This window comes from Pseudomonas sp. NPDC089554 (genome assembly GCF_050280645.1).
Classification (GTDB): domain Bacteria; phylum Pseudomonadota; class Gammaproteobacteria; order Pseudomonadales; family Pseudomonadaceae; genus Aquipseudomonas.
Genome location: NZ_JBNNVR010000026.1, coordinates 1 through 57,014, shown reverse-complemented (window position 1 = coordinate 57,014; position 57,014 = coordinate 1). Strand labels below are relative to the sequence as shown.

Here is a 57,014-nt window from a genome sequence, read left to right as displayed (position 1 = left end):
GAGCGCGTGTTGCAGCTGCTGGAGCTGCCGTACCGCGTGCTGGCGCTGTGCACCGGCGACATGGGCTTCGGCGCGGTGAAAACCTACGACCTGGAAGTGTGGGTACCGAGCCAGGACAAGTACCGCGAAATCAGCTCCTGCTCCAACTGCGGCGACTTCCAGGCCCGTCGCATGCAGGCGCGCTGGCGCAACCCGGAAACCGGCAAGCCTGAGCTGGTGCACACCCTCAATGGCTCGGGCCTGGCCGTGGGCCGTACCCTGGTGGCGGTGCTGGAGAACTACCAGCAGGCAGACGGTTCGATCCGCGTGCCTGAAGTGCTCAAACCGTACATGGGTGGCGTCGAGGTCATTCGCTAAATGAACTACCTGCCGCTGTTCCACAAGTTGCGCGGTGGTCGGGTGCTGGTTGTCGGCGGCGGCGAGATCGCCTTGCGCAAGGCGCGCCTGCTGGCCGATGCCGGCGGCATCCTGCGCGTGGTGGCGCCGGAGGTCGACGGTCAGCTGGCTGCGTTGGCCAGGGAAGGTGGCGAGGTGCTGGTGCGTGGCTATCAGGTCGGTGACCTGGACGGTTGCCGCTTGGTGATCGCTGCCACCGACGATGCCGCGCTCAATGCCCAGGTGTCGGCCGATGCCCAGGCGCGCAGCCTGCCGGTCAACGTGGTGGATGCGCCAGCGCTGTGCACGGTGATCTTCCCGGCCATCGTCGACCGTTCACCCCTGGTGGTGGCGGTGTCCAGCGGTGGCGACGCGCCAGTGCTGGCGCGCTTGATCCGCGCCAAGCTGGAAGCGTGGATTCCCTCCACCTATGGCGAGCTGGCCGGGTTGGCCGCGCGCTTTCGCGACAAGGTGAAGACGCTGTACCCGGACGTCAACCAGCGACGCGGCTTTTGGGAGACGGTGTTCCAGGGGCCGATCGCCGAGCGCCAGTTGGCTGGCCAGGGCGGTGAGGCCGAGCGTTTGTTGCAGGCGATGGTCGATGGCGCGCCAGTGCAGCAGGGTGGCGAGGTGTACCTGGTGGGTGCCGGCCCTGGCGACCCGGACCTGCTCACCTTCCGCGCGCTGCGTCTGATGCAGCAGGCCGACGTGGTGCTTTACGACCGCTTGGTGGCCCCGGCCATCATCGAGATGTGCCGACGTGACGCCGAGCGCATCTACGTTGGCAAGCGCCGCGCCGACCATGCCGTGCCCCAGGAGCAGATCAACCGCCTGTTGGTCGACCTGGCTCGCCAAGGCAAACGCGTGCTGCGCCTGAAGGGCGGTGACCCGTTCATCTTCGGCCGGGGTGGCGAGGAAATCGAAGAGCTGGCCGAGGAGGGTATTCCCTTCCAGGTGGTGCCGGGGATCACGGCGGCCAGTGGTTGTTCCGCCTATGGCGGCATTCCGCTGACCCACCGCGACTATGCCCAATCGGTGCGTTTCGTCACCGGGCATCTTAAGGACGGTTCCAGCAATTTGCCGTGGCACGATCTGGTAGCGCCAGCGCAGACCCTGGTGTTCTACATGGGCCTGGTAGGCTTGCCGACCATCTGTGCCGAGCTGATCCGCCATGGTCGTGCGGCCAGTACCCCGGCGGCGCTGGTGCAGCAAGGCACCACGCGCAACCAGCGGGTGTTCACCGGTACTTTGGCAGACCTTCCGGAGTTGGTGGCGCGCCATGAAGTGCATGCGCCGACCCTGGTGATCGTCGGCGAGGTGGTGCAGTTGCGCGACAAGCTGGCGTGGTTCGAAGGTTCGCAGCAAGGCGATTGATCGTTGGGGCCGCAAAGCGGCCCCAACTATTTTAAGCCTGCCAAATCCCTTTGCCCGCCAACCGCTCCCTGTCATGAGGCAAGCTGAAGTCCTGCAACGGCCCCTTGGGCACGATGCCAGTCGGGTTGATGGTCTTGTGGCTCATGTAGTAGTGCTTCTGGATATGCTCCATGTCTACGGTGCCCGCCACGCCCGGCCACTGGTACAGCTCGCGCAGCCAGTTGGAAAGGTTCGGATAGTCGGCCAGGCGGCGCAGGTTGCACTTGAAGTGCCCGTGGTACACCGCATCGAAACGTACCAGTGTGGTGAACAGGCGCACATCCGCCTCGGTCAGGTACTCACCGGCCAGGTAGCGTTGGCGGTCTAACAATTGCTCCAGGTGGTCCAGCTCTTCGAACACCTCGTCGAACGCCGTTTCGTAAGCCTCCTGGGTGGTAGCGAAGCCTGCCCGGTAAACACCATTGTTCACTGCCGGGTAGATGCGTTCGTTGAGCGCATCGATAGTCGCGCGCAGCGGCTCGGGGTAGAGGTCCAGGCGGTTGCCGGTCAGGTCGTCGAAGGCACTGTTGAATATGCGGATAATCTCGGACGACTCGTTGTTGACGATGCGCTTTTCCTGCTTGTCCCACAGCACGGGCACGGTGACGCGGCCGGTGTAGTGTGGGTCGTCCTGGGTGTAGCGCTGGTGCAGGTACTGCAAGCCATCCAGGGCGTCACCTGTGGAGCCGTGCTGGGTGTCGAAGGTCCAGCCCTGCTCGAGCATCAGCCAACTGACCACCGAGACATCGATCAACGGCTCCAGGCCTTTGATGGCGCGCATGATCAGCGTGCGGTGGGCCCAAGGGCAGGCCAGCGAGACGTACAGGTGGTAGCGGCCGGCCTCGGCGGCGGGCAGTGCATTGCGACGCTGCGCGTTCTCGCGGCGGAAGGCGCCGTCCTTGCTGTTCTGGTACCACTGGTCATGCCAGCGGCCTTCAATCAAAAGGCCCATGCTGTGCTCCTCGAAACCCGATTGTTTGTCGTTGGAGCACAGTCTAGGGGAAACCGTTCGAATGAATAGCGCAAAGACTGCGGGGGTTCTATCGGTTTACTCGATGCTTTTGCGCGCCGCCCAATACCCGCGTGCGGTCTCGAAGGCTTGCTCACGGCCTTGACCGAGGCCGCGCAGGGCCAGGGCCATGGTCGCCACGACGGCCATTTCGCCATAGCTGTTTTCGGCCTCGCCACGCCATACTGCCAGCAGGTGCTCGGGCTGCAGCGACGCCGGTTTGACGTGGCGTTGGGCGCTCAGGGCTGGCCATTCCTCGTCCCACGCCTCGCCGCCTGCCGTGCCGTACAGGTGGCTGGTCACATCGGGATTGACCTCGATCTCACCACCGTCGCCCTTGATCACCAGGGCCGGGTCGCCGAGCAGGCGGCTGGCCTCGCGGTGCACGGCCTGGTAGCCGGGGTGGAAGATGCTCTGCAGGCCGCAACGCGCCGACAGCGGGTTGAGCACGCGGGCCAGCGAGTGGATGGGCGAGCGCAGGCCGAGGGTATTGCGCAGGTCGATCATCCGCTGTAGCTGCGGTGCCCAGTCTTGCAAGGGGAAGAAGGCCAGGTTGCGCGCATCCAGGGCCGAGGCCACCGCTTGCCAGTCGCGGCACAGGGGAATACCCAGCAGCGTCAGCAATTGCTCGCTGTACAGGCGCCCTGCGGTGTGCGCGCCGCCGCCATGCATCAGGATGCGCACGCCATTGCCTGCCAGGCAGCGAGCGGCCAGCAGGTACCAGGGCAGGTGGCGTTTCTTGCCGGCGTAGCTGGGCCAGTCGATGTCGACGGCGATGCGCGGCGCCTTGAGCTGGGCGCGCAGGGCCTCGGTGAAGCCGGCCAGTTCCTCGGCGCTCTCTTCCTTGTGGCGCAGCAGCATGAGGAAAGCACCGAGCTGGGTGTCCTCGACCTTGCCCTCAAGCAGCAGGGTCATGGCGGCGCGGGCTTCCTCACGGGTCAGGCCGCGCGCACCGCGCTTGCCCTTGCCAAGGATGCGCACGAATTCGGCAAAGGGGTGTTCGGCCGGGGTTTCCAGGAGTAGCGGGCGAGGTTCGGTCATATGCAATTGGTCGGCTTGGGCAGGCCCGCCAGCTTGGCGGCGAGTTTGGCGGGGGTGCCGTTGAACAGGCGGTTCAGGTGCGGGCTGTTGCCCTTTTCCGGGCCGAGCTTGAGCGCGGTGTACTTGATCAGCGGGCGTGTGGCGGGCGACAGCTGGTACTCGGCGTAGAACTGGCGCAGCAGTTCCAGCACTTCCCAGTGCTCGGCCGTCAGGGCGATGTTCTCGCGCTGGGCCAGGGCCTCGGCGACAGGGTGCGACCAGTCTTGCAGGTCGACCAGGAAACCATCCTTGTCCAGGGCGACCTGGCGGTCTTCAACGGTGAGTTCGCTCATAGCCAGGTGTTGACCTTGTCGAAGCGCAGCGACAGTTCGACGAATGCCGGGTAGTCCACCGCCTGGGCAGGCTCGCCGTTCAAGGCGCGGGCTTGCAGGTCTTCGTCGAGGGCATAAAGGCGGCCCTCGAGGTTTGCAGCCAGCAGCTTGTTGCAGGGCTCGCTGCCCGCACGCAGGGCGTACACCGCATCGCCGCACAGCAGCAGGCCGTCGTCCTGGCCCAGCAGGCGCAGGCAACTGGCCAGGCGCTCGTCGCCGAAGGGCGAATGGCTGATTACATGCAGGGTTGTCATCAGAGCGTTACCACTTGGTCGAAACGGGCGATCAGGGCCGCCAGGGCCGCATCGTCGAGGATGTCCACCGGCAGTTCGAGGTCGTTCTGCTCAAGGCCACGTTGGCGCAGGCTATGGCCGCAGGCGAACAGTTCCTCGACGCCGAACATCGGCAGGGCTTGCAGGTTGGCGGCCAGGTTCTTCTGTTGCAGCGCGCTGGGTTGTTGGCTGCTGGCGAGCTGGAACACCCCGTCGTCGAGGAACAGCATGCCCAGCGGCAGGTCGAACGCGCCGCCGGCCAGGGCGATGTCCAGCGCCTCGCGGGCCGATGGACCATTCCAGGGCGCCTGGCGGCTGATGATCAACAAAGACTTGGTCATTTCAATCGCCTCCGAAGCAAACCAGGCGGTCGGCAACCTGCGCGGCTTCATGCAGCTGGCCAAGCCCCGACAGTTCCCAGGGTTCGGGCAGGTTCACCGCCGGACGCTGGTAACGGTTGGCCTCGGTGTCGTCCAGCACGCCACGGCGCAGGGCGGCGGCGATGCACACCACGGCGTCCAGGCGATGGTTGTCGACGAAGGTGCGCCACTGCGCCGCGACGTCCAGCTCGTCCTGGGGGGAAACGACGTTGGCTGAGGCGCTGTGCACCCCGTCCTGGTAGAAGAACAGGCGGGCAATCTCGTGCCCACCGGCCAGCACTGCCTCGGCGAAGCGCAGGGCGCGGCGCGAGGAGGGGGCATGGGCCGGGGAAAACACCGCAATGGCGAATTTCATGGAACGCTCGCGTAAAAGAATACCGCCATGATAAAGCAAAAAGCCCGCACCTGTGGGCGCGGGCTTCTATAGGCCAAGGAGTGCGCTTAGCCCTGTCGCTCCTGGCTTTCTGGCAGGAACCAATTCAGCACCAGGGCGCAGATACCACCGGTGGCCACACCCGACTCCAGCACATTGCGCAGGGCTGCCGGCATGTGTGCGAGGAACTCTGGCACCTGCGATACACCCAGGCCCAGCGCCAGGGATACAGCAATGATCAGAAGCGCCCGGCGGTCCAGGTGGGTGCTGGCCAGGATGTTGATTCCCGAGGCCGCCACTGCACCGAACATCACCATGGCCGCGCCGCCCAGCACCGGCTCTGGCACCGCCTGAATCACCCCGGCGACGCTAGGGAACAAGCCCAGTATGACCAGCATGAGGGCGATCCAGATGCCGATATGACGGCTGGCGATGCCGGTCAGCTGGATGACCCCATTGTTCTGGGCGAAGATCGAGCTGGGGAAGGTGTTGAACACACCGGCCAGTAGCGAGTTGGCGCCGTTGACCAGCACACCGCCCTTGATCCGCTGCATCCACACTGGGCCTTCCACGGGCTGGCGCGAGACTTTGCTGGTCGCGGTCACGTCACCAATGGCTTCCAGCGAGGTCACCAGGTAGATCACCAGCATCGAAATGAACAGCGCCCAGGAGAAGCCCAGCCCGAAGTGCAGCGGCGTCGGCACCTGGAACAGCGCCGCTTCATGCATGCCAGTGAAGTCCAGGCGGCCGAGGTAACCGGCCAGGGCATAGCCCACGGCCAGGGCGATGACGATCGCACAGCTGCGCATCCACACCAGTGGAATGCGGTTGAGTATCACGATGATCGCCAGTACCACGCCAGACAGCAGCAGGTTCTCGCCATTGGCGAAGGTGCCGTTGGCCATGGCGCTGAAGCCGCCGCCCATGCTGATAAGGCCGACCTTGATCAGGGTCAGGCCGATCATCAGCACCACGATGCCGGTCACCAGCGGGGTGATCAGGCGCTTGATGAACGGCAGGATGCGTGAAACGCCCATTTCCACGAAGGACCCGGCGATCACCACACCGAAGATCGCCGCCATCACGCCCTCGACTGGGGTGCCTTGCTTGACCATCAATGCGCCACCAGCAATCAGCGGGCCGACGAAGTTGAAGCTGGTGCCCTGAACGATCAGCAGCCCCGCGCCAAACGGCCCGAAGCGTCGGCACTGGACGAAGGTGGCGATGCCGGAGATCACCAGCGACATCGAGACGATCAGGTTGGTGTCCCGCGCCGACACGCCCAGGGCTTGGCAGATCAGCAGGCCTGGAGTAACGATCGGCACGATGATCGCCAACAGGTGTTGCAACGCCGCGAGCAGGCCGATCAATGGACGTGGCCGGTCTTCAAGGCCCAGGACCAGTTCATTGGCAGGCGTCGCTGCGCCTGTGCCTTGTTCGAGTGAACTCATGGGAAAGCTGCCCCGGAAGAAAAAAGGAGCGCATTCTACGGGGCGCGGTGGGTTAGGGATAGAGCTCTGGCAGACAGCCACGAAAAAGCCCGCCGAAGCGGGCTTTTCAGTACAGCCGGTGAATCAGTCGTCACGACCCATGATGCCGAACAGCTGCAGCAGGCTGACGAACAGGTTGTAGATCGACACGTACAGGCTGATGGTGGCCATGATGTAGTTACGCTCGCCGCCATGGATGATGGCGCTAGTCTGGTACAGGATGCAGACCGACGAGAACAGTACGAAGCCAGCGCTGATCGCCAGTTGCAGGCCGCTGATCTGGAAGAAGAAGCTAGCGACCACGGCACCCAGCAGGACGAAGAAGCCAGCGGTGATGAAGCCGCTGAGGAAGCTCATGTCCTTGCGGGTGATCAGCACGTAGGCCGACAGGCCACCGAACACCAGGGCGGTCATGGCGAAGGCCGAGCTGACGACTTCGGCGCCGCCGGTCATGCCCAGGTAGCGGTTGAGGATAGGGCCGAGGATAAAGCCCATGAAGCCGGTGAGGGCGAAGGTGGAGACCAGGCCCCAGACCGAATCACGCAGCTTGGCGGTGAGGAAGAACAGGCCGTAGAAGCCGATCAGCACCACGAAGATGTTGGGGTAGCCGACGCGCATCTGCTGTGCGACGAAGGCCATGACACCACTGAAGACGAGGGTGAGTGCCAGCAGGCTGTACGTGTTGCGCAGGACCTTGCTGACTTCCTGCTGCTCGACCTGCTGGCCGTGTTGTACGATGTAATCCTGTTCGCGCATGGCGACACTCCTTGGGATCCTGGTGGGTTTGAAACGTATGGTTGCAAAGAGCATAACAGAGCCACCACAACCCGCGACACAGAGAGTTTGACAGCTTGTTTCATTACGGTATGATTGCCGCCGCAAAACAGCTGGAAGCGTGGCCGAGTGGTTTAAGGCAACGGTCTTGAAAACCGTCGATGGGCAACTATCCTAGAGTTCGAATCTCTACGCTTCCGCCATATTCAAAGCCCTGATTAGTCAGGGCTTTTTGCGTTTTTGGATCTGTAGAAAACAAAGCGCTTTGTCTCTCTGAACACCCCGCCAATCACCCAAAACACTCCCGCAAGAACCCCACGAACGCCCCCACCCGCGCCGACCGCCTGCGACTCCCACTGAACACCGCATTCACCGGCAGCGCCCGCGGCTGATACCCCTCCAGCACCGCACACACATCCCCCCGGCGAATGTCCTCGGCGAACAGCCACTGCGGCGACAGCGACACCCCCAACCCCGACAGCACCATCTCGCGTATGGCCTCGCTGCTGTTGCTGGTCACATTGCCCTTGATCGGCACCTCGTACACCTGCTTGCCGCGCTGGAACTGCCAGAGGTCGTAGTGCTCCAGCAAGGTAAAGCCGATGCAGTTGTGCGTGGCCAGGTCCTCCGGGCGCGAAGGCTGGCCATGGCGCTCCAGATAGGCCGGTGCGGCGTACACCTGGCGCGGGGTGTCGGTCAGCGGTACGGCGACCAGGCTGTCGTCACGCAATACGCCAATGCGGATCGCCAGGTCGATGTTCTCCAGCAGCAGGTCTTCGTTGTGGTCGCTCAAGCGCAGGTCGATGCGTACCTGCGGGTAGCGCTCCAGGAACAGGTGCAGCCGGGGCGCCAGGTGCAGGCGGCCGAAGCTCACCGGGGCGGCGATGCGCAGTGGCCCGGCCACCCGCTCCTGGCCTGTGGCGAAGCTCAGGGTGGCGGTATCCAGGTTGGCGAGAATGCCCAGGCACTGCTCGTAGAAACCTCGACCTTGGTCGGTGAGGGCCAGCTTGCGCGTACTGCGGGTGAACAGCGGGCCACCCAGGTGCGCCTCAAGGGCCTGGATATGCTTGCTCACCGCAGGCTGGCCAAGGTTCATCTCGCGGGCTACGGCAGAGAACGAGCCACGCTCTACCACTCGAACGAAGGTACGCATGCTGGTGAACAGGTCCATGGGTATTTGCTCGCGCTAAGGAATGAATCATATGCATGTGATCCTTCTTATCGGAATGTAAGAGGGGCGGCAAGCTGGGCTCTCGATCAATTGAGGTCCATGCCATGAAACACACAATGCTTGCCGTCGTCGCCCAAGCCGCCCAACAACCGCTCACGCTTCAACGTTTACCCCGTCCAGTGCCGGGGGAGGGACAGTTACTGCTTCAGGTGCGCTGCGCTGGAGTGAACCCGCTCGATATCAAGATCGCCGCAGGCGCCGCCGCGCATGCCAGGCAGCCATTGCCTGCGACCCTTGGGCTGGATGTGTCGGGGACAGTGGTCGAGGTAGGGCCAGGCGGCGGTCCGTTTGCCGTCGGTGACGAGGTGTTCGGCATGGCCGGCGGCATCGGTGGTGCGCCGGGGGCGATGGCGCAGTACATGGTGGTCGATGCGCGGCTGGTGGCGCCCAAGCCGCAGGCATTGGGCTGGGCCGAGGCGGCGGCGATGCCGCTGGTGTTCATCACCGCCTGGGAAGGGCTGGTGGATCGCGCGCAGGTGCGGCCAGGGCAGCGTGTGCTGGTTCACGGTGGTGCGGGCGGCGTGGGCCAGGCGGCGGTTCAGCTAGCCAAGGCACGGGGCGCGCAGGTGTTCGCCACGGGGTCGGCGGGCAGCCTGGATTTCATCCGCACCCTGGGCGCCACAGCGATCGACCGGGAGGCAGAGCCTCTGGAAACCTGCCTTCAGCGCTACACCGAGGGCGAAGGTTTCGACATTTTCTACGACACCGTCGGTAGCCTGGATGCCGCGTTCCGCTGCGTGAAGGCCTACACCGGACATGTGGTCAGTTGCCTGGGCTGGGGCTCACACAACCTGGCACCTTTGTCGTTCAAGGGGGCGAGCTATTCGGGTGTGTTCACCTTGTTGCCGCTGCTTACGGGGAAGGGGCGCGAACACCATGGCGAGATCCTGCGTGAGGCCGCATCGCTGGTAGAGGCCGGGCAGCTTTCGCTCAGGGTAGACGCCCAGCACTTCGGCCTGGAAGACGTGAACCAGGCCTTCAGGCAAGTAGCCGAGGGGCGAGGCCTAGGCAAGACCGTGCTGCATATTGCGGACCGCTGATCACCCGTCAAGGCGTACTCGGCCGCTGTGGAAACGCCGAGTTGCCGAAGTTATTGCCCATCCGCTGCCCGGTCGCCGACTGGTTGAACAAGCCCAGCCGGTTCGGCGCCTGGCGCGTCACATCGAACGCCTGCGCCTTGCGGTTGGCCTGTGCGGCGCGTTGCCCGTCGCTGTTCTGCAACTGCCTTGTCAGGCAGTCATAGGACAGCGCCCTGGACTGGCCAACCTGTACGTTGATGCAGTTCTTTTCCTCTGCCTGGGCAGTGGCCGCCAATGGCAACAAGGCGACCAAAACCAGACAGGCCCGGCATGCTGCGTTCATGTGGGTTCTCCGCTGAAGGAAGCATCAGTCTAGCCCGGCGGCGTTTGGGCGGGTGTGAACCCTTGGTTGCCAACGCTGTAATATCAGATTCATATCAAGCGGCGAGGATGGCATTTTTCCGGGGAGGCGCCAGGGTGCGTCATAGCCTCGTCAGGCTCATCGTGCTGCTCGTGTTGATGCTGTCTGGCGTCACGCGGGTGCCCGCCGCGCAGCCCATCGCCTTCGATGTTCCGGCGCAATCGCTGGACCAGGCCCTGCATGACTTCGGCCAGCAGAGCGGCATGGCGGTGCTCGTGGACCGCGAACTCACCCGTCAGCGGCGTTCGATGCCGCTGCATGGGCGTTTCGTGCCGCGTGAAGGTTTGCAACGGCTGCTCGAAGGGACTGGGCTCGACGTGCACTACAGCTCGGAGCAGGCCTTCACCGTGCGGCCGATGCGCCTGGAACCGGTCGAGCCTGGCTCGACCAGTGCGGCCAAGACCGGTGTCGGCAGCTACGCGCTGGCGATCCAGCGCTCGGTGGAGCAGGCCTTGTGCCGTTCGCCGATCACTCGCCCAGGTAGCTACCGCGCCGCCTTGCAAGTGTGGATCGACGCTCGTGGCACGTTGGTGCAGACCCGGCTGCTGGCCTCGACCGGCGACCTGCTGCGCGACACGGCGGTGATTGAGTCTTTACGGGCACTGCGCCTGGCGCGCAGGCCTCCGGGTGCGCTGGCGCAGCCGGTGACATTGTTGTTACGCCCTTCGGCTGAGGGCGAGGAAATGGACTGTACAACCAAGCAAGGAGCGTAAGGGGGTATGAAAAAACCTAGGGACACCGCCCTTATCCGGCTGTTTCTGACCTCCTACGATGCCATGAAGGTGCGTCTGCGCCGTCGCCTGGGCTCCGATGACTTGGCCAACGATGTGCTGCAGGAAACCTACCTGCGGGTCGACCGCATGGACGACAGCACCTCACCGGCAAAACCCAGCGCCTACCTGTATCGCATGGCCCTGAACGTGGCTGCCGATCGCCGCGAAGCCGATTCGCGCCTGCTCACCGGCGCCGAGCTCGAAGCGCTGTTGCAGGTGGCCGAGGACCAGGACCCGGCGCGTATCGTCGGTGGCCAAAAGGAAGTTCAGTCGTTGCTCAGTGCGCTCTACGAGCTGCCGAGCCGCCGCCGGCGGATTTTCATCGCCGCTCGCCTGGAAGAGGCCCCGCACCTGGAAATCGCCCAGCGTTTCGGCATTTCCACACGCATGGTCGAGAAGGAACTCAAGGCTGCGCTGACCCATTGTGCCAACCGGCTTGAAAGAAAAGTCATTCAGCGGTTCGGTCCCGGCGCGGGAAAACCGTCTTGATTGATACAGAGCCGAATTCCAAGGGCAGGTCGCTGAAAACATGACACCCCATCCATCCCACGAACCCAGCCTGCGCAGCCAGGCGCACGACTGGCTATTGTTGCTGACCTCGGGTCGAGCCACGGTCGCCGATGCGCATGCCTTGCAGCAGTGGTGCGAGCAGAGCCCGGCGCATGCCGAGGCTTTCGAGTCCGCACGGGTACTGTGGCAACAGTTGCAACCGGCCGCGCAGCAGGCGCACAAGGTAGTGCCGCTGCGGCAAATGCGGCGGCGTGCATTCCTGGGCGGCGCCATTGCCGCTTCGGCGGGCTTGGTGATGCTGGGCGGGGGCATGCTCGATGGCCTGGGACAACCTGCTGCCGACTTCCACACCGCTGTCGGCGAGCAGCGCAAGGTGCAGCTGGCCCAAGGCGTAGATGTCGAGCTCAACACCCAGACCCGCATCAGCCGCCTGGGTACCTCGGGCCTGCAATTGCTCGAAGGCGAGTTGCAGGTCAAGGCCAGCGCGCCCGTGCTGGTGCAGGCGGGGGACGCGCAGCTCAATGCTGAGCTTGCCTGGTTCAACCTGCGCCAGATCGGCGAGCAAATTTGCCTGACCTGCCTGGCAGGGCAGGTGCAGGTGCACTGGCAGGGCCGCGCGATCACCCTGGCCAGTGGTCGACAGCTGCGCTACGACCGCAAGGCCATGGGCGAGCCGCAGGCCTTCGATGCCACCGAGGTCATGGCTTGGCGCGAGCAGCTGCTGGTGTTCCATGATGCGCCGCTGGTGCAGGTGATCGATGAAATCAACCGCTACCGCCCCGGCATGCTGGTGCTGCTCAACCCGAGCCTGGGCCGACGCAAGGTGCAGGCGCGCTTCACCCTGGCGCAATTGCCGGGCGTGGTCAGCCTGATCCGTGATGCCTATGGCGTGCGTTGCACCGAGTTGCCTGGAGGCGTGGTGCTGATCAGCTGACCGTGGCGCACGGTCACTGACCCAACGGCCCCAGCACCTGCCGATAGCGCTCCGGCCCCAGCGCACCTTCATGCACCAGGCGCACCTCCAGCCCCAGCGGGTTGTCCTGTCGCTTCCCGTCGACCTGCCGCCACCCCTTGCTGGCGTCCCAGTAGCGCAAGTCGAACTCACTCACCCCTTCGAGCACCGCCACCCGGCCCTTGGGCGCGGCGAGGGGAAAGCGTGCACTGGCCGCACCGCTGGCGCGGTACAGGGTGTGGCCATCGAGCCACCAGCGCACCCGTTGCAGGCCGTTGCCATCGGCACTGGTGCGGATCACTTCCAACTGCGGGCCACGGCGCTCGCCATCCCTGACGCTGAGCGCCGGCAGCGGTTCACGCGCAGGCTCAACACCGGCGGGTTGGGGCTCGGCCAGCTCAGTGGTCGCGCGCAAGGCCAGGTCGCGCTCCAGTTGACCGAACAGGCGCATCAAGGTACGCGTCTGCTCGGTGCTGGCGTCGACGTGTGTCGTAGCGCGGCTGACGCTGTCCAGGCCGCGCCAGGCCAGCAGGCTGACAATGGCCATCAGCAGGATCGCCACCATTACCTCGATCAAGGTGAACCCCTGCATGCCTCTGCGCTTCATGGCTGACGTACCTGCACCTGGCCTTTGGCATCACGCAGCACTTCCACTTGCTGCTGACCGCTGGTCAGCAACACCCGCATCGGCTCGCCCAGCCATTCGCCGCTGACCCGCAACACCTGGTTCGGCTCCAGGCGCACGCTCACCGGCGCCGCCTGCCAGCGCTGGGGGCGCAGCGGGCCGTCGTCCTGCACCACTTGGGCCCCGCGCAGGAAACGGTAGCCATCGCTGTCGGCCTGCCAGCGCAGGCTACGGCCATCGGCTTGCACCTGGCTGTGCGCGACCTGTAGCACCTGGGCCAGGCGCTGGGCATCGGCACGCAGTGTCTTGCCGGGGTCGTCGCGAATGCTCAGGCTGATGGCTGCACTGGCGATGCCGACGATCACCAGCACGACCATCAGTTCGATAAGGGTGAAGCCTGCCTGGCGGGTGGGGCGGTCCATGATCGTGAAACTCCTTTGGCTGCGCCGATCGTGCCTGCTGAAGATGATCGGTGTGTGAAATAAAAGCGTGAGGTTCTGGCGTTAAGCTCGGGCCAGGGACAACAGGGAGAACCGTCCATGGCCTTCGCGCTCACAGTCAGACCCGTTTCGCCGACCGCTCTTGTGCAGCTCGCCGCAGGCCTTGTGGCCATCGTCGGCCTGGCCTTCTGGGCGCCGCGCCTGCTGCCACCGCTGGAGCCTGCCCCCGCAGTTGCCCAGGCCAATGTGCCGGTGGCGCCACCGAGCGCCGCGGCGCAGTGGTTCGCCAACCACCCGGCTGAGGTCGAGGTCAGCGTCTCCGGCGTGCTGGATGCAGGCCGCGGTGCGGTGGCGATCCTCTCAGTCAACGGCGCCTCGCCCCAGGCGGTGCGGGTGGGTGAACAACTGGCGCGTGGGGTGCGAGTGGTCGCCATCGATGCCCAGGGCCTGACCCTGGAGCGTGGCGACAGCCGCAATCACGTGGCCGTCACCCCCTTGCCTGCGGCCCCGGCGCTGGTACCACTCACTCGGCCTTGACCGCACGGGCGACCCAGGTTTCCAGGCGGGCCAGCGGCGGTGCGTCCTGGCTGCGGTCATAGACCTGCACCTGGACGCGCCATAGCCCCGCACGCGGGCCTGCGCCCACCGACTCCTCGCAGCTCAGGCGCAAGCGCCCCTGGTCGCATTCCAGTCGGCGTTGGCCAGGGCGTGGGTTGCCCTCCAGGCGCAGTTCGGCTACCCGGTTCTGCGCTGCCAGCAGCGCCAGCGCCTTGTCTCGCAGCAGGCCATTGCCCTGGGTCATCAGGCCGGTGGCGCGGGCGGCGGCAGCCATCGCCACGGCCAGGATGGCCAAGGCCACCAGCACTTCGATCAAGGTGAAACCGGTCTGTCGAGCACCGCGCATGCGCACGTCCCCAGGGTGGTAGGCGGGGCTCTATGTTGCCTGTCGTGGGTGACCGCCAGGCGACGGGAACACCCGAGGTTTTTCAATATCACTGACATGTGCCTTTGCCATCATCGGCGCCGACTCGAACTCACGCCAAGGATTGCCGAGATGCAGATCGCCCGCCCGCCGCAGTTTTCACGTATTCGCCGCCAGCGTGGTTTCACCCTGATCGAGATCATGGTGGTGGTGGTGATCCTCGGGATTTTGGCCGCCATGGTGGTGCCCAAGGTGCTCGATCGCCCCGACCAAGCGCGCGCCACTGCCGCCCGCCAGGACATCGCCGGGCTGATGCAGGCGCTCAAACTGTATCGCCTCGACCACGGCAGCTACCCGACCCAGAACGACGGCCTCAAGGTGCTGGTGGAAAAACCCGCCAATGCCAAGGCGGGCACCTGGCGCAGTTACCTGGAGCGCCTGCCGAACGACCCCTGGGGCAAGCCCTACCAGTACCTGAACCCTGGCGCCAACGGCGAGATCGACGTATTCACCCTGGGCGCCGATGGCCAGCCCGAGGGTGAGGGCGTGAACGCCGACATCGGCTCCTGGCAGCTCTAGGCCATGAAACCTGTGGTATCGCAGGCGCGCCAGCGTGGGATGGCGATCGTCAGTGCCATGCTGATCGCCGCGTTGGTGGCGGTGCTGGCTGGCACCCTGACCGCCCAGCAGAGCCTGTTCACCCGGCAGATGGAGAACCAGCAACAGCGCGTGGTCGGCGCAGGCGTGCTGGAGGCGGGCCTGGCCTGGAGCCGGCAGTTGCTGGCAGAGCAGCGCCGCCTCGACCCGCTGGTGCGCCACGATCAGTTCTGGGCGCGCCCCATCGCCGACTTGGCGGTGGGCGTGCGCGGTGCGCGTTTCCAGGGCCAACTCGAAGACGAACAAGGCAAGTTCAACTTGCGCAACCTGGTCTATGAAGACCAGGTCGACCCCCTGGCCCAGGCTCGTCTACGTCGTCTGTTCGAGGTGCTGGAGCTGCGCCCGGCGTTGGCCGAGGTGGTAATGGAACGGGTCATCGACGGCTACCCCTTGCGCGAAGTGCAGGCGCAGAGCCCGGCCAGCGCGACATCCTTCGACAGCGGCCGGCTCACCTCGCCGGGCGCTGCCGAACGCGTGCATCCGCCTCGTCGGCCCATGCTGCGCAGCGTGCGCCAGTTGGCCGAATTGCCCGGCATGGACGCGGCCAGCCTGGCGCGCCTGGAGGCCTTCGCCACGGTGTTGCCGGCCAATACCTGGGTCAACGGCAATACCGCCTCGCCCGAGGTGCTGGCCGCGAGCGTGCCGGGCCTGAGTGTGCAGAAGGCCCGCAGCCTGGTCGCCGAGCGCGACGGTGGGCAGTGGTTCGTCAACCGTGGCGACTTCGTCAACCGCCTGCGTATGCCGCAAGTGCTGCTGGAAAGCGTGCCGGTGGGCATCACCAGCGACTGGTTCCGCCTGCTGGGGCACACCGCGCCCGGCGGGGTGCGTGTCGAAGCGTTGCTGCACCTGGGCGAGGCGGCATTGCCGTCGGTGGTCTGGTCGCGGGTGGGCGTATGAACGGGCAACTGCGGGTACGTTTGCCACGTCTGGACGCGTTGGACGACGCGACCTTGGATTACCTGTTGCTGGATCGCCAGGGGAAGTTAGAGGGCCAGGGTAGGGCAATGCCCAGTGAGCTGGCGCAGCTTGCCCGCAGCCGCCTGCTGGTGGCTTGGTTGCACCCGGACGATGCCGTGCAGGCCACCCTCGAGCTGCCGCCACTGCCCGCCAACCGCCTGGGCGATGCTGTACGTTGCGCGGCCCAGGGCTTGGTGCTGGGAGACATCGAGCAATTGCACATTGCCCATGGCCCACGCGAGGCGAACGGCCAGGTCAGCGTGGCGTGGGTCAGCCAGGCGGGTTTGCAGGCGCTCATGGCCTGGTCGCAGCGGGTGGGGTTGCGCTGGCGGGCGCTGCACCCAGCGCCCCCGCCCGGGGAGGAAATCCAGGCGCTGCCGCGTTGGGGGTTGCAGAGTGCCGTCAAGCGCAACGAGGGCGACGCCCGTGGCTGGCGCCGCGCCGCCGCTTGCGTTGGCCTGGCGGTGGCCGTGTGGGTCATTGGCCTGAACCTGCATGCCAGCCGACTGGCCGATGAGGGCCAGACGCTACGCCAACGCATGCACCAACAGGTCCGCCAGGCGTTCCCGCAACTGCCGGTGATCATCAACCCATTGCAGCAAGTGCGCCAGCAACTGCAGGCTGGCAGCGCCCAGGGCCAGGCCGATGGCAGTTTCCAGGGCCTGGTGCTGGCAGCGGGCGGCGCCATGCCGTTCCTCGCCGGTAGCCTCCAGGCCCTGGACTACAGCGGCGATGGCCTCGAACTGGAACTCGCCGAGGATGCTCGCCAGGCACCCACCGACCTTACCTGGCAAGCCACCCTCACCGGTCAGGGCATCGAGGCACAAGCCACCGCCGAGGGGTGGCGCCTGCGCGCGGCGACCCAGGTGACCGGCACCCAGGAGGTGGCCAATGTCCAGTAGCCAAGCCGCGCTGCGACAACACCTGGGCAAGGCCCGTGCCGCGTGGCAAGGCCTGGCCCCGCGCGAGCGCCGTGCCGTGGCGCTGGTGGGCGTGGTGCTGGCCACGGCACTGACCTGGCTGGTGCTGGTCGAACCCGCCTTGGCGCGCATAGACCACTGGCAGGCCGAAACCCCCAAGCTGCGCAGCCAGGCCCAGGCCTTGAGCGAATTGCTGGCCCAGGCCCCGCAAGCTGCGAGCAACCCCGCACAAGACGCCGAAGCCCTGCGCCACAGCCTGGCCAGCGCCGGGCTGGGCGAGTGCTGCCAACTGCAAGCAGCAGACGCGGGCTGGCAGCTCACTTGGCAACAAGCGCCAGCCGAAGCGGCCCTGGACTGGCTGACGCGAGTGCCCTCCCAGCACGCCCTGAAGGTGAGCGAAGCGCACCTGCGACGCGACGCCCAGCACAACGCCGACGCCCCCTCGACGCTTTCCGGAACTCTTCGCTTGGATCACGCGCTTGGCGCTAAGGAGTCACCATGACGTGCACAGCAATGCCCGCCGCGCAGCACAGGCGTCGGGCTCGTGCCCCCCTGGCAGTAGCGTTGGCGCTGGCACTCGGCGCGTGCAGCCAACACGACACGCGTCCACCCACCCCGCTTGCCAGTAGCGAACTGGGCCGCCCCTTGGCCAACGTGCGCCAGGGCGACACCGCGCTCGACCGCCAGCCCCAGGCGGAGCCGCAACGCCCGCAAGCACGCCGCAGCGTCAGCAAGGCCACGCCCCATAGCCATGGCAGCAGCGCCACGCCACCCGTCAGCGCCCCCCTGGGTGAGCAACCGGTACAGCTGAATTTCGTCGAAGCCGACATCCAAGCCGTGGTGCGTGCATTGTCGCGCGCCACGGGCCGCCAGTTCATGGTCGACCCCAGGGTCAAGGGCCAGTTGACCTTGGTCAGCGAAGGCGAAGTCCCGGCCCGCCAGGCCTACGCCATGTTGCTGAGCGCGTTGCGCATGCAGGGCTTCAGCGTGGTCGACGTCGGTGGCGTCAGCCAGGTGGTGCCCGAGGCCGATGCCAAGATGCTCGGTGGGCCGATCAATGCCCAGGACCGCGACGCCGGCAACGGCATGCTGACCCGCACCTTCCGCCTGCGCTACGAGAACGCCGCCAACCTGGTGCCGGTGCTGCGCCCGCTGGTCTCGCCGAACAACCCGATCACCGCCTACCCCGGCAACAACACCGTGGTGGTCACCGACTATGCGCAGAACCTCGACCGCGTGGCACAACTGCTCGACAGCATCGATGTGCCCAGTGCCATCGACACCGACGTGGTGCCGATCTACAACGGCATCGCCAGCGACATCGCCGCCATGGTCGGCGAGTTGCTCGAAGGCCAGGGCAACGACCCCACCCAGAAGATCAGCGTGATCGGCGACCCGCGTTCGAACAGCGTGATCATTCGCGCCGGTAGCCCAGAACGCACGCAGTTGGCTCGCGACCTGATCTACAAGCTCGACAACGAGAACCACAACCTCAGCAACCTGCACGTGGTCTACCTGCGCAACGCCCAGGCCAACAAGCTCGCCCAGACCCTGCGTGGGTTGCTCACCGGCGAAAGCGACAGCAGCACGTCGGATAACGCGCGCAACCTGCTCAGTGGCGGAGGCATGCTCTCGGGCAACCCGGGTTCAGGCTATGGCGGTAACCAGAACGCCAACGGCAGCAATGCCAGCCTGGGTAGCAGCAGCGGCCAGCTCCAAGGCCAACGCAGCGGCGCCAGCCAAAGCCAGGGCCAGGGCCTGAGCGGCTACGGCCAAGGCAGCGGCGAGGAGGGCGGTGCGTTTTCTGCCGGCGGTGCGACCATCCAGGCCGACGTCACCACCAACACCTTGCTGATCTCGGCGCCCGACCCGCTGTACCGCAACCTGCGCGAAGTCATCGACCTGCTCGACCAGCGCCGCGCCCAGGTGGTGATCGAGAGCTTGATCGTCGAAGTCGGCGAAGACGACGCCAACGAATTCGGCATCCAGTGGCAGAACGGCAACCTCGGCGGCAAGGGCTTCTTCGGTGGCGCCAACCTGGGCGGCTCGGGCCTGGTGCCCACGGCCAGGACCAGCCTCGACGCATTGCCGCCCGGCCTGAGCTTTGGCCTGGTGGACGGCACGGTGGACATCCCCGGCGTGGGCAAGGTGCTCGACCTCAAGGTGCTGGGCCGTGCACTCAAGAGCAAGGGCGGCAGCAACGTGCTGTCCACGCCCAACCTGCTGACCCTGGACAACGAAGCGGCGAGCATCTTCGTCGGCCAGACCATTCCCTTCGTCAGCGGCCAGTACGTCACCGACGGCGGCGGCAACAGCAACAACCCGTTCCAGACCATTCAGCGCGAGGAAGTGGGCCTGAAGCTCAACGTGCGCCCGCAGATTTCCGAAGGCGGCACGGTGAAGCTGGATATCTACCAGGAAGTCAGCAGCGTCGACGAGCGCGCCTCCAGCGCCGCCGGCACGGTGACCAACAAGCGCGCCATCGACACCAGTATCCTGCTCGACGACGGGCAGATCATGGTGCTTGGCGGCCTGTTGCAGGACGGCTATACCCAGGTCAACGATGCCATTCCGTTGCTGTCGGGCCTGCCCTGGGTCGGCGAGCTGTTTCGCAATGAACGGCGCCAGACCAACAAGACCAACCTGATGGTGTTCCTGCGCCCCTACATCGTGCGTGATGCATCGGTCGGGCGCAGCATCACCCTCAACCGCTACGACTTCATCCGCCGCGCCCAGAGCCAGCTCAAGCCTGAGCATTCCTGGGCCCTGCCAGAGATGGACATGCCACTGCTGCCGCCGGTCGAGCAGGCCATCCCCGAAGCCGCCCAGCGCGGCGCCAGCCAAAGGCAAACGCAGTGAGCCGTCTGCCCTACGCCTGGGCCAAGGCCCAGCGCCTGGTGCTGCTGGCCGAGCCGGGGGCGGACGGGGTGTTGCTCAACAGCTGCCCCTCGACCCCGGCCTGGGCTCTGGCCGAGGTGCGGCGGCAGTTCGGCGCGCAGGCGCATACCGAGCTTAGCGAAGAGGCCCTGGAGCAACTGCTGGTCAGTGCCTACGCCGACACCGGCAGCGCCGCCGCCGTGGTGGGCGCTGCGCAGAACGAAATCGACCTCGACCGCCTGATGCAGGACATGCCCGAAGTCACCGACCTGCTCGACACCCAGGACGGCGCCCCGGTGATCCGCATGATCAACGCCTTGCTCACCCAGGCGGCAGGCGACGAGGCCAGCGATATCCATATCGAGCCCTTCGAGACCCATTCGGTGGTGCGCTACCGGGTCGACGGCACCCTGCGCGACGTGGTCTCGCCGCGCAAGGGCCTGCACGCCGCACTGGTGTCACGGATCAAGATCATGGCCCAGCTCGACATCGCCGAAAAACGCCTGCCCCAGGACGGGCGCATCGCCCTGCGCGTGGCCGGGCGCCCCATCGACATCCGCGTCTCGACGGTGCCCACCGGGCATGGCGAGCGGGTGGTGATGCGCCTGCTCGACAAGCAGGCCGGGCGCCTGCAACTGGAAACCCTGGGCATGGAGCCGGCGCTGCTGGCGCGCCTGGACGGCTTGATCCGCCAGCCCCATGGCATCGTGCTGGTCACCGGCCCCACCGGCAGCGGCAAGACCACCAGCCTGTACGCCGCCCTGGCGCGGCTGGACGCCAGCGTCAGCAATATCCTCACCGTCGAAGACCCGGTGGAATACGACCTGGCGGGCATCAGCCAGATCCAGGTCAACGCGCGCATCGACATGACCTTCGCCGTGGCCCTGCGGGCGATCCTGCGCCAGGACCCGGACGTGATCATGATCGGCGAGATCCGCGACCTGGAAACTGCGCAGATCGCCGTGCAGGCCTCGCTGACCGGGCACCTGGTGCTGGCCACCCTGCACACCAACGATGCGGTGTCGGCGGTCAACCGCCTGGTCGACATGGGCGTGGAGCCGTTCCTGCTGGCCTCGGCCTTGCTCGGGGTGTTGGCCCAGCGCCTGGTGCGACGCCTGTGCGTGCATTGCCGTGAGCCGGACCCTGCGATGCCTGGGCAGTACCGCCCGGTCGGCTGCCTGCGCTGCAACCACAGCGGCTACAGCGGGCGTACCGGCATCCACGAACTGTTCTGCATCGACGATGCGATCCGCAGCCTGATCCATCAGGGCGCCGACGAACAAGCACTGCGCGCCCAGGCGCGATTGGCCGGCATGCTCAGCATGCGCGAGGACGGCCAGCGCTGGGTCGACAGCGGCGCCACCGCCACCGAAGAAATCCTGCGTGTGACCCGGGACGCCTGATGAACCGATACCAGTACGAAGCCGCCGACGCCCAGGGCCACCTGGCCAACGGCGTGCTCGAAGCCGACAGCCCGCAGGCGGCGATGCAGCAACTGCGCGGCATGGGCCTGGTGGCGTTGAAGGTGGAGCTGCAAAAGGTGCAAAGCGCTAATGGCCTGTTCAGCGCCAAGCTCACCGACGGCGACCTGGCCTGGGCCACCCGCCAGCTGGCCAGCCTGCTCGCCGCCGGTCTGCCGCTGGAAGGCGCATTGGGCGCGACCCTGGAGCAGGCCGAGCGCAAGCACGTGGCCCAGGTGCTGGGCGCAGTGCGCACCGATGTGCGCGGCGGCATGCGCCTGGCCGATGCCCTGGCCGCGCGCCCCCGGGACTTTCCCGAGATCTACCGCGCGCTGGTGGCGGCGGGGGAGGAGTCCGGCGACTTGGCCCAGGTGATGGAGCGCCTGGCCGACTACATCGAAGACCGCAACACCCTGCGGGGCAAGATCCTCACCGCGTTCATCTACCCCGGCGTGGTCGGGCTGGTGTCGATCGGCATCGTGATCTTCCTGCTCAGCTACGTGGTGCCGCAGGTGGTCAGCGCCTTCACCCAGGCACGCCAGGACCTGCCCGGCCTGACCCTGGTCATGCTCAACGCCAGCGACTTCGTGCGCGCCTGGGGCGTGCTGTGCTTCGCCGTGCTGGCCGGGGGCCTGTGGGCCTGGCGCCTGTACCTGCGCAGGCCCGCCGCGCGCCTGGCCTGGCATGCACGGGTGCTGCGCTTGCCGCTGTTCGGGCGCTTCGTGCTGGGCCTGAACACCGCACGCTTCGCCTCCACCCTGGCGATTCTCGGCAGCGCCGGGGTGCCGCTGCTGCGGGCGCTGGAAGCGGCGCGGCAAACCTTGGGCAACGACTGCCTCGACCACTGCGTCAGCCAGGCCACTGCGCGGGTGCGTGAAGGGGTGGGCCTGGCCTCGGCGCTGGCCACGGAGAAGGTCTTCCCGCCGCTGTTGATCCACCTGATCGCCAGCGGCGAGAAAACCGGCAACCTGCCGCCGATGCTCGACCGCGCCGCGCAAAGCCTGGCCAAGGACATCGAGCGCCGGGCCATGGGCATGACCGCGCTGCTCGAGCCGTTGATGATCGTGGTGATGGGCGCCGTGGTGCTGGTGATCGTGATGGCGGTGCTGCTGCCGATCATCGAGATCAACCAGCTGGTGCAGTGACGTTTTCTCGTTGAAGTTTTTTTGACGGCTTCGTGGCTCCCGAGTGCGTCGCCAGGTGAGTTCGGGAGTGTGGCCAGGCACCTTGGCCCAGGGGGCGCCTGGGGTCGCTGTCGCAAGGGCAGCGAAACGGCTGCCAAGGCCATGGCAAAACCCCTCGAACCCGGCCTCTGCTCCCGAGTTTTTTCCCTGCAAGCTCCCGATGTTTTTTCCTTTCACTGTCACCGCAACCTGCGAACTTCTCAATCGCGGATCGGTCGCCAAGCCCTCTGGAATAAGGGCTGTATCGATACCCTGCGTCATGCAAGACGTGGTTGACCCTCAACGTAACGACACGATGAAAGGAGATTCTTCATGTTCAAGCGCACTATGATCGCAGCCTCCCTGGCTGTTGCCGCTCTGGCTTCGGCTCAATCGATGGCAGCGGTCGTCGGTGGCGGCGCCACCCTGCCGCAAGGTCTGTACACCACCCCAGGCGTGCTCGGCACTGGCTTCGACACCTACACCGGTGTTGGCAGCGGCAAGGGCAAGTCGGCTTTCCTGAACAACCTCCCGGCTGACATCAGCAAGCCGGCTGGCGTGACCGTCGACTTCGCCGGTAGCGACTCGATCCTCACGGGTACTGAAATCAGCAACTACAACGCTGCTCACAACAGCGCTGGCAACACCCCGGCCAACAAGTGGGGCCCGCTGATCCAGGCGCCATCGGCTGCTACTTCGGTTACCGTGCCGTACAAGCTGACCCTGGATGACGGCACTGCCGTTACTGATCTGAACCTCACCAGCGGCGACCTGTGCAAGATCTTCTCGGGTTCGGTCACCACTTGGAATCAGCTGTACCCCAGCCTTCCTACCAAGCCGATCCAAGTGTTCTATCGTGACGGCAGCAGCGGCACCTCCGAGATCTTCACTCGTCACCTGAACGCTCGCGGCCTGACTGGCGCAGCGGACGATGCAGCGTGCGTTGGTGAGTTCGGCGTCAGCAGCACCTTCCTGACCGCAGTGGGTGGCAGCGTTCCCGCCAACTTCACCGCTGTGGCCAGCAGCTCGGCGATGGCCACTTCGGCCACCACCATCGAAGGCGCCATCGGCTATGTTGGCCCAGAGGATGTCGATGCTACCAACAATGCCAAGGTCGCTCGCGTGAACGGCCAGTTGCCAACCGTTGGCAATGTACAGACCGCTCTGGCCGGTGCACTGCCTCCGAGCACTGCCGCTGACCGCGCCGACCCTTCCAAGTGGGTGCCGGTTCTGCCTAACCCAACCAGTGGCTACTCGATGGTTGCCTACACCAACCTGATCTTCGGCCAGTGCTACCTGGATGCGGCCGATGGCACCAACGTGCGTGGCTTCATCAACCGTCACTACGGCACCAGCAACAACAACGATGCCGCAATCATCGCTCAGAAGCTGATTCCGCTGAGCACTGCCTGGAAGAACGCCGTACGCCTGCAATTCGGCAACCAGGCCAACACTCTGGGTGTGAACAACACCAACGTCTGCAACCAGCAAGGCCGTCCGGTGTAAGCCTCGCTTACCGCAACTGTTGCGCCTTGTCGGTAACGGCTTATGCCGTTACCGACTTTTGCATTTCATGGCCGTTGAGCCCGGATGAACTTTGCATGACAAAGGTTCGGTCCGTCGCTCTAGCAACCGCCTACATCTTATAGCCAGCACGCACCCCAGTGGCGTGCGCCACCTATCACCGCGATTGGCCAGAAAAGGACTTACTTCACATGCGTCTCGGCACTGCTGCTTCGCTTTCCTCTCGTTCCACCCACCAGGGTGAACGCCCCTTGCTGCGCCTCAAGCCGCTGGCCCACGCGATTGCGCTGATGGTGCTCGCTGGCGGAGCGCAGGCAGCGCCGCAGGCGTTCAGTTCGGCCTGGTTCGCCGCCAAGGGCAGTGCGGCCCAGGGCGGCGGCGCGGGAGGCGGGCAGGCGGGGCAGGTGCAGTTGCCGGGGCTGCCACCGCCGTTGGCCCAGCAGCAGCGCGCCAACGCGCAATTGCAGCGCTCGTTGCAGAACCTGAACAACACCGTGGCGGCCATCGCCGCCCAGCAGGCCAGCCAAGCCGCAGGCCGCGCCGCCGCGTTGGCGGCCGCGCAGACTATTCACAACGGTTTGGGCGGCAATGGCCTGAACCCGCTGCTCGGGCCTGATGGCAAGCCGCTGTTCGTCAACGCCGACGCGCCGGTGCAGAGCCAGGACGGCAAGACCACCAAGGTGAACATCAAGCAGACCGCCGACAAGGCCGTCCTCAACTGGGAAACCTTCAACGTCGGCCGCGATACCGAGCTGAGCTTCCAGCAGAACAGCGACTGGGCATTGCTCAACCGGGTTGGCAACAGTGTCGCGCCTAGCCAGATCCAGGGGGCGATCAAGGGCGACGGCACGGTGATGATCGTCAACAAGAACGGCATCGTGTTCAGCGGCAGCAGCCAGATCAACGTGCGCAACCTGGTGGCGGCGGCGGCCACCATTACCGACCAGCAGTTCACCGAACGCGGCCTGTACGTCGACAGCGACGGCTCGCAGCCTACCTTCACCCAAGCGGGTGGCAAGGTAGTGGTCGAGCGCGGTGCCGTGCTGCAAACCCATGCCCCGACCACCTCCACCCAAGGTGGCGGCTATACCCTGCTGCTGGGCAGCGAGGTGGAAAACGCCGGCCGCCTGATCAACCCCAAGGGCCAGGCCACCCTGGCGGCCGGTGAAGACTTCTACATCCGCAAGGGCGTGGGCACCGGCGGCAATACCTACTCCACCACGCGTGGCAACGAGGTGGCCACGCGCCAGGCCGTGGGCAGCAGCGCGGGCAAGGTGACCAACAGCGGGTTGATCCAGGCCAGCCAGGGCGATATCACCCTGACCGGCCACACCGTGATCCAGGCCGGCGTGGCCTTGGCCAGCAGCTCGATCGACAACCGCGGCACCATCCACCTGCTCAACTCGGCCAGCGACAGTACCGGCAGCGTCACCCTGGCCGAAGGCAGCGTGACCGCCATCGTCATCGATGCCGCAGCCGGTAGCGCCCTGGACAGCCAGCGCGATGCCATCCGCAAGGACTACGGCGGCCAGGTCAACCAGCGCAACGGCGCCTTCGACAACCTCAGCGCAGTGGCCGACGACCGCAGCCTGTCGCGGATAGAGATCGTCAGCGGCGGCACCGTGGAGTTCCAGAAGGGCTCGCTGACCCTGGCCACCGGCGGCCAGGTGGCGGTCACCGCCGGCAAACGCAGCCTGCTGCGCGAAGGCTCGACGGTCGATGTGGCCGGTGCCGTGGGCGTGCAGTTGGCTATGGAAAGCAACAACATCAAGGTCAACATACAAGGCAACGAGCAGCGCGACTCGGCGGGCAACCGCGACTCCGGCAACCTGAACAACACCGATGTGTGGATCGACATCCGCGACCTGGTGCGCGTGGCTGCGGGCGTCAATGGCTACGTGGGCGAGCGCTGGTACACCGCAGGCGGCCTGCTGGAGGTGGGCGGCTACCTGGGCACGCGCAGCCGAACCCTTGGTGAGTGGCTGGCACAAGGCGGCATCGTCAGCTTCACCGGCGGCGACCTGGTGACCGAGGCGGGTTCCGTGGTCAACCTCTCTGGCGGCACCGTGGATGTGCAGACCGGCTACCTCAAGCAGAGCTGGCTCAAGGGCGCCGACGGGCGCCTGTACAACCTGTCGCGGGCACCGGGTGACCTGCTCTACACCGGCGTCTACAAAGGCTACGAGCAGCACAGTGCGCGCTGGGGACAGACCGACTACTTCTACAACGCCCTGATCGCCCCGCGCGAGCGCCTGGAGAACGGCTACACGGTCGGGCGCGATGCGGGTCGGTTGGTGGTCGGCACCGCCAACGCCCAGCTCGAGGGGCAGATTCTTGCCGAAACCTTCAAGGGCGAGCGCCAGTTGCAGGCGCCTCAGAGTGGCGTCGATGGCTACCGCCAGAGCCACCTCAGCCAGGCCCGTGGCGGCCAACTGATCGTCGGCGACTATCGCCCGACCGCCAACGGCAGCGTGCTTAACGCAGGCGCTGGCAACCTCAAGCAAGTGGTGATTGGCCGCCAGGCTGCCAGCGACACCGTGCAAGACCTGAACGGCCAGGTCGCGGCGCAGCGCGAGGGCATTTTGCTGCTCGACACCGAGCGTTTGCAGGGCTTCAACCTGGGCGGGTTGCAGGTGGCGGCCCAGCAGAGCATTCGCGTCGACAACGCGCTGACCATGGCAGACGGTTCCGAGCTGGCGCTGCTGGCGCCGCAGTTGCAGGTCAACGCCGACCTGATCAACCACGGCGGCAGCATCAACCTGGGCAACCTGCAAGTTGGCTCGGACACGGTGCGCGTGGGCGATGCCAACCTCAATGCGCAATTGATCATCGCCAAGGGCGTGCGAGTAGACGCCAGCGGGCGTCGCCAGGAAGGCGCCAACAGCAATGCCTGGACGGTTACGCCCTGGCTGGATGGCGGCAGCATCGCCCTGCGTGGCACCGGCGATATCGACTTGGCCGAGGGCAGCGTGCTCAGTGTCGATGCCGGCGTGGCACAACGACCCGATGGCCGTTGGCAGGGCGGCGCGGGCGGTGACCTGACCCTGGCCAGCCTGCCGGTCGATGCCACCGGCGGGCGCATGACCCTGAACGGCGAGCTGCGTGGTTATGGCGCCAGCGGGGCAGGCACGCTGACCGTACAGGGCGACAGCATCAGTATCGGCGCGGTGTCGCCGACGGCGAACGTCAACCTGGGCAGCGACTTCTTCAACAAGGGCTTCGCGCACTACACCGTGATCGGCAACAAGCAGCTCGATGTGGCAGCTGGCAGCCAGATCGAAGTTACCCGCCCGGTGTACCGCATCAACAACGATGCCCAGTCTGCCGACCAGGCCCTGGAGCAATGGACGCCGCCGCGCTACCTCGAAGACGCTGACGCCGGTGTGCTCACCCGGCGCCAGGGCGCCAGCCTGACGTTGCAAGCTGGCACCGACCGTGACACCACTGCCGCGCAGATCGCCCAGCGCCAATTGCAGGTCGGCACCGGCAGCCGGGTGCAGGTCGACGACGGCCAGTCGATCACCCTGCGCAGCGCTGGCAACCTGCTGGTCGATGGCAGCCTGATCGCCCATGGGGGCAAGATCCGCCTCGAAGAAACCCGTACCAACGCCGCATTGGGGAACGTCACCGGCCTGGCCCCGCACCAGCGGGCGATTCGCGTGGGCAGCAATGGGCTGCTGGATGTGTCGGCACGTGCGGTCACCGCCGTCGATGCGCAGGGCCAGCGCTACGGCCTGCTGCAACAGGGCGGCAGTATCGTCGTGGGCGGCGCCTTCGACCCGGCGCTGGGTGCTGCGCTGTCGCCGGACCTGTTCGTGGTGATCGAGAAGGGCGCACGCCTGGACGCCTCGGGCACCCAGATGACCGTCGATGTGCCGCAACTGGGCGCCATACAGTTGGCCAGCAACGGCGGCAGCATTGCCCTGGCCTCGGCCAACGGCCTGTACGTGGACGGCGAGCTGCGTGCCGTCTCGGGCGGTGCGGGCGCTGCCGGTGGTAGCCTGTCGCTGGCCTTGGACAGCTTCACCTACTCCACTACCGACCCAGCCTATGCCGCTGCCGTACGCACCCGGGAACTGCGCGTGAGCCCAACCGGCGAGGCGTTCGACAACAGTACCGGCAACCTGCAGTACGGCCATGGGCATGTGAGCGTGGAGCAGATCGAGCAGGGCGCATTCGACCAGCTCACACTGTTCAGCCGCGGCGTCATCTCCTTCACCGACGATGTCACCTTGAAAACCAACCAGAGCCTGCAACTGTATGCCGGTGCCCTGGGGCTGGCCGAGCAGGCCCGGCCCGATAGCAAGGTGGCGCTGGCGTCGGCGCATGTGCGGTTGTCCGGTTACACCAATCGGGACGCTACGGGCGCTGGCTTCACCAATAATGAGTTGAGCCGCAACCTGTCGACACAGGTCGACCAAGCGCGCTTGCGTGTCGACGCGGGGTTGGTGGAGTTCGGCAACACCTTGAAGTTCGGCACCGGTGGCGTGGGCGCTGGGCAAATCGACCGACGCGGCTTCGCTGAAATCGACGTGCACAGTAGTGGTGATCTGCGTTTGCTCAAGAGCATCCGCGGCGCCAACACCGAAGTCATCGCCCCAGGTACGCTGAACCTGGTGGCGGCGCAGATCTACCCCGGCACCACCGCCGACGCGATCGTACGGGCAAAGCACATCGCCATTGGCCGCAACAACGCGGCTAGCATTCCCGCACAGCCGTATTCGCTGTTCGGCAGGCTCAGCCTGTTCGGCGATACCATCGACCAGGGCGGTGTGCTGCGTGCGCCAATGGGCAGCCTGACCCTCGGCGACAAGAGCACCCGCGAACTGACCTTGCGCCCCGGCAGCCTGACCTCGATCAGTGCCAAGGGCCTGCTGATGCCATTCGGCGGCACGGTGGACGGGCTGGTTTACACAGCCGCAGGCGCCAACCTGGACAGCACCGCGCTGAGCCGCGTGCCCACATTGACCCTGGGCGCCGGCAGCGTCGTGGTGGAGGAGGGTGCAGTTCTCGACCTCTCCGGCGGCGGTGACATCCTTGGCGCCGGGTTCGTTTCCGGGCGCGGCGGCTCCACCGACGTGCGCTACCACCCCCTGGTGCAGATCAACCCTGATGGCACCTTCACCTTGCCGGGGCTTTCGACCAACCCGGTCTACGCCATCGTGCCGGGCGTGCAGCCGAACGTGGCGCCTTCGGCGCTGCCCGGTGAGGCCGGCAGCCAGCCGCTGATCGGCCAGCAGATCACCCTGGACGTCGGGGTGCCTGGTCTGCCAGCGGGCACTTACACCCTGTTGCCGGCTAGCTACGCGCTGTTACCCGGCGCCTATCGCGTCGAGGTCAATGGCCTGGCCACCGCTGGCGCCCCGCGTGGCAGCGCCCTGGCCATGCGCAACGGCTCCTGGGTCGTGACCGGCAAGCGCTCGATCGCCGGTACCGGCGTGGGCGATGCGTTGTCCCAGCAATTGATCCTCAGCAGCGCCGATAGCGTGCGGCGCTACTCTCAGTACAACGAGACCAGCTATGCGCAGTTCCTGATCAACGACGCTGCGCGCCTGGGCATTCCGCGCGCAGCGCTGCCGATCGATGCCAAGTCGCTGACCCTCAACCTGGGTGTCAACCGCACCGAGCGCCCTAGCTTCAGCATGAACGGCATATTGCTTAACCAGGCTGAAGGCAGGGGCTACGGCAGCATCGCCAATGTGCTGTTCGACGGCACTCTGCTGGTGCATGGCGAGCGAACGCCACAACTGTTGGCTGGACAGACAGCTGTATCGGCACAGCAACTCAACAGCCTGGGGGCCAGCAGCCTGCGCATCGGCCAGGTAGCGACGCGCGTCTATGGCAAGGAAGGCAACCTGCTGGACTTCGGCAATGCCCCCGGCATTAATATCGTCGTGCAAAGCGGGGCGCACTTGCGTGCTGGGGAAGTCATTCTGGCGACTGGTCAGATTGCAGGTGCTATCACGGTAGAGACAGGCGCTCGTATCGATACCCTGGGGGCGGGGGCTCCCGCTTATGACAGCAGCAGCGGATATCTCTATCAACCCAAGAACAGCAGCCTGCTGATCGTCTCCAACGGGTGGGTGGATGTCATGGCACCTTGGAAGAACGGTGGCTCGGGCGGCGGATCCGGCAGTATCTTGATCGGCACATGCCAACTTACCTGCACCGGGCAGACCGAGCTGTACTCCGAAGGCACCATCGCCATCGCCACCGACAACCGTTTCAGCCTCGACGACCAGGTGCGTTTCGGTACTCGCAACCTCACCTTGGCCGTAGGTGCGATCAACGTCGGCAGCGCTCAGAGCCTGGCCGCTGCCAGTGCCGCAGGCCTGTTGCCCAGCGGCCTGACCCTCAACCAGCAGGTGCTCGACCGCCTGTTGCGAGGCGACACCCAATACGGCGCGCCGGCCCTCGACACCCTGACGCTGAACGTGCGCGAGAGCTTCAACTTCTTCGGCACCACCAGCCTGGACACCATCGACCCAAGCACCGGCAAGTCGCGCCTGGACACCCTGGTGCTCGGCACCCCGGCCATCTACGGCCTGGGCAATGCCCAGGACGTGGCCACTATCCGCACCGGCAACCTGGTCTGGAGCGGTGCCACCCAGGCCGCGCCTGCTCTACTCAACGGCGGCGCGGGCAGCGGCAGCGGGCGCCTGGTGTTGCAGGCTGAGCGCATCGAGCTGGGTTACGGCCCGAAAGTCCAGAGCAGCAGCCAACCGGCGTTCGACCGCCTGGCCCTGGGCTTCAGCGACGTCGAGATGCTGGCCAGCGAGCGCCTTACCGCCAACCACCGTGGCAGCCTGTCGGTCTACCAGCGCCAGGGCGAATACGTGGCCGGCGAAGGCTACCGCTACAGCGGTGGCAACCTGATCGTGCGCACGCCGCTGGTGACCGGTGAGGCCGGCGCAGTCAACCAGGTGCGCGTGGGCGGCACCCTGCAATTGCTGGGCAACGGCACCACGCCGCCTGGCGATGCCGACCTGGCTCGCGATGCCCTGGGCGCCGACTGGACCTTCAAGGCCCAGCACATCGATGTAGACACGCGCATCGCCCTGCCCAGCGGCAAGCTCACCCTCGAGGCGCAGAACGACCTGCGTTTGGGCGACGCCGCGTACCTCGACCTGGCCGGGCGCAAGGTCAGCTTCAACGACGTGACCAAGTACAGCTGGGGTGGCGACGTGATCCTGCGTAGCCAGCACGGCAATATCTACCTGGCGCAAGGTTCGACCGTCGATGTGCACGCCGAGAACAACCAGGCCGGCAGCCTGGAAGTGGTGGCACTGGATGCCGCAGCCGGGCGTGTCGACATGCTTGGACGCATGCTCGGCGGCAGCTCGGGCTATTACGATGCCGGTGGCACTAAGGTGCCTTACGCCGCCGGTGCCTTGAACCTGCGCGCGCAGCGCCTGGGCGATGACTTGAATACAGCCTTCGCCAACCTCAACCAGCGCCTGAATGAAGGCGGCGTGGTGGGCGTGCGCCGCTTCCAGTTCAAGCAGGGCGACCTGACCATCGGCGACGGCGTGCGCGCCAACCAGGTGGACATCTCGCTCGATAACGGCCACCTGCAGGTCAATGGCCTGATCGACGCCAGCGGCGAGCGGGTGGGCAGCATCCGCCTGGCTGGCAAGCAAGGCCTGACCCTGGCCAGCGGCGCGGTGCTCGATGCCCATGGCCGTGTGCTGCGGGTGGACAGCTACGGGCAGATCATCGACAGCCCGAACCGGGCCATCGTCGAGCTCAATTCCGGCGAGGGGCAACTGACCCTGGCCCGTGACGTGCGCATCGACCTGCGCCATGGCACCGATGCGACAGTGGGCACTGGCTTCGGCCAGCACGATGGCCGCGCACGCGGCACCTTGGCCCTGTACGCTCCGCGCCTGCGTGCCAACGACCCACGCTATGGCGACATCGCCATCGACGCCTCCCAGGCGCTGGAGATCCTCGGTGCCCAGCGCATCGACCTGTTCGCCATGGCCCGTGACTACAACGCGCCACTGGGCACCGACCCGCTGGCCAGCGGCAAGACCTACGTGCAGATCGACCAGGCCTACCTGGATGCACGCCACCTCGAAAGCGAGGACTTCATAAGGAACGCCCTGGCCAACGATGCCTTGCTCAACGGCAAGCTCGCCGGCCTGATCGACTCACCGCAGTTCCACCTGCGCCCGGGCCTTGAGGTCGTCACCGAGCATGACCTGGTGGTCAGCGGCGACATCGACCTGTCGCGCTACCGCTACGCCAGCCTCAACCCGGCCACACAGAAGGTCGACGGTGTGTACGGCTCGGGCGAGGCGGGTAGCCTGAGCCTGCGCGCCGCAGGCGACGTGGACGTGCTCGGCAGTATCAACGATGGCTTTACTCCACCGCCGGACACCGACGATGACGGCGGCTGGTTGCTGCTAGAAGGGCGCCTGGCCTACGGCGCCCAGGTGGTGGTGCCCAACGGCGGCGTGGTACTGCATGAAGGCACCGGCTTCCTGGCCGGGCAGGTGCTCAACTACGACCTGCCGATGCAGGCGCGCAATATTCTCGCCGACACCGTGCTGCCGGTGCAGGGGACTCTGGCGGCGGGTATCGACCTGCCGGCCGGCACCGTACTGTCGGCGGCGATCTACAACGCCGACGGCAGCCTGGCGGTGGCCGCTGGTACACGCCTGAGTAGCGCCCTGCATCTGAACGCTGGCATGCAACTGGGCGCTGGTATGCGCCTGGTGGTGGACACGCCGCTCACCGCCATGACCTGGCCCAAGGGCGTGCCGTTGCCGGCCCAGTCCAAGAGCACCTTGGTGCCAAACGCTGATGACCTGGTACTGCTGGCTGGCAACCTTTCCCTGAAGCGAGGCTCGATCATTCCTGTACGCACCGATGTGAAGCTCGGCGGCGCAGGCCCGGTGGAACTGCGTCCGGACGGCGAGGGGCGCAACTGGGCGGTGGCGACCCTGTTGCCGGCTGGTTCGCAGTCGTGGGACTTGCGTGTGGTCGCTGGTGCCGATACCGAAGCGGCTGATCCACGTCTGACTGACCCATGGAGCAGTGGGCGCCTGCGCCTGGCCGATCACCATGTGGGTATGCTTGCCACTCCATCTTCAGGGGGTAGTGGTTGGGTATGGACCGAGGAGGGCATTGCAGGCTGGGGTGATGATTCCTTCAAAGTGGGTGACCCCATCGATTTCGATCTCATTCAGTACCCGACACTGTGTGATGACTTCCCGACTTGGTGCGCCAAGGCGCCAAAACCTAGTGGTTGGGTGTGGACCGAGGAGGGCATTGCAGGTTGGGGTGATGATTCCTTCAAAGTGGGTGACCCTATCGATTTCGATGTCATCCAGTACCCGTCGCTGTGTGATGACTTCCCGACCTGGTGTGCTAAAGCACCGCCCAGCAATGAATACGAACTGGCCGGGGGAGGCACGCGTTTCAGCGTACTGCGCACCGGTACCGGTGATCTCGATCTGATCGCCGCAGGTAATCTGGACATGACTACCTTGTTCGGTGTGTACACCGCCGGTACTGCGACAGAAGTCGATGCGGCCTATCGCTTGCCGCGCGGGCTGGGTAGCGATGGTCAGGTGTTGCCGGATCTGGTGGGCGACAAGGAAGCGTTGGTCGACGACAACGACAAGAGCCTCTACCAAGCATGGTACCCCCAGCAGGGTGGCAACCTGTCGTTGACAGTGGGCGGTGACCTGACAGGCAACTCGCTGAGCCGCTCCTACATGGATGGTGGGCCTCTCAAGCAATTACCTACGGCCCAGGTAGGCAATTGGCTGTGGCGCCAAGGCAGCGGTACTGCCTTGGCCGAGGATGAGCGTATCCCGACGGCGTGGTGGATCAACTTCGGTACCTATGTACGCTCTGAGCGGGCCACGGTACTGGCCGGATTCACCGGTTTCGGTACGTTGGGGGGCGGTGATCTGGATGTGACGGTCGCCGGTCATGCGGGCAATTTGGATATCCGTGGCAAGAATAGTGACGCAGTGCGCACTCAGTGGGACGACAGTGCCCGTACTCAGGGCCTGCAATTGGCAGTCGGCAGCACCGGTCGAGTGGGCAACGATGGTCGCGTGATGCAAACCGGCGGCGGCGACTTGAACCTGAAGATTGGTGGTGCCTTGAACCCCAGTCAGTCCGCCATGGGCCGTGCAGATGCCGGTGAGGTGATGGGCGTCTCTGCTCATGACCTACAAGGCACATTGGTCAACCTGCGCGGCAATCTACGGATATCGGCGGGGGCGGTAGGTTTTGTCAAGCCTGACTACGACACACCGGACTCCCATGAAAACCGCGCGCGTGAACCCTTCATCGCTACCCGAGCACGACTTGGCGGTGGTTTGGTGATCGTACCGGGCGATGCAACCGTACAGCTCGATACCCGCTCCGACCTGGTGCTGGGCGGGGTAGCCGATGCCGGTCGGGCCCCAAGCTTCAATACTACCCCCTTTGCTGGTAATGCTGGCGGTGGCAGCAGTTGGTTCAGCCTGTGGACGGCCAACACAGCCATCGACCTGTTCTCGGCCGGTGGTGACGTGGTGCCAACTACACAAATTGCAGAGACAGAGATCAATGGTTCGCCGTTGAAAGGCTTGGACACCAGCGCCACCGATGGCCGTTTCGTCTACCCGTCGATCCTGCGAGCGGCGGCCGCCGGCGGTAGCATCTACTACGGCGAGTCCGCCGATGCTCGTGACGCAGCCAAGCGCTACTCGCTGCTGCTCGCACCGTCGTCACGTGGTGAACTGCAACTGCTGGCACAAGACTCCATCTACGCCGGTGGCTATGTCGTCAGCCAGTCCGGTGCCGCCCAGAGCGCCTTGGCGACCCCATTCAACCCTGCCTTCATCGGCAGTTACAACGGCCAACGCGTAACCAATCAGACGCCAGATGGCATCAAGGCTGACCTCGACTCCAGCAGATTCCCGCTGTTCGCCTTCGGTGGCACGGGCGCCGCCAACGCCTACACCCAACTGCAACCCGCCCGCATCTACGCCGTGACCGGCGACCTGATAGGTGTTCGCGTAGGCGAGATCCTCGACTTCGGAACCGGGCGCAACGGCGCGGTATGGTACGAAGCCGCCGCACCGGTATGGATGATGGCCGGGCGCGATATCGTCTACAGCGGCACGCAAGTGGGCGAGCGAACCACGGCACCGAGCGAACTGACCGACATAGCCACTGCGACCGTGTTCTCCACCGGCAACCTGTTCGTACACAACGCCGTCACCGACCACTCGCAAGTGGTAGCCGGCCGCGACATCATCTTCAGCAGCTTCAACGTAGCCGGCTCCGGCACCCTGACCGTCAGCGCCGGGCGCAACCTGCGCATGGAAGACCGCGCCTCCATCACCAGCCTCGGCGGTATCGCTGGCGACACCCGCCCCGGCGCCAACCTGGTCTTGCAGGCTGGCGTAGGCGCCGCTGGCCCCGACTACAGCCGCTTCATCGCCCAGTACCTGAACCCCGCCAACCTGGCCAGCAGCGATGCCAGCCTGGCGGCGCAACCGGGCAAGGTGGCCAAGACCTACGCCGAGGAACTGCGCCTGTGGCTGGCCGAACGCTACGGCTTCGAAGGCAACGCCGAGCAGGCCCGCGTGCGCTTCGCCGAGCTGCCCGCCACCGAGCAGGCCGTGTTCGCCCGCCAGGTGTACTTCGCCGAGCTGCGTGCCGGTGGCCTGGAGTACAACGAAGCCGGGGGCGTGCGCCAGGGCAGCTACCTGCGTGGTCGCAACGCGATCGCCGCGCTGTTCCCCGAGCGCGACGTGGCGGGCAACCCGATCCAGTACGACGGCGATATCCTGATGTTCGGCGGTTCCGGCGTGCGCACCCAGGTTGGTGGCGGCATCCAGATGCTTACCCCCGGTGGCCAGCAGATCTTTGGCGTGGAAGGCGAAGCACCACCGTCCACCTCGGGTGTGATCACCCAGGGCCGTGGCGATATCCAGCTGTACGCCAAGGGCAGCATCCTGCTGGGCCAGAGCCGCATCATGACCACCTTCGGTGGCTCGATTCTCGGCTGGTCGGCAGAAGGCGACATCAACGCCGGGCGCGGCTCGAAGACCACCGTGGTCTACACCCCGCCGCGCCGCCTGTACGACCTCTGGGGCAACAGCAGCCTGGCGCCGACGGTGCCGAGCACCGGTGCCGGTATCGCCACCCTGGCGCCGGTGGTCGAGGTGCCGCCAGGCGATATCGACCTGATCGCGCCGCTGGGCACCATCGATGCGGGCGAGGCGGGCATTCGCGTGTCGGGCAGCGTCAACATCGCCGCCTTGCAGGTGATCAACGCCGCCAACATCCAGGTGCAGGGCGAGGCCAAGGGCATTCCGGTGGTGGCCTCGGTCAACACCGGGGCGATCACCTCGGCCAGCTCCGCCGCCTCTTCGGCCACCCAGGCCGCGGAAGATGCCGCACGCCAGCAGCAGAACGCCGCGCGGCAACGCCAGCCGTCGGTGATCACCGTGCAGGTGGTCGGCTATGGCACCGAACGCCTAGTGCCGGAGCGCGAAGGCGCCAGCCTGGACCGCCAGTACAACCGCCAGAGCCCGGTACAGGTGCTGGGCGCGGGCGGGCTGGACGAGCAGGCGAGGGCGCAGTTGACCGAAGAGGAGCGCCGCAACCTGCTCTGACCTGGCCAGGCTCGCTAACAAAAAGCGGCGCCTCCCAATGGGGAGGCGCCGTTTTTTTGCCTGTAGCCCGATCCCAACCACCGAAAGCAGCGCCACCCCCTGTAGGAGCGAGCTTGCCCGCGAACCAGGGCAAAGCCCTGGCCACACACCGCGGTGCCTGATTCGCGGGCAAGCCCGCTCCTACAGGTATTGCGTCGTTCTTCAAACCGGTGGGGTACCTGGCGACCAATTTCGTGATGAAGCTTTCGTGACAAAAGTTCGGTAGCAATGCGCCACCCCCGTCTTCGGAATGTGCAGTCCTCGAGCAGCCGCTCAAGGGCCGAAAGGAGTGGAGCAATGGGGTCTATGGAACGCTACGCGAAAGTGGGTATGCAGGAGCTGGACCAGCGCCTGGCCAAGATCGTCGAAGCCGCACGCAAGCGCCCGGTGTCGGTGTACCGCTACGGTGCACCCTGGGTCTGGATCGTCTCCCAGGATGATTGGCAGAGCGCCCTCAAGGCCGCCGACAGTTGCATCCCCCCCGGCCACTCCCTGGTCCTGCTCAAGCCCAAGGTCGAGGCGCTGCTCGAGGCCGAACGTGGCCTGCTGGTAGGGCTGGCTGAGCAGCATGCCATGCACTTCACGCCCCACGCCCTGATGCAGTTGTTGCTGCTGCAACTGCTGTACGCAGTACCCAGTGAAAAGCAGCTCTACGAACAGCTCAACTACAACCTGCTGTTTCGCTGGTTCGTCGGCCTGGAGCTGAAAACCCGGGTGTGGCCGTTCAGCCAGTTCAGCCAGGACATCAGCGTGCTGCTGGGCAGCGAGCCGGCCATGTGCCTGCTCGAACGCATCGTCAACGACGTGTGCAGCGGCGCCTTGGCGCAGATGCCGGAATTCAGCCTCAACCTGGCCTTGCTGCACAGCTGGCTGGCCAAGCACTCAGGCCAGGCCTGTACACAAAACAACCCATCTTGATCATGGCCGCTCGGCCAAACGCAATCCTGGAACTAGGGGGCGGTGTGGAGCATTTGTTTTTTAAACGGCATAGCGCATGCGCTGGGCTGTTGTTGAGCTTGGTCAGTGCCATGGCACTGGCCGACCCGACGGCGGCCGAAACGGTACGTCGGGTCGACATCAACGAGTACGTGGTACGTGGCAATACGGTGCTCGACGCGCAGACGATCGAGGAGGCGGTGTACCCGTTCCTTGGCCCGCAGAAAACCCTCGCCGACCTTGAAGGTGCCCGCGAAGCCCTGCAACAGCGCTATCAGCAGCAGGGCTACCAGTCGGTGTTCGTCGAGTTGCCTGAGCAGAAGGTCGAGGGCGGCATCGTCTACTTGCAAGTCAGTGAAACCAAGGTCGGCCGCGTGCGTGTGGTCGGCGCCAAGCACTATTCGCCAGTGGAAATTCGCGAGCAGGTGCCGGCGCTCACCGAAGGACAGGTGCCGGACTTCGCCGAGGTTCAAGAGCAACTGGGCGCGCTCAACCGCAACCCGGGCCGCCAGGTCATGCCGATGGTGCGTGAGGGCCAGCGCCCCGGCACCCTGGATGTGGACTTGCAGGTCGAAGACAAGCAGCCCTGGAGCCTGAGCCTGGGCCTGAACAACGACTACAGCGCCGACACCGAGAAACTGCGCAGCGTCGCCACCCTGGGCTACAACAACCTCTGGCAGCTGGGCCACGCGATCTCGCTGACCTGGTTCACCGCGCCCCAGGACCGGCAGAACAGCGAGGTCTGGTCGGGCTCCTACAGCGCGCCGCTGAACGACCGCTGGAGCGTGCAGCTGACCGCGTTCAAGTCCGACAGCGACGTGGCCACGGTCGGCGGCAGCAACGTGCTGGGCAAGGGCCAGTCCTACGGCATCTCGGCGATCTACACGGTGCCGAGCACCGGCAGCTGGGCGCATTCGTACAGCGCCGGCATCGACTTCAAGGACTTCGACGAGCAACTGAGCTTCGGCGGGGACCAGGACAGCGTGCCGCTCAAGTACGCACCGATCACCCTGGGCTACAACGGCTACCGCTACACCGAAGCGTCGCAGTGGAGCCTGGGCCTAAGCCTGGTGGCCGGCACCCGGCGGCTGTTCGGCTACGGCAGCGATGAAGAAGCGTTCGACTACAAACGCTACCAGGCCGACCCCAGCTTCCTCGTCCTCAAGGGCGACACCAGCTACACCTTCGACTTCGCCGGCCATTGGCAGAGCGCCTCGAAGTTCGGCTTCCAACTGGCCTCCGGCGCCCTGGTTTCCAACGAACAGTTCTCCGCCGGCGGCGGCACTTCGGTGCGCGGCTACCTGGCCGCCGAACGCACCGGCGACGAAGGCTGGCTGTTCTCCCAGGAACTGCGTACGCCGTCGCTCGGGCCCTACGTTCACAGCGCCCTGAGCGACTGGCGCTTCTACCTGTTCGCCGAAGGCGCGCACCTGACACTGACCGACCCGCTGCCCGAGCAGGAGGACCAGTTCAGCCTGGCCAGCGTGGGCATCGGCACCCGCGCCACCCTCAACGATTGGTTGTCCGGCAGCCTGGATTGGGCCGTGCCGCTCAAGGACGGCCCGAACACCGACAAGAACGACTCGCGTCTGCACTTCAGCGTACAGGCAACCTTCTGACCCGACCGGCATCGACCCTGGAGACATTCCATGCAACGCCTCATCTTGACCCTGCTCATCTGCCTGGGCTTTGCCCTGCCGGGCAGCGCCAGCGCCTGGTGGCAGGACGACTGGCAGTACCGCAAGCAGATTTCCGTGGACACCACCCCGCAGGGCGCCGCGCTGACCCAGGCGCTGGGCCGCACCCCGGTGCTGGTGCGCCTGCACACCGGCAACTTTACCTTCGACGGGGTCCAGGAAGACGGCAGTGACCTGCGCTTCGTCAGCGCCGACGACAAGACCGTGCTCAACCACCGGATCGAAAGCTTCGACCCGCTGATGGGCATCGCCCAGGTCTGGGTGGACGTGCCGCGCATCGAAGCCGGTGCCCGCCAGGACCTGTGGATGTACTACGGCAACGCCAAGGCCCAGCCGGCCGATGGCCAGCCGGTGTTCGACGCCGACTTCACCGCGCTGTTCCACTTCGATGGCGCCACGCCCCGGGACGCCAGCCCCTACGGCAACAGCCTGCAAGGCAGTGTCGCGGTGATCGACGGGGTGATCGGCCGCGCCATCCAGTTCACCGCACAACCGCTGCAACTGGCCGCCAACCCGGCCCTGCAATGGGCCGCCGGTGGCGTGATGACTGTCAGCGCCTGGGTGCGCCAGGACCAGGCCAGCGGTGAGCAGCTGCTGCTCGAACGCCTCGAGGGCGAGCAGCGTCTGCTGCTGGGCCTCAACCAAGGCGTGCCGTTCATCGAACTCAACGGCCAACGGGCCAACGCCCCGCAGGCCTTGGTGGCTGGCCAGTGGCAGCACCTGGCGCTGGTCGCCGAAGCGGGCCGTCTCAGCCTGCTGGTCGAAGGCCGCGAGCTGGCCAACCTGGCTGCGAGCCTGCCTGCATTCGCCGGGCCGATCGCGATCGGTGGTCCGCTGCCGGTCGTGGCAAGCGATGCCGCCAGCCCTTACCAGGTATTGCACGGGGCCTTGGACGAGCTACGCCTGTCGCGTGTGGCACGCAGCGTGCCTGCCTTGCAGGCCGACGTGATGACCCAGGGCGCCGAGTCGCGCCTGGTGGTGTATGGCGTCGATGAAGAACAGTCGGGTTTCGGTTTCGGCAGCCTGGGCTTCCTGCTCAACGCTGTGCCGCTCGATGCCTGGATCATCATCGCCGTGCTGGTGCTGATGATGGTCCAGTCGTGGGTGATCATGCTGCGCAAGAACCGCATGCTCAACCGCGTGAGCGAGGCCAACCTGCGCTTTCGCGAAGCCTTCGCCGAGGTCGGCACGCGCCTGGAAATGTACGCCGACGACAGTGCCCTGGCCGAGCGCATGACCCACTCGCCGCTGTGGCGCCTGTACATGGTGGCGGTGAAGGAAATTCGCACCCGCCGCGCCCAGGGCGCCGACACCTCGATGGTCTCGGCGGCCACCATCGAGGCCATCCGCTGCTCGATGGATGGCGTGCGCACCCGTGAGAACCAGGCCCTGGGCAGCAAGCTGTCGAGCCTATCCAACGCCATCGCCGGCGGCCCGTACATCGGCCTGCTCGGCACGGTGCTGGGGATCATGGTGGTGTTCCTCGGCACCGCCATGGCCGGCGACGTCAACATCAACGCCATCGCCCCGGGCATGGCCGCTGCCTTGCTGGCCACCGCCATGGGCCTGTTCGTCGCGATCCCCGCGCTGTTTGGCTACAACCGCCTGATCACCCGCAACAAGGAGGTCAGCGCCGACATGCGGGTGTTCGTCGACGAGTTCATCACCCGCCTGGCCGAGCTGCATGGCGAAGGCCAGGCCGGTGAAGCCAGCCATCGTCGTGCCGGCCACGCCGCCACCCCGACCATTCCGGCTTGAGGATCAGACCATGGCAGGCGTGAACGCGAGCCACGATGACGAAGACGACGGCGCCGTCGACAGCATCAACATCACCCCGCTGGTGGATGTGCTGATGGTGGTGCTGGTGATGTTCATCCTCACCGCCACCGCCCAGGTGTCCGGCATCCAGGTACAGCTGCCCAAGGCCAGTGCCTCGGTGTCGCTGGCCCAGCCCAAGACCAAGGCGATCTCGATCAACGATGCCGGCCAGGTGTTTCTCGATGCCTACCCGGTGACCTTGGCCGAGCTGGAAGACCGCCTGCGCAGCGAGAAGGCGCGCAACCCGGACTTCCCACTGATCGTGCGTGGCGATGCCGGCGTGCAGTACCAGAAGGTGGTCGAGGTGCTCGACCTGCTGCGCAGGCTGGAGCTGGCCCAGGTCGGGCTGGTGACCGGCAAGCCGAACCAGGGTTGAGGATGCCCATGAAGCAGAAGCCCGATACCCGTCGCCTGTTGACCTGGGCAGCCCTGGCCGTGCTTGGCGTGGTCGCTGCCTGGTGGCTCTGGCAGTGGGCCAACGACATGAGTGGCGTGCGCCGCGAAGCGCCGAAGATCCCGGCGATCATCCCGCTGCCGCCGCCTCCGCCACCGCCACCACCGGAGCCGCCCAAGGAGCCGGAGCCGCCGGTGGAGGAAAAGATCGTCGAGTCGGAGCCGGTGCCTGAGGCCGAGGAGGTCAAGCCGGCCGAGGAAGCGCCGCCCAGCCCGGCCGACGACCTGGCCAACCCGATGCAGATCGATGGCGATGCGCAAGCCGGTGGCGATGCCTTCAACGTCGGCGCCGGCAAGGGCGGCGGTATGGCCGGGGGCGGGGGCGGCCTGGGCAATGGCACCTACAGCCAGTTCCTGGCCTACGCGTTCCAGAAGCTGCTGCGCGACAACCCTGAGCTGCGCAACCTGACCTTCAACCTGCAGGGCGATGTGTGGCTGAGCGCGGCGGGGGAGATCACCCGCGTCGAGCTGGTGCGCTCCAGCGGCGACGCCGACGTCGACGCCCAGGTGCTCGCCGCCCTGCGCAACGCCCCGGCCTTGCAGCAACGCCCGCCGGCCACCCTGAACCTGCCGGTGCGTATCGCGCTGCAAGGGCGCAGGCCATGACAAACGTGAATGCACGACTGACCTTTAGGAGCGGTAAACCCATGAAGTGCACAGTAAACCGCCTGACCCTGGCGATCGGCCTGACGCTCGGTGCGACGGTCGGCCAGGCCCTGGCGCAAGCCCCGGCAGTGAGTGCGGCGCCATCGCCGAACGCCACCGCCAACCTGATTCGCCTGCTGGTGGAGCAAGGGGTACTCAAGCAGGACCATGCCAACGCGCTGATCCAGCAGGCCGAGGCCGAGGCCCAGCAAGCCCGCGCCAGCGTCGCGGCGGTGCCAGCGGCCAATGGTGAAGTACGCGTGCAATATGTCCCTGCCATCGTTCGCCAGCAGATCCGCGACGAGATCAAGGCCGAGGTCATGAGCACCGCCAAGCAAGAGAATTGGGCAGCACCGAACACCTTCCCGGACTGGGCCTCGCGCATCACCTTCGACGGCGACGTGCGCCTGCGCGGCGAGTCGCGCTACTTCGACAGTGGCAACAGCAACGAGATCATCGACTTCGCCAGGCTCAACGACAGAGGCCCCTACGACGTCAACCCCAATACCAGCCGCTCACTGCCGCCGCTGCTCAACACCCGCGAGGAGCGCGACAACCTGTTGCGCCTGCGCGCCCGCTTCGGCCTCACCGCAGTGCTGTCGCCGACCTGGACGGCGGGCATCCGCATCGGTACCGGCAGCGACGACAACCCGGTATCCACCACCCAGACCCTGGGCGGCGGCTTCGGCAAGAAAGACATCTGGCTCGACCGTGGCTACCTGACCTGGAAGCCCGACTCGCGCCTGACCCTGACCGGCGGGCGTATCGCCAACCCGTTCCTGTCCACCGACATGCTGTACTCCAACGACCTCAACTTCGACGGGGTGGCGGCGATCTTCGACCAGCCGCTGGACAACGGCCTGAGCCTGTTCGGGACGGTCGGTGCGTTCCCGGTCGAGTACACCGAGGACAGCGCCACCAGCAATGGTTTCGACAAGGAAGAGAGCGAGAACAAGTGGTTGTACGGCGCCCAGTTGGGCAGCAAGTGGCAGCTCGACGACAGCAACCGCCTGACCGGCGCGCTGGCCTACTACCGCTTCGACGACATCGCCGGGCAGCGTTCCTCGCCATGCGCGCCATGGGCCGGTGACCCCGGTTGCGACACCGATGGCAGCCGCCCGACTTTCATGCAGAAGGGCAACACGCTGTTCCTGCTGCGCGACATCACCCTCAACCCGGCCAACCCGGCGCAGACCGCACAGCCGCAGTATGTGGGCCTGGCCTCGGAGTTCGACCTGCTGGACCTGAACCTGATCTGGGACACCGCGCTGCCAGGCGACATGAAGCTGCGCAGCCACGCCAACTTCATCCACAACCTGGCCTACGACGAAGGCGAGATGCGCAAGCGCTCGGCAGGGCAGTTGGCCAACAACCTCGACAACAACGGCAACATCGACAGCGGCGGCGATGCCTGGATGCTGCAGTTCACCCTGGGTAGCGCCCTGGACATGAGCAAGCGAGGCGACTGGAACCTGTTCGCCGGCTACCGCTACATCGAGCCCGACGCAATGCCCGATGGTTTCAACGACTCGACCTTCCACCTCGGCGGCACCAACGCCAAGGGTTATGTGCTCGGGGCCAACTACGGCATCGAGAAGAACATCGTCGCCACGGCCCGCTGGCTGAGCTCGGAGACCGTCAAGGGCGCGCCGTACGACATCGATGTGCTGCAACTCGAACTCAACACGCGCTTCTAGCAGGCGCAGGATCAGGAGACCGACGATGAACAAGCGAGCCTACCGCGCCTGGAGTGGCTACCTGCTGTTGGCGCTGGGCGTGAGCCTGGCCTCGCACGCTTCGGCCGAAACCCTCGAGGAGCGCCTGCGCGCCCAGTTGCGTAGCACCACCCAGCAGTTGCAGGCCTTGCAAAGCGAACAGGCGCGGGCCACTGCCGAGCGCCAGAGCGTGGAGCAGGCGCGTGACGCCGCCCAAGCCCAGGTCAAGCAATTGACCGTGGAGCTTGCCCAGGCCCGCGGCCAGGCCGAGCAATTGGCCGGCCAGCAGCAGGCATTGCACAGCCAGGCCCAGGCGCTGGTGGCCAGCAGCAACGAGCAGTTGGGCAAGTACAAGCAAGCCTACGACGAGCTGCTGGGCATGGCGCGCGCCAAGGAAACCGAGCGCGCCGCCCTGGCCAGCACCTTGGGCCAGCGCGAAAGCCAGGTGCAGCAGTGCACCGAGAAAAACCAGCAGATGTATGGCGTGGCCAAGCAGATTCTCGAAGCCTACGAGAAGGTCGATGTGGCCGACGTGATGAAGATGCGCCAGCCGTTCGCCGGCAGCGCCCGGGTCAAGTTCGAGGAAATGGCCCAGGCCTACGGCGACCAGCTCTACCAGACCCAATTCGATGCCGCCCCGTCCAAGGCGGCGAACTGACTGCACACAGTACAAGGAGCGACACCCATGAGCGCAATGATCGAAAGCGTAACCCTGCAAACCCTGACCACGCTGATGCAGGATGCTGGCCTGCGGGTCAACCGCAGCGAGCAGAACGACCTGGTGCAACTGCTCAGCGCCAGCCAAGGCATCGGCTTTGCCGTGCGCCTGGGCAATGCGGCCGCAGAACAGGACCACTACCTGGACTTCACCTTCAGCTGCGCCCTGCGTATCCAGGGTGAGCTGCCGCAAGGCCTGGTGGAGCGCTGGAACCAGTCGCGCCGCTTCGCGCGCCTGTCGTGCCAGGGCGAGTTTCTGGTGATGGAAATGGATGTGCAGGTCGCCGACGGCGTGAGCGAAAAACACCTGCTCGGCAACCTGCTGTTGTGGGACCGCCTGTTGCAGGAGTTCATCGCCTACCTGCGCGATTTCAGCCGCCAGCAAGCCGAAACGCAACCCGCCCAGGCCGAGCAGGTGGAGGCCGTTTCGTGAGCCGCCGTCGTCTGTGGGTAGGCGGCGGAGCCCTGGCGTTGCTGGGCTTGGCCATTGGCTTGGCGCTGCGCCCGGGCAGCGAGCCGGTGGCCGCCAGCCGCGAACCGCAACCTGTGGTGCAGGCCGCAACCGGCACAGTGTTGGCGCGCTTGGGGGAGCAGCAACTGAGCGTCGAGGAGCTTCAGGCGGCGCTTGCCGAATTGCCAGTGGCCAATGCCCAGCAGTTACGTGGCGACCGCCAGGCGCTGGAAGGCTGGATTCGCTCGCGCCTGGCCGAGAAGGCGCTGTACCAGCAGGCCGAGGCGCAAGGCTGGGGGCAGCGCCCGGAAATCATGCGCCAGACCCGCGTAGCCATCGAGCAGATCATCCTGCGCGATTACCTGGCCTCGGTCAGCCAGGTGCCGCAGGACTACCCCGGCCCGGACGCCCTCAGGCAGGCCTACGAGGCCGCCAAACCCGAGTTGCAGTTGCCTGCCAGCTACCGCCTGAGCCAGATCTTCCTGGCCGTGCCCGATGCCCAGAGCGTCGAGGCAGTACGCCGCCAGGCCCAGTTGCTGAGCAAGCGGGCACAAGCCCCGGGCAGCGACTTCGCCGCCCTGGCGCGCGAGTTCTCCCAGGACGGCGCCCCCGGCGACACCGGTTTGCAGCCGCTGGCGCAATTGCTTCCGGCGATACGCCCTGCGGTGCAGAAGCTGGCGCTTGGTGAGGTCAGCGAGCCGCTGCGCAGCGAGGCCGGCTTTCACGTGGTGAAGTTGACCGAGCAGCAACCCGCCCGGCTCGCGACCCTGGAAGAAGTATCGCCTCGCCTGCGCGCAGCGCTACGTGCCCAGCGCCAGGAACAGGTGGCCAAGGCCTATGTCGAGGGGTTGTTCGATTTGGCCACGCTAAGCATCGATGGTGCGGCCTTGCGCCAGGTCAGCGAGGCGAAACACTGATTGGTGTGAACCATGGAGCGCCAAGCCAAAGCGCTTGGCAAGGAGGCAGGGATGCCAATGTTAGAGATAGCCGGATACCCCAGTGTCGAGGGGCGTAAGCAGGGTGGCCAGGTGTTGGACCTGGAGCGTGTTCACGACCGGCAAGCACTGGCCTGCTTCCTGGCCGCTGCGCGTTGTGGGTGCTTCATGCAGGCGGCACGCAGCCTTAACCTGGCGGCCCCGGTGCTACGCAAGAAGCTGTCCCGGCTCGAAACCATCTTGGGTACGGTGCTGTTCGTCAGCAGCGATCATGGTGTGGCCTTGAGCCATGAAGGTATGCGGTTACAACGCCTGTTACAGGGCCGCGAGGCGCACCAGCTCACCGAATCGGTTTCAGGCGCTGCTACCCCACGCTTGCGCGTTGCAGTCTGCGAGCCGCTGTTGCACGACATCCTGGGGCGCAACCTGATGGCGTTCATCCGCCAGCATGCCAGGGTTCGCCTGGAACTGGTGAGCATTGCCGATCGCAAGACCGACCTGCAACTGCGTCTGGCCGACGATGCCATGCAGTGCCCGGCACTGGCCTTTGCCTGCGACACCCCTGAGTGCCTGGCGGTGCTGGGCTACCAACCTTATATCGCCAAGCGTTATTGCCGCGAGATCAACCGACCCACCAGCCACGAAGCCTTGCAGGACTACATGCTGGTGCAGTGGGCGGGCGATGCCCAGGTGCCCGCATTGGCCCCCTGGCACCGCCTGCTGGCTGCACGCGACACTGGGCTGACGGAACTGGCCGGTTATGAGCTTTTCCTACAAACGATCCGCTGCAGCGCCTCGATCGGCTTGCTGCCGCTGTACGCCGAGCAGCTCGACCGCAGCTTGATGGCCTTGCCGGGTTTGCTGGATGTTCCGATGGAGCGGGGGGTGTGGCTGGCGGTGAATACGCGTTCGGCACAGTTGCCGTTGGTGCAGGCGCTGATGGTAGCGATTCGGTCGGCGTTCATCGAACGTCGGGATTGGCTCTGAACCCAGCCATAGGCCCGGTGCAGGTATGCGCCGGGCCTATGGCTGCAGGTTTTCAGAGGTTATCCGCGTCGATCACTGCCTTGACGAAGGCCGTCGGCGCTTCATGCGGCGGGTTGTGCCCAATGCCGCCGTTGAACACCCGGTGTTCATACTTGCCGGTGAAGCGCTTGGCATAGGCATCGGCCGGCGGGTGCGGGGCGCCGTTGGCGTCGCCTTCGATGGTGATGGTCGGCACGCTGATGCTGGGGAAGGTGGCCAGCCTGGCTTCAAGCGCGTCGTACTTGGCCTCGCCCTGGGCCAGGCCCAGGCGCCAGCGGTAGTTGTGCACGGTGATCGCTACCTGGTCAGGGTTGTCCAGGCCTTTGACGCTGCGCTCGAAGGTGGCGTCGTCGAAGGCCCATTTGGGCGAGGCGAGCTGCCAGATCAACTTGGCGAATTCATGGCGGTTCTTTTCATAGCCCGCGCGGCCGCGCTCGGTAGCGAAGTAGTACTGGTACCACCATTGCAGCTCGGCACTCGGCGGCAGCGGCGCCCTGGCGGCCTCCTGGCTGCTGATCAGGTAGCCGCTGACCGCCACCAGCGCCTTGACCCGCTCCGGCCACAGGGCCGCGACGATGTCTGCCGAGCGTGCGCCCCAGTCGAAGCCTGCCAACACGGCACGTTGCACGTGCAGGGCATCCATGAAGGCGATTACGTCGCTGGCCAGCGCGGCAGGCTGGGCGTTGCGTGGCGTCTTGTCAGAGAGGAAGCGGGTTTCGCCGTAGCCGCGGATGGACGGCACCAGCACCCGGTAACCTTGCGCGGCCAGCATTGGGGCCACTTCCTCGTAGCTGTGGATGTCGTAGGGCCAGCCGTGCAGCAGGATCACCACCGGGCCATCGGCCGGGCCTTGCTCGACGTAGGCGACGTTCAATTCACCGGCCTCGATGTGCTTGAGCGGGCCGAAGGCCTTGGTGGCAGCCACCTGGGCGGTTTTCTCCGGGGCGCTTGCGGCATTGGTAATACTGCTGGCCAACAGGCCCAACGGTACAAGCATGCAGGCGAGCAATGCCGAGGGTTTGAAAAGGTGGGGCATCTGACGGTCTCCGGTAGGGCTGCTGGGGTGGCGTCAGTAGAGCGGTTGGCTGTATCGCCAATGTGTCGGCTTGGTTGCGGTGTGTTTTCCTGCGTGTCGATCGACGCTTCCTACACATTCAGATACAAACGCCAGCCGCAAGAAAATCCGCTAGCATGCCGCGTTCACCTTAACCACGGATTAACCATGAGCAACCCAATCTTCCGCGCCGCCACTGCCCAAGACGCAGAACGTTGCTACCAGATCGAAACCACGGCCTACGAAGGCGACGAAGCGGCCACCCAGGAAAAGATCGCCTTGCGCATCGCCCAGTACCCCGAGGGCTTTCTGGTGCTGGAGTTGGACGGGCGGGTGGTTGGCTTTATCAATAGTGGCTGCGCCCACGACGTGGTGATGTCCGATGAAGCCTTCAAGGAACTGGTCGGGCATGACGCCCAGGCGCCGAACGTGGTGATCATGTCGGTGGTGGTGGACCCGGCGTTCCAGGGCAAGGGCTACTCGGCGCAGTTGATGGCGCGCTTCGTGGCGCAGATGCGTGAGCGCGGCAAGGCGACCATCCACCTGATGTGCAAGGACCGGCACGTGGGGCTTTACGAGAAGATGGGCTACCGCTACGTGCAACCTTCGGCATCCGACCATGGCGGCATGGCGTGGCACGAGATGGTGATGGATCTGTGAGGATTGTCGGCGAACCCATCTGATACGGTTTTTTATCGCCAACCTGAATCTGTAACCGTATCAGTACGAGGCGGACAATAACCCCGTACCGTCAACACACTGTGGAGGTTCGGATGGGCAAGCTCTCGCTGTTCCTGGGTGGTTTTCTGCTGGTGACACTGCTGGTTGGCCTGCTGGGCACTATCCCGCCGGGTTGATCGCACCTTCTTTTCTCTACGCTTCCCCCCAGCCTGTCTACCTGCGAGACGGGCTCGAGGCGTTTGTGGCCGCACGGCGCGCACCGGATCAACGGTGCGTGCAAGTGATTCTCAAATACAAACCGCTCAGGTAATCTCCCGCCGCCATTAACAGGGCCCGCTGGCGTGGGCGTTCATTTGCCTTGGAGTCGTACATGGAATGCAAGAAGGGCCCCGCAGCGATGTTGGAGTGGCGCGGGCGTTTTCTCGAGGCGCAGGTGCTGGGGGAGCGCGAGTACGACCAGGCGTTGCAGTGCGCCGAGCAGTTGGAGCGTTCCGGGGTGATCAGCGCGCAGGAGTGGGTAGAACTGGTCAGGTTGGCGAATGCTGCGCTGCTGCGTGTGAGATAAGTCGTTATCCGCACTGGGAAAACTGTCCACAAAAAACGTGGGTAGGTCTGTGGATAAAACGCTACAAGCCAGGCCTGTAGCGGCCTTTGTTAAATTGAGCAGAATTTGTACAGCGCCTGAGCAATGCCGGCAGGCTCAGATAACCTGACGCTGGCTCTTGGCCTGCTCCACGCGGTTGCGGCCATGCGCCTTGGCGCGGTAGAGCGCCTGGTCGGCATCGGCCAGCAATGTATCCAGGCTGCGTGTGCTTTGCGCGGCGCAGCCTGCCACGCCAATACTGACGGTGATACGCAGCGGTTGTTCCTCGTGCATCACCTGCATGTCCTGCACCGCGCGGCGCAGGCGCTCGGCGGTGAAACCCGACTGCTCGACGGCCAGCCCCGGCAGCACGATGACGAACTCCTCGCCGCCCAACCGGGCGAACAGCTCGCTTTCGTGCAGGTTCTCCTGCACGGTGCGGGCGAACTGGCGCAGCACCTGGTCGCCGACGGCATGGCCGTGCTGGTCGTTGATCGCCTTGAAGTGATCGATGTCGAGCATCATCAGGGTCAGCGGCACGCCCGGCGCCAGGCGCTGGCGCCGATCGAGCAGGGCGCCGGCCTGCTGGGTGAAGGCACTGCGGGTCATGGCACCGGTGAGGTGGTCGATGGTTGCCTGGTGCGCCAGGCGTGTCAGCAGGCTGCGGTTGGCGCTGTTGATACAGGCCAGCACCAGCGGGCCGAGCACCAGCATGGCGATGCCCAGGCGTGCGGACATCAGCGCGCTTACCCCGGCCTCGCTCTGCGGCACGCTGAAATGCATCAGGTTCTGCGCCACGGCGACGATCAGCGTGCTGCCCGCGGTAAGGGTCAGCAGCGACAGCAGGAACGGTGAATAGCTCAGCGCACACCACAGCAGCGCCGACACCGGGAAGGCGATTGCCCCGGGGCCGCCAAAGAGCAGGCTCACCACCAGGGAGGCCAGCAGCACCAGCAAGGGGGCCAGGCGAACGCGTTGGCTGGCGCCGCGCCGCCAGGCGCGTGGCGAGGGGGCGGTGAGGAGGATGGGCAGTACCAGCACGCTGGTGGAGAACTGTTCGCTGAACCAGGCCAGCCAGGTGGCCTGCAACGACTGGTCGAACCACGGCGTGGCCACCAGGCAGGCCAGGCTTGCCGCCACTGCGCCAGCGGCCGCACAGGCGGCGAACAGGCGCAGTACACCATGGGGGGTGCGCAGGCGCCGGTGTTGGCGGGGCAGGCGGGCCAGCAGGCGCCAGATGGTGACGACGGCGCCCAGGTTGCACAGGTTGAACCACAGCGCGGGCAGCCAGGCACTGCCGGTAACCAGGTCGGCGCTGACCATGGCCAGGTACATCAGGCTGAAACCCGGCACGCTGGCCAGGCGCGGCTGGCGTAGCAGCAGGCCGGCGAGTACCGCATTGACCGGCCAGAACAGCGACAGCGACTCGATAGGCCGCGCAAAAATGCCGCCCAGTGTCAGGGCCAGGGTCAGGCCGAACAGCAGAAGCGGAGGAAACAGTCGCGATTGGGCTGGAAACACCATGAGCTCGACCGACAAGCGCAGAGGAAAACCAGGACGACAGCGGTAGGCACCTGGACCACAGTGGCGCAAGTGTGTTGCAGTCGGCCAATTGATGTCAATTAGATATTATTTGCGGCCGATCATCGCCAATAGGGTGTTTTTGGCGCCAGTTTCCCCGCATCGTGCTACAGCCCGAAGAACCAGGGCACCATCACCACGCTGACCCCCATCACCAGCAGCGTGAAGGGCACGCCGATTTTCACGAAATCGGCGAAGCGGTACTGTCCCGGCCCCAATACCAGGGTGTTGACCGGCGACGATACTGGCGTCATGAACGCCGCCGATGCCGCCAGGGCCACGGTCATGGCAAAGGGGTAGGGCGACATGCCCAGTTGTTGTGCGGTGCTGATCGCCACGGGGGCCATCAGCACCGCCGTGGCGGTGTTGGAGATGAACAGGCCGATCAGTGCAGTGAGGGCGAACAGGCAGGCCAGGATAGCGCTGGGGCCTGCACCGCCCAGCAGGTTCACCAGGGCGTTCACCGCCAGGTCGATACCACCGGTCTTCTGCAGCGCCAGGGCGAAGGGCAGCATGCCGACGATCAGCACCAGGCTTTGCCAGTGGATGGCGCGGTAGGCGCTGTTCATGTCGATGCAGCGGCCGGCGCCCATCAGCAGGCAGCCGATCAGTGCGGCGATGACATTGGGCACCGCACCGCTGACCATCAGCCCCACCATGACTGCCAGGCTGATCAAGGCATAGGGCGCACGGGCGCGGGCCGGTGCCACTTGGTCGACTTCCGCTGGCAGGCTCAGCACCAGGAAGTCGCGCGGCTGGCCTTGCAACTGGCGCACCGCCTTCCATGGGCCGACCACCAGCAAGGTGTCGCCCAGGCGCAGCTTTTCCTCTACCAGCTGTTCCTCGATGGCTACCTGTTCACGGCGCAGGCCCACCACGTTGAGGCCGTAGCGGCTACGGAAGGCCAGTTCCAGGATGCTTTTGCCGATCAGTTGCGAGCCCGGCGGCAGGGAAATTTCCGCCATGCCCACTTCCTGGGACTGGTCGATGAAATAGGCGGCCTTGAAATGCAGGGGTTCGAGCTGCATGGCCTGGCACAGGCTGCGCAGGTCGTCGCGGTTGGCGAACAGGTCGAGCAGCAGTACGTCGTCTTGCTGCAACACCGTGGCGGAATCGGCGGCGATCACCCTTGTGGTGAACTTGTGCTGACGCTCGATCCCCACCACATTGGCGCCATGTCGGGTGCGCAACTCCAGCTCGCCGAGGGTATGGCCGATCAGCGGCGAATGCGGACGAATGCGCAGGCGCCGTTCTCGGCCGGCGAGTTTGTAGTCCAGCACCAGGTCGAGCAGGGTGCGGCGGCTTTCCACACGGCCGTCCTTGCGCACCTCGCCATTGAGCCAGTGGCGGGTCAGCAGCATGTAGCCGATGCCCAGGGCCAGCACCACCAGGCCGAACGGGGTGAAACTGAAGAAGCCAAAACCTTCCTGGCCATGGCGCACCAACTCGCTGTGCACCACCACGTTGGGCGGTGTCGCCACCAGGCTGAGCATGCCGCTGATCAGGCCGGCGAAGCTCAATGGCATCATCAGCCGACTGGGCGACAGTTGCAGGCGCGCGGCGATGCTCAGCACCACCGGGATGAAGATCGCCACCACGCCCGTGGAGCTCATCACCGACCCCAGCAACGCCACCGAGACCATCAATAGCACCAGCAGGCGTGCCTCGCTGTTTCCCGCGCGCTCGCTCATCCATTCGCCGATGCGATACGCGATGCCGGTGCGCACCAGGCCTTCACCGATGACGAACAGCGCGGCAATCAACACCACGTTGGGGTCGCTGAAGCCGGCCAGGGCCTGTTCCACGGTGAGAATGCCCGACAGCGGCAGGAACAGGATCACCAGCAGGGCGACCACGTCCATGCGCGGGCGATTGATGACGAACAGGGTAATGACGACGGCCAGCAGGCCGAGGACCAGGAGCAGGTCGTGGGACATCGGGGAGGGTGATCCTTCACGGGGAGGCGACCGGGGTAGTGTGGCAGGTCGAGATGAAGGCGTCGTTGATGTGTTGCAGGGGTTTTGCAGTCTGTAGCGGCTGTAGCGGCCTCTTCGCGGGTCTGGCCGCGAAGAGGCCGACGCGGTATCAGTGGCGGCGGTGCTTGCGACCCTTGCGGTCATTGTCACCCAGGTGGTTACCCAGGGCACCGCCCGCCGCGCCGCCCAGGCCAGCACCGACGGTCGAGCCGGTGGAGCCACCGACCTTGCCGCCCAGCAGCGAGCCGCCCGCCGAACCCAGGCCACCGCCGATCGCCGCTTCAGTGCGGTTGCCCTTGCGTGCGCCGACCGCGCTGCCGGCTGCGCCACCCAGGCCTGCGCCAATGGCCGCGCCGGTGCTGCCACCAATGATCTGCTTGCCGACGACGTTGCCCAGGGCACCGCCCAGGCCACCACCGATAGCTGCGGTACCGTCACCGGCGAAGGCCCCTTGGCACAGCAACAGGCCGAGGGTGAGGGAAGGCAGAGTCAGACGCATGATGTGATGAACCTCGAAGTGCAGATGCAGGGGTTTACGGGACACCTGCTGAGACCGGAAAGGGTCGATTTGGTTTCCGCGCCACGCAAAATATTGTTACGCCAGGGAAAACCGGCGTGCCTGCTGGCTGCTGTTCTGTCCCGTTCGGTCATGGTCGGGTGTGCAACGGGCACCTAGACTGTCACCAGGCCGCAACCAAGATGGCCACCTGCCATATGGTGAATCACAATGATCGCCCATACACCCACGCTGTTTGCGGCGGTTGCGCTGGTCGCGACCATCCTGGCCTTCTGCCTGTTGCTGGTCGGCCAGTTCAATCGCCGCGACAACTTGTTGCTGACCGGCTGTGGCCTGCTCGCGCATGCCCTGGCGTACGTCTGCTTCACCCTCTACGGCCACATGCCGCTGTGGCTCAGCTATGCGCTGGGCAACAGCCTGCTGTCGCTGGCGCTGGCGTTCTATTCGGCCAGCCTGTTTCGTGTTCGCGAACAACGGGTGCCATGGCGGCGGATCTTCATCATTCCCCTGTTGATGGTGGCTGGCCTTGCGCTGCTGCTCGATACCCTGGAACCGCGCATGTTGCTGGCGACCCTGGTGTTGATGGCGCAGTGCGCGTTGATTCTCTACTGGGCCCAGCGCCATGCCGAACACCGGGGGCGGGCGCACTTGCTACTGGTGATCGGCGCGGGCATCAGCCTGGTAGGGCTGGGCATGCGTGTGGTGGCGGTGGCGACCGGTACTGCCGTGGAAATGCGCTATGACACCAGCAACCTCAAGCAGACCATCTCGGTGAGCATCGGCACGGCCACCGTGATGATGTATTCCATCGGCCTGGTGTTGATGGCCAAGGAGCGCAGTGAGTCGCGCCTGCAACACCTGGCCGGGCACGATGTGCTGACCGGCACCTGCAACCGCCGGGCGATTCTCGAGCGCTTCGCCGTGGAGCTGGAGCGCGCCCGGGTGGAGCAGACCAGCCTGGCGGTGGCGATGATCGACATCGACCACTTCAAACGCATCAACGACCTGCACGGCCACCTGGCCGGCGACGAGGTACTGTGCCATTGCGTGCGCCAGTTGCAGCAGCGCCTGCGCCAGGAAGACAGCCTGGGGCGCTACGGGGGCGAGGAGTTCCTGTTGGTGTTGCCACACACCGGCCGCGAGGGTGCCTTGAAGGCCCTGCACGACCTGCGCGAGGCCATTGCCCGCAACCCCGCGCGGTATGCCGGGGTGGATATCGAACTGCGTTTCAGCGTGGGCCTGTGGTGCGGCGTGCCGGGGCCTGATGACAGCCCCGCCTGCCTGATCGCCCAGGCAGATGCGGCGCTTTACCAGGCCAAGGCCCAGGGGCGCAACGCGGTGCGTATGGCGGGGCAGCTAGGCCTGGCCTAGCGGCGTGTCAGGACGCGGGCTGAATGGCCAGGACCACCCCGTTGGTGATCTGCACCAGCACGTAATGCTTGCCCATCTTCACCCAGTGGCTCTCCTTCTCGGGTGCCGGTAGGCCTTTGGCGCGCCAGTCCTGGATAGCCAGTTCGTCGCGTTTGTACTGGTCGGGCGCCTTGTCACCCACTTGCAGCTCGCGGTTGTGGGTTTGCGGCGACTTGATGCTCTCGACACTCGACTCGGCCGCGTGAGCCGCCAGGGGCAGGGTGAACAGCAGGGCATACAACAGTGGGCGCAGTTTCATGCAGAGTCTCCTCGTGAAGGGCATGCACTTCATGCGACAGCGCCGACCGCGAGACAATTCACTCGGCTGGCAGCCAGTGCTAGAGTCGCTTCTTTTTTGCCCTTGAGGAGGGAACATGCGAGCGATTCTGCCGATGGCCGCAGCGCTGATGCTGGTGGGGTGTGCGTCATCGAACATGGAGGCCGCGCGCAATGGCGAGCCGGCTGCGCGCCTGGACTCGCAAAAGCCGGTGGAGCGGGTTGCCCAGTGCATTCAGTTCAGCTGGCAGGAAGAGTCGAGCTTCGGTGTCGATGCCAGCGGCTACCTCGAGTCGCGCAAGCAGGGCGGCTTTACCGTGTATACCCGCGAGGCCGAGTCCTTCGCCGACGTCTACCCCCAGGGCGGCGGCACCCGCGTCGACTACTATGCGCAGAAGAACGACAGCATGGCCCTGCGCCGCAAGGCGTCCGCCGCCACCTGCCTGTGATTCAACGCGGCATGTAGCGCAGCTGCCAGCGCCGCGGGATCTTCAGCGAGGCCAGTGCCAGCAGCAGGGCCAGCAGCGCGCCGCCCAGCAGTGCCGGGCGCCCGAAGTAGTGTTCGAGCAGTACCCCGGCTACTGCACCGATCAACATGCCGCACCAAGGCACCAGTTGCACGCGCCAGCCCAGGCGCTGTTGGCCCAGCAGGGTGCGCCCCAGGCCGCGGCCAAAGCGCGACAGCGCGCCGGTCACGTAGGTCAGCCCGATGGGCAGGCCATTCACCTCTTCGACCACCGCATTGATCATGCCCATGGCGATCACCGCCGCCAGCAGCGCGGGCAGTTGCCAGCCTTCAGGCAATAGCCCGGCACAGGCCAGCAAGGCGGCGATCAGGCCAAGCAGGGGCCAGGGGCGGCGCCCGCTGCGGGCGGCGACGATCACCCCTAGGGTATTGCCCAGGACAAAGGCCACGATGACCAGCGCCAAGCGCAGCACCGGCCCCCATTCGGCACTGCCCAGCGAAGCGGCCAGGCGTGTGGTATTGCCGCTCATGAACGACACGAAATCGCCCGTCGCCAGAAAGCCGATGGCATCGGTCATGCCTGCGAGCACCGACAAGGCGGCGACGAAGTACAGGCCCACCGCGCCACGGCGCTGGATGAGCAGTTGCCGCTTGCCATGACCCGTCAGGCTTCCCGGTAGCATCGACGCCTCCTTAGGTGAATTCAGCGCATTCCGATGAACATGCGCGAAAGCTGGAGTATATCCATACGAATGTTCCGGCCTTAAAGGCTAAACAACGTGTTCGACCGAAAGTACTACGAGCGCGGCTTCAACGCGGCGCGGAACATGCCGGGCGAGCCGCGCAACCTGAGCGTGAGCATGAGCCTGTCGTTGTAGGCCGAACTGCTGGCGCAGGCCTGTAGGAGCGTACTGTGCTCAGGAGAGGAAACCACCATCGACATTGATTGCCGTGCCCGTGGTGTAGCTGGAGGCATCACTGGCCAGGTACAGCACCGTGCCGGCCATTTCGCTGGGGTCGGCCACGCGCTTGAGGGGAATCTGCTGTAGGGCCGTCTTGAGGATGGCGTCGTTCTTCACCAGTGCCGAAGCGAACTTGGTGTCGGTCAGGCCCGGCAGCAGGGCGTTGCAGCGGATGCCGAACTGCGCGCATTCCTTGGCGAACACCTTGGTCATGTTGATCACCGCCGCCTTGGTCACCGAGTAGATGCCCTGGAACAGCCCTGGCGATACGCCATTGATCGACGCCACGTTGATGATGCTGCCGCCGCCGTGTTCGCGCATCAGCTTGCCGGCTTCCACCGACATGAAGAAGTAGCCGCGGATATTCACATCCACGGTCTTCTGGAAGGCGCTCAGGTCGGTGTCCAGCACGTTGCAGAACTGCGGGTTGGTGGCGGCGTTGTTGACCAGGATGTCGATGTTCCTGGTCGATTTGAAGGTCTCTGGCGCTTCGCC

General features: G+C 65.6%; 50 protein-coding genes and 1 tRNA gene (1 of these 51 running past the window's edge). 31 read left to right on the top strand and 20 right to left on the bottom strand.

What is annotated here, in order from left to right:
* Both serS and cysG read left to right on the top strand, forming a co-directional pair.
* Positions 1–357, top strand: partial view of a serine--tRNA ligase gene (serS, locus tag ACQKPE_RS10770; protein ID WP_427665633.1) — the final stretch only. 924 nt of this gene lie to the left of the window's left edge; 357 of the gene's 1,281 nt are visible here — the last part of the coding sequence; the start codon falls outside the window, past its left edge; the stop codon is at positions 355–357.
* Positions 358–1,749 (top strand): siroheme synthase CysG, encoded by a 1,392-nt coding sequence (gene cysG, locus ACQKPE_RS10765; protein ID WP_427665631.1) that lies wholly within the window; start codon positions 358–360, stop codon positions 1,747–1,749.
* Between the two features lie 31 nt (positions 1,750–1,780).
* Here the strand turns inward: cysG and ACQKPE_RS10760 are convergent, their stop codons facing one another.
* The 8 genes from ACQKPE_RS10760 to ACQKPE_RS10725 all read right to left on the bottom strand — a co-directional run bounded on the left by ACQKPE_RS10760 (position 1,781) and on the right by ACQKPE_RS10725 (position 7,480).
* The gene (locus tag ACQKPE_RS10760; RefSeq protein WP_427665629.1) at positions 1,781–2,740 is read right to left on the bottom strand and encodes a glutathione S-transferase family protein; all 960 of its coding nucleotides are present in this window, start codon (positions 2,738–2,740) and stop codon (positions 1,781–1,783) included.
* 96 nt (positions 2,741–2,836) lie between these two features.
* Entirely contained in the window at positions 2,837–3,838 is a 1,002-nt protein-coding gene (locus tag ACQKPE_RS10755; RefSeq protein WP_427665627.1) for a glycosyl transferase family protein, read from the bottom strand.
* Positions 3,835–4,170 carry a TusE/DsrC/DsvC family sulfur relay protein gene (locus ACQKPE_RS10750; RefSeq protein WP_427665626.1) on the bottom strand — a complete coding sequence of 112 codons (336 nt, stop codon included), beginning with the start codon at positions 4,168–4,170 and terminating at the stop codon, positions 3,835–3,837. The genes ACQKPE_RS10755 and ACQKPE_RS10750 overlap by 4 nt, the downstream gene beginning before the upstream one ends.
* Positions 4,167–4,463 carry a sulfurtransferase complex subunit TusB gene (tusB, locus tag ACQKPE_RS10745; protein WP_427665624.1) on the bottom strand — a complete coding sequence of 99 codons (297 nt, stop codon included), beginning with the start codon at positions 4,461–4,463 and terminating at the stop codon, positions 4,167–4,169. The genes ACQKPE_RS10750 and tusB overlap by 4 nt, the downstream gene beginning before the upstream one ends.
* Positions 4,463–4,822, bottom strand: coding sequence for a sulfurtransferase complex subunit TusC (gene tusC / locus ACQKPE_RS10740; protein ID WP_427665622.1), 360 nt, complete (start codon positions 4,820–4,822; stop codon positions 4,463–4,465). Before tusC ends, tusB begins: the two co-directional genes overlap by 1 nt.
* Before the next feature lies 1 nt (position 4,823).
* Positions 4,824–5,216, bottom strand: coding sequence for a sulfurtransferase complex subunit TusD (gene tusD / locus ACQKPE_RS10735; protein WP_427665620.1), 393 nt, complete (start codon positions 5,214–5,216; stop codon positions 4,824–4,826).
* A gap of 86 nt (positions 5,217–5,302) precedes the next feature.
* Positions 5,303–6,685, bottom strand: coding sequence for a nucleobase:cation symporter-2 family protein (locus tag ACQKPE_RS10730; protein ID WP_427665618.1), 1,383 nt, complete (start codon positions 6,683–6,685; stop codon positions 5,303–5,305).
* Between the two features lie 123 nt (positions 6,686–6,808).
* A complete protein-coding gene (locus ACQKPE_RS10725) occupies positions 6,809–7,480 on the bottom strand; it encodes a Bax inhibitor-1/YccA family protein (RefSeq protein WP_427665616.1) in 672 nt (223 codons plus the stop codon).
* A 133-nt stretch (positions 7,481–7,613) separates the two neighbouring features.
* On the opposite strand from ACQKPE_RS10725, the gene ACQKPE_RS10720 reads away from it, so the two are divergent.
* A tRNA-Ser gene (locus ACQKPE_RS10720) sits at positions 7,614–7,701 on the top strand.
* A gap of 86 nt (positions 7,702–7,787) precedes the next feature.
* Here the strand turns inward: ACQKPE_RS10720 and ACQKPE_RS10715 are convergent.
* A complete protein-coding gene (locus ACQKPE_RS10715; RefSeq protein WP_427665614.1) occupies positions 7,788–8,669 on the bottom strand; it encodes a LysR family transcriptional regulator in 882 nt (293 codons plus the stop codon).
* A 104-nt stretch (positions 8,670–8,773) separates the two neighbouring features.
* Between ACQKPE_RS10715 and ACQKPE_RS10710 the strand changes: the two genes are divergently transcribed.
* Positions 8,774–9,769, top strand: a complete 996-nt coding sequence (locus ACQKPE_RS10710; protein WP_427665612.1) for an alcohol dehydrogenase catalytic domain-containing protein — start codon at positions 8,774–8,776, stop codon at positions 9,767–9,769.
* Positions 9,770–9,776: 7 nt separating this feature from the next.
* Here the strand turns inward: ACQKPE_RS10710 and ACQKPE_RS10705 are convergent, their stop codons facing one another.
* Complete coding sequence (locus ACQKPE_RS10705; protein ID WP_427665610.1) at positions 9,777–10,091, bottom strand: hypothetical protein; 315 nt, start codon at positions 10,089–10,091, stop codon at positions 9,777–9,779.
* A gap of 134 nt (positions 10,092–10,225) precedes the next feature.
* On the opposite strand from ACQKPE_RS10705, the gene ACQKPE_RS10700 reads away from it, so the two are divergent.
* From ACQKPE_RS10700 to ACQKPE_RS10690, 3 genes are read left to right on the top strand one after another with little or no spacing between them, the layout of a single operon-like run.
* On the top strand, positions 10,226–10,882 hold the full coding sequence (locus tag ACQKPE_RS10700; protein WP_427665608.1) for a TonB C-terminal domain-containing protein: 657 nt from the start codon (positions 10,226–10,228) through the stop codon (positions 10,880–10,882).
* Positions 10,883–10,888: 6 nt separating this feature from the next.
* Entirely contained in the window at positions 10,889–11,431 is a 543-nt protein-coding gene (locus ACQKPE_RS10695; RefSeq protein ID WP_427665606.1) for an RNA polymerase sigma factor, read from the top strand.
* 40 nt (positions 11,432–11,471) lie between these two features.
* Positions 11,472–12,386 carry a FecR family protein gene (locus ACQKPE_RS10690; RefSeq protein ID WP_427665604.1) on the top strand — a complete coding sequence of 305 codons (915 nt, stop codon included), beginning with the start codon at positions 11,472–11,474 and terminating at the stop codon, positions 12,384–12,386.
* Between the two features lie 13 nt (positions 12,387–12,399).
* Here the strand turns inward: ACQKPE_RS10690 and ACQKPE_RS10685 are convergent, their stop codons facing one another.
* Together ACQKPE_RS10685 and ACQKPE_RS10680 are read right to left on the bottom strand one after the other, a co-directional pair.
* Positions 12,400–13,011, bottom strand: coding sequence for a PulJ/GspJ family protein (locus tag ACQKPE_RS10685; protein WP_427665602.1), 612 nt, complete (start codon positions 13,009–13,011; stop codon positions 12,400–12,402).
* Complete coding sequence (locus ACQKPE_RS10680; RefSeq protein ID WP_427665600.1) at positions 13,008–13,451, bottom strand: prepilin-type N-terminal cleavage/methylation domain-containing protein; 444 nt, start codon at positions 13,449–13,451, stop codon at positions 13,008–13,010. The genes ACQKPE_RS10685 and ACQKPE_RS10680 overlap by 4 nt, the downstream gene beginning before the upstream one ends.
* 162 nt (positions 13,452–13,613) lie before the next feature.
* Between ACQKPE_RS10680 and ACQKPE_RS10675 the strand changes: the two genes are divergently transcribed.
* Entirely contained in the window at positions 13,614–14,006 is a 393-nt protein-coding gene (locus ACQKPE_RS10675; protein ID WP_427665598.1) for a type II secretion system protein N, read from the top strand.
* Here ACQKPE_RS10675 and gspI read toward each other — a convergent pair.
* Positions 13,993–14,373 (bottom strand): type II secretion system minor pseudopilin GspI, encoded by a 381-nt coding sequence (gspI, locus tag ACQKPE_RS10670; protein WP_427665596.1) that lies wholly within the window; start codon positions 14,371–14,373, stop codon positions 13,993–13,995. The genes ACQKPE_RS10675 and gspI overlap by 14 nt on opposite strands.
* A 150-nt stretch (positions 14,374–14,523) precedes the next feature.
* On the opposite strand from gspI, the gene gspG reads away from it, so the two are divergent.
* From gspG to ACQKPE_RS10575, 19 genes are all read left to right on the top strand, one after another.
* The gene (gene gspG, locus ACQKPE_RS10665; protein ID WP_427665594.1) at positions 14,524–14,970 is read left to right on the top strand and encodes a type II secretion system major pseudopilin GspG; all 447 of its coding nucleotides are present in this window, start codon (positions 14,524–14,526) and stop codon (positions 14,968–14,970) included.
* Between the two features lie 3 nt (positions 14,971–14,973).
* The gene (gspK, locus tag ACQKPE_RS10660) at positions 14,974–15,945 is read left to right on the top strand and encodes a type II secretion system minor pseudopilin GspK (RefSeq protein WP_427665592.1); all 972 of its coding nucleotides are present in this window, start codon (positions 14,974–14,976) and stop codon (positions 15,943–15,945) included.
* Positions 15,942–16,907: a type II secretion system protein GspL gene (gene gspL, locus ACQKPE_RS10655; protein WP_427665591.1), complete on the top strand. Its 966-nt coding sequence runs from the start codon at positions 15,942–15,944 to the stop codon at positions 16,905–16,907. Before gspK ends, gspL begins: the two co-directional genes overlap by 4 nt.
* Positions 16,897–17,427, top strand: coding sequence for a type II secretion system protein GspM (gene gspM / locus ACQKPE_RS10650; RefSeq protein WP_427665589.1), 531 nt, complete (start codon positions 16,897–16,899; stop codon positions 17,425–17,427). Before gspL ends, gspM begins: the two co-directional genes overlap by 11 nt.
* Positions 17,428–17,438: 11 nt before the next feature.
* Positions 17,439–19,784 carry a type II secretion system secretin GspD gene (gene gspD, locus ACQKPE_RS10645; RefSeq protein ID WP_427665641.1) on the top strand — a complete coding sequence of 782 codons (2,346 nt, stop codon included), beginning with the start codon at positions 17,439–17,441 and terminating at the stop codon, positions 19,782–19,784.
* Positions 19,781–21,205, top strand: coding sequence for a type II secretion system ATPase GspE (gene gspE, locus ACQKPE_RS10640; RefSeq protein WP_427665587.1), 1,425 nt, complete (start codon positions 19,781–19,783; stop codon positions 21,203–21,205). The genes gspD and gspE overlap by 4 nt, the downstream gene beginning before the upstream one ends.
* Positions 21,205–22,407 carry a type II secretion system inner membrane protein GspF gene (gene gspF, locus ACQKPE_RS10635; RefSeq protein ID WP_427665585.1) on the top strand — a complete coding sequence of 401 codons (1,203 nt, stop codon included), beginning with the start codon at positions 21,205–21,207 and terminating at the stop codon, positions 22,405–22,407. Before gspE ends, gspF begins: the two co-directional genes overlap by 1 nt.
* Before the next feature lie 351 nt (positions 22,408–22,758).
* Entirely contained in the window at positions 22,759–23,931 is a 1,173-nt protein-coding gene (locus ACQKPE_RS10630; RefSeq protein ID WP_427665583.1) for a substrate-binding domain-containing protein, read from the top strand.
* A 209-nt stretch (positions 23,932–24,140) separates the two neighbouring features.
* Positions 24,141–36,581, top strand: coding sequence for a filamentous haemagglutinin family protein (locus ACQKPE_RS10625; RefSeq protein ID WP_427665581.1), 12,441 nt, complete (start codon positions 24,141–24,143; stop codon positions 36,579–36,581).
* A gap of 345 nt (positions 36,582–36,926) precedes the next feature.
* Entirely contained in the window at positions 36,927–37,538 is a 612-nt protein-coding gene (locus tag ACQKPE_RS10620; RefSeq protein WP_427665639.1) for a transposase, read from the top strand.
* Between the two features lie 44 nt (positions 37,539–37,582).
* Positions 37,583–39,175, top strand: a complete 1,593-nt coding sequence (locus ACQKPE_RS10615; RefSeq protein WP_427665579.1) for a ShlB/FhaC/HecB family hemolysin secretion/activation protein — start codon at positions 37,583–37,585, stop codon at positions 39,173–39,175.
* 30 nt (positions 39,176–39,205) lie between these two features.
* Positions 39,206–41,011 (top strand): DUF2341 domain-containing protein, encoded by a 1,806-nt coding sequence (locus ACQKPE_RS10610; RefSeq protein ID WP_427665577.1) that lies wholly within the window; start codon positions 39,206–39,208, stop codon positions 41,009–41,011.
* A gap of 10 nt (positions 41,012–41,021) precedes the next feature.
* Entirely contained in the window at positions 41,022–41,447 is a 426-nt protein-coding gene (locus tag ACQKPE_RS10605; RefSeq protein WP_427665575.1) for an ExbD/TolR family protein, read from the top strand.
* Between the two features lie 2 nt (positions 41,448–41,449).
* Positions 41,450–42,130, top strand: coding sequence for an energy transducer TonB (locus tag ACQKPE_RS10600; protein ID WP_427665573.1), 681 nt, complete (start codon positions 41,450–41,452; stop codon positions 42,128–42,130).
* Positions 42,131–42,171: 41 nt separating this feature from the next.
* On the top strand, positions 42,172–43,866 hold the full coding sequence (locus ACQKPE_RS10595; RefSeq protein ID WP_427665572.1) for a putative porin: 1,695 nt from the start codon (positions 42,172–42,174) through the stop codon (positions 43,864–43,866).
* A gap of 25 nt (positions 43,867–43,891) precedes the next feature.
* Positions 43,892–44,542 (top strand): DNA repair protein, encoded by a 651-nt coding sequence (locus ACQKPE_RS10590; RefSeq protein ID WP_427665570.1) that lies wholly within the window; start codon positions 43,892–43,894, stop codon positions 44,540–44,542.
* 27 nt (positions 44,543–44,569) lie between these two features.
* A complete protein-coding gene (locus tag ACQKPE_RS10585) occupies positions 44,570–45,034 on the top strand; it encodes a YbjN domain-containing protein (RefSeq protein ID WP_427665568.1) in 465 nt (154 codons plus the stop codon).
* A complete protein-coding gene (locus ACQKPE_RS10580; RefSeq protein ID WP_427665566.1) occupies positions 45,031–45,969 on the top strand; it encodes a peptidylprolyl isomerase in 939 nt (312 codons plus the stop codon). The genes ACQKPE_RS10585 and ACQKPE_RS10580 overlap by 4 nt, the downstream gene beginning before the upstream one ends.
* Positions 45,970–46,020: 51 nt before the next feature.
* Positions 46,021–46,974 (top strand): LysR family transcriptional regulator, encoded by a 954-nt coding sequence (locus ACQKPE_RS10575; protein WP_427665565.1) that lies wholly within the window; start codon positions 46,021–46,023, stop codon positions 46,972–46,974.
* A 52-nt stretch (positions 46,975–47,026) separates the two neighbouring features.
* On the opposite strand, the gene ACQKPE_RS10570 is transcribed toward ACQKPE_RS10575, so the two are convergent.
* The gene (locus tag ACQKPE_RS10570; RefSeq protein ID WP_427665563.1) at positions 47,027–48,049 is read right to left on the bottom strand and encodes an alpha/beta fold hydrolase; all 1,023 of its coding nucleotides are present in this window, start codon (positions 48,047–48,049) and stop codon (positions 47,027–47,029) included.
* 186 nt (positions 48,050–48,235) lie between these two features.
* Between ACQKPE_RS10570 and ACQKPE_RS10565 the strand changes: the two genes are divergently transcribed.
* Together ACQKPE_RS10565 and ACQKPE_RS10560 are read left to right on the top strand one after the other, a co-directional pair.
* Entirely contained in the window at positions 48,236–48,727 is a 492-nt protein-coding gene (locus tag ACQKPE_RS10565) for a GNAT family N-acetyltransferase (protein ID WP_427665562.1), read from the top strand.
* A 391-nt stretch (positions 48,728–49,118) separates the two neighbouring features.
* Complete coding sequence (locus tag ACQKPE_RS10560; protein WP_427665560.1) at positions 49,119–49,313, top strand: hypothetical protein; 195 nt, start codon at positions 49,119–49,121, stop codon at positions 49,311–49,313.
* Positions 49,314–49,448: 135 nt separating this feature from the next.
* On the opposite strand, the gene ACQKPE_RS10555 is transcribed toward ACQKPE_RS10560, so the two are convergent.
* The 3 genes from ACQKPE_RS10555 to ACQKPE_RS10545 form a co-directional block, all read right to left on the bottom strand.
* On the bottom strand, positions 49,449–50,870 hold the full coding sequence (locus ACQKPE_RS10555; RefSeq protein WP_427665558.1) for a diguanylate cyclase: 1,422 nt from the start codon (positions 50,868–50,870) through the stop codon (positions 49,449–49,451).
* Positions 50,871–51,019: 149 nt separating this feature from the next.
* Positions 51,020–52,849: an SLC13 family permease gene (locus ACQKPE_RS10550; protein WP_427665556.1), complete on the bottom strand. Its 1,830-nt coding sequence runs from the start codon at positions 52,847–52,849 to the stop codon at positions 51,020–51,022.
* Between the two features lie 148 nt (positions 52,850–52,997).
* On the bottom strand, positions 52,998–53,387 hold the full coding sequence (locus ACQKPE_RS10545; protein WP_427665554.1) for a glycine zipper domain-containing protein: 390 nt from the start codon (positions 53,385–53,387) through the stop codon (positions 52,998–53,000).
* Between the two features lie 228 nt (positions 53,388–53,615).
* Between ACQKPE_RS10545 and ACQKPE_RS10540 the strand changes: the two genes are divergently transcribed.
* Positions 53,616–54,776, top strand: coding sequence for a diguanylate cyclase (locus ACQKPE_RS10540; RefSeq protein WP_427665552.1), 1,161 nt, complete (start codon positions 53,616–53,618; stop codon positions 54,774–54,776).
* A gap of 7 nt (positions 54,777–54,783) precedes the next feature.
* Here ACQKPE_RS10540 and ACQKPE_RS10535 read toward each other — a convergent pair whose 3' ends face one another.
* Positions 54,784–55,074, bottom strand: coding sequence for an RcnB family protein (locus ACQKPE_RS10535; RefSeq protein ID WP_427665550.1), 291 nt, complete (start codon positions 55,072–55,074; stop codon positions 54,784–54,786).
* Between the two features lie 115 nt (positions 55,075–55,189).
* On the opposite strand from ACQKPE_RS10535, the gene ACQKPE_RS10530 reads away from it, so the two are divergent.
* Positions 55,190–55,540, top strand: coding sequence for a hypothetical protein (locus ACQKPE_RS10530; RefSeq protein WP_427665549.1), 351 nt, complete (start codon positions 55,190–55,192; stop codon positions 55,538–55,540).
* Between the two features lies 1 nt (position 55,541).
* Here ACQKPE_RS10530 and ACQKPE_RS10525 read toward each other — a convergent pair whose 3' ends face one another.
* Both ACQKPE_RS10525 and ACQKPE_RS10520 read right to left on the bottom strand, forming a co-directional pair.
* Positions 55,542–56,240 (bottom strand): YoaK family protein, encoded by a 699-nt coding sequence (locus ACQKPE_RS10525; RefSeq protein ID WP_427665547.1) that lies wholly within the window; start codon positions 56,238–56,240, stop codon positions 55,542–55,544.
* 234 nt (positions 56,241–56,474) lie between these two features.
* Positions 56,475–57,014 (bottom strand): SDR family oxidoreductase (locus tag ACQKPE_RS10520; protein ID WP_427665545.1); only part of this gene is annotated, 540 nt, incomplete at its 5' end.

Excerpts from the sequence above, each read along its gene's own strand:
- ACQKPE_RS10685 (WP_427665602.1), bottom strand. The coding sequence starts at position 13,011 with ATGAAGCGCAGAGGCATGCAGGGGTTCACCTTGATCGAGGTAATGGTG.
- ACQKPE_RS10680 (WP_427665600.1), bottom strand. The coding sequence starts at position 13,451 with ATGGACCGCCCCACCCGCCAGGCAGGCTTCACCCTTATCGAACTGATG.
- ACQKPE_RS10570 (WP_427665563.1), bottom strand. The coding sequence starts at position 48,049 with ATGCCCCACCTTTTCAAACCCTCGGCATTGCTCGCCTGCATGCTTGTA.
- ACQKPE_RS10575 (WP_427665565.1), top strand. The coding sequence starts at position 46,021 with ATGCCAATGTTAGAGATAGCCGGATACCCCAGTGTCGAGGGGCGTAAG.
- ACQKPE_RS10710 (WP_427665612.1), top strand. The coding sequence starts at position 8,774 with ATGAAACACACAATGCTTGCCGTCGTCGCCCAAGCCGCCCAACAACCG.
- cysG (WP_427665631.1), top strand. The coding sequence starts at position 358 with ATGAACTACCTGCCGCTGTTCCACAAGTTGCGCGGTGGTCGGGTGCTG.
- gspD (WP_427665641.1), top strand. The coding sequence starts at position 17,439 with ATGCCCGCCGCGCAGCACAGGCGTCGGGCTCGTGCCCCCCTGGCAGTA.
- ACQKPE_RS10620 (WP_427665639.1), top strand. The coding sequence starts at position 36,927 with ATGGAACGCTACGCGAAAGTGGGTATGCAGGAGCTGGACCAGCGCCTG.
- ACQKPE_RS10560 (WP_427665560.1), top strand. The coding sequence starts at position 49,119 with ATGGAATGCAAGAAGGGCCCCGCAGCGATGTTGGAGTGGCGCGGGCGT.
- tusB (WP_427665624.1), bottom strand. The coding sequence starts at position 4,463 with ATGACAACCCTGCATGTAATCAGCCATTCGCCCTTCGGCGACGAGCGC.
- gspF (WP_427665585.1), top strand. The coding sequence starts at position 21,205 with ATGAACCGATACCAGTACGAAGCCGCCGACGCCCAGGGCCACCTGGCC.
- ACQKPE_RS10565 (WP_427665562.1), top strand. The coding sequence starts at position 48,236 with ATGAGCAACCCAATCTTCCGCGCCGCCACTGCCCAAGACGCAGAACGT.
- ACQKPE_RS10750 (WP_427665626.1), bottom strand. The coding sequence starts at position 4,170 with ATGAGCGAACTCACCGTTGAAGACCGCCAGGTCGCCCTGGACAAGGAT.
- ACQKPE_RS10595 (WP_427665572.1), top strand. The coding sequence starts at position 42,172 with ATGAAGTGCACAGTAAACCGCCTGACCCTGGCGATCGGCCTGACGCTC.
- gspK (WP_427665592.1), top strand. The coding sequence starts at position 14,974 with ATGAAACCTGTGGTATCGCAGGCGCGCCAGCGTGGGATGGCGATCGTC.
- ACQKPE_RS10545 (WP_427665554.1), bottom strand. The coding sequence starts at position 53,387 with ATGCGTCTGACTCTGCCTTCCCTCACCCTCGGCCTGTTGCTGTGCCAA.
- ACQKPE_RS10715 (WP_427665614.1), bottom strand. The coding sequence starts at position 8,669 with ATGGACCTGTTCACCAGCATGCGTACCTTCGTTCGAGTGGTAGAGCGT.
- gspI (WP_427665596.1), bottom strand. The coding sequence starts at position 14,373 with ATGCGCGGTGCTCGACAGACCGGTTTCACCTTGATCGAAGTGCTGGTG.
- tusD (WP_427665620.1), bottom strand. The coding sequence starts at position 5,216 with ATGAAATTCGCCATTGCGGTGTTTTCCCCGGCCCATGCCCCCTCCTCG.
- ACQKPE_RS10610 (WP_427665577.1), top strand. The coding sequence starts at position 39,206 with ATGCAACGCCTCATCTTGACCCTGCTCATCTGCCTGGGCTTTGCCCTG.
- ACQKPE_RS10630 (WP_427665583.1), top strand. The coding sequence starts at position 22,759 with ATGTTCAAGCGCACTATGATCGCAGCCTCCCTGGCTGTTGCCGCTCTG.
- gspG (WP_427665594.1), top strand. The coding sequence starts at position 14,524 with ATGCAGATCGCCCGCCCGCCGCAGTTTTCACGTATTCGCCGCCAGCGT.
- ACQKPE_RS10760 (WP_427665629.1), bottom strand. The coding sequence starts at position 2,740 with ATGGGCCTTTTGATTGAAGGCCGCTGGCATGACCAGTGGTACCAGAAC.
- ACQKPE_RS10590 (WP_427665570.1), top strand. The coding sequence starts at position 43,892 with ATGAACAAGCGAGCCTACCGCGCCTGGAGTGGCTACCTGCTGTTGGCG.
- ACQKPE_RS10695 (WP_427665606.1), top strand. The coding sequence starts at position 10,889 with ATGAAAAAACCTAGGGACACCGCCCTTATCCGGCTGTTTCTGACCTCC.
- ACQKPE_RS10705 (WP_427665610.1), bottom strand. The coding sequence starts at position 10,091 with ATGAACGCAGCATGCCGGGCCTGTCTGGTTTTGGTCGCCTTGTTGCCA.
- ACQKPE_RS10755 (WP_427665627.1), bottom strand. The coding sequence starts at position 3,838 with ATGACCGAACCTCGCCCGCTACTCCTGGAAACCCCGGCCGAACACCCC.
- ACQKPE_RS10690 (WP_427665604.1), top strand. The coding sequence starts at position 11,472 with ATGACACCCCATCCATCCCACGAACCCAGCCTGCGCAGCCAGGCGCAC.
- ACQKPE_RS10605 (WP_427665575.1), top strand. The coding sequence starts at position 41,022 with ATGGCAGGCGTGAACGCGAGCCACGATGACGAAGACGACGGCGCCGTC.
- ACQKPE_RS10530 (WP_427665549.1), top strand. The coding sequence starts at position 55,190 with ATGCGAGCGATTCTGCCGATGGCCGCAGCGCTGATGCTGGTGGGGTGT.
- ACQKPE_RS10550 (WP_427665556.1), bottom strand. The coding sequence starts at position 52,849 with ATGTCCCACGACCTGCTCCTGGTCCTCGGCCTGCTGGCCGTCGTCATT.
- ACQKPE_RS10725 (WP_427665616.1), bottom strand. The coding sequence starts at position 7,480 with ATGCGCGAACAGGATTACATCGTACAACACGGCCAGCAGGTCGAGCAG.
- tusC (WP_427665622.1), bottom strand. The coding sequence starts at position 4,822 with ATGACCAAGTCTTTGTTGATCATCAGCCGCCAGGCGCCCTGGAATGGT.
- ACQKPE_RS10540 (WP_427665552.1), top strand. The coding sequence starts at position 53,616 with ATGATCGCCCATACACCCACGCTGTTTGCGGCGGTTGCGCTGGTCGCG.
- gspM (WP_427665589.1), top strand. The coding sequence starts at position 16,897 with ATGTCCAGTAGCCAAGCCGCGCTGCGACAACACCTGGGCAAGGCCCGT.
- ACQKPE_RS10600 (WP_427665573.1), top strand. The coding sequence starts at position 41,450 with ATGCCCATGAAGCAGAAGCCCGATACCCGTCGCCTGTTGACCTGGGCA.
- ACQKPE_RS10730 (WP_427665618.1), bottom strand. The coding sequence starts at position 6,685 with ATGAGTTCACTCGAACAAGGCACAGGCGCAGCGACGCCTGCCAATGAA.
- gspL (WP_427665591.1), top strand. The coding sequence starts at position 15,942 with ATGAACGGGCAACTGCGGGTACGTTTGCCACGTCTGGACGCGTTGGAC.
- ACQKPE_RS10585 (WP_427665568.1), top strand. The coding sequence starts at position 44,570 with ATGAGCGCAATGATCGAAAGCGTAACCCTGCAAACCCTGACCACGCTG.
- ACQKPE_RS10525 (WP_427665547.1), bottom strand. The coding sequence starts at position 56,240 with ATGCTACCGGGAAGCCTGACGGGTCATGGCAAGCGGCAACTGCTCATC.
- ACQKPE_RS10535 (WP_427665550.1), bottom strand. The coding sequence starts at position 55,074 with ATGAAACTGCGCCCACTGTTGTATGCCCTGCTGTTCACCCTGCCCCTG.
- ACQKPE_RS10625 (WP_427665581.1), top strand. The coding sequence starts at position 24,141 with ATGCGTCTCGGCACTGCTGCTTCGCTTTCCTCTCGTTCCACCCACCAG.